Source organism: Pseudomonas sp. G1002, from assembly GCF_013385455.1.
GTDB lineage: Bacteria > Pseudomonadota > Gammaproteobacteria > Pseudomonadales > Pseudomonadaceae > Aquipseudomonas.
In genome coordinates this window covers 57,672-113,940 of record NZ_JACAPY010000021.1, presented here as the reverse complement: position 1 = coordinate 113,940, position 56,269 = coordinate 57,672, and the positions used below count along the sequence as shown (strand labels likewise).

Here is a 56,269-nt window from a genome sequence, read left to right as displayed (position 1 = left end):
GCCACTCGTAGGCCGGCAACTGACCGTTGGGGTGCATGAAGCGGTCTTTCACCAACAGCAACAGTTGCTGCTTGGCATAACCGGGGTCGATCAGGGCAACGGCTACCGCCTGGAACCCCTGGTCCCAGGAGGCATACCACGGATATTCCCAGGTGTCGGGCATCGAGAGAATGTCGAAATTCGACAAGTGCCGCCAATGGGTATTACGGATATGCAAACGCTCGGGCGGCGGCGCGGGCTGGGCCGGGTCGCCGTCGAGCCATTGATTCACGTCGAAGTAATACAGCTGCTTGGACCACAACAACCCCGCCAGAGCCTGGCGCTGCACGTTGCGTGCGTCTTCATCGGCGATGCCCTGCTGCAGCGCCGCATAGAAATCATCAGTCTCCTGACGGCGTTCTTCGAACAGCTTGCGCGCATTGATCCACGGCGCCTCCGCCGGGGCGAAGCGCAGGTACAGGGTTTTGCTTTCCTGGCCCGCCAGTTCCAGGATGAAACGCGCGGCCACTTTCGTGCCCGAATCCCGGCGAATCGCCGATTCCAGGCCCGTAGTCACATAGTCGTTGATCCCGTCCTTGAACGGCCCCGGCGCCGGTTGCCCGTCCAGCCTGGGGTAGTTGGTTTCGTTCTCGCAGAACAGCCATTCCACCCCGTCCTGGCCCCAGGCACTGAGGTGGCGATCGAACAGCTCATGGTGCCGCGCCACCACCTGTTCGCCCTCCAGGCGCAACTCGGGCCTGGGCGCATCGTGGGTCCAACTCCAGTCGTTGCGCGCCCACAGGTGCGGCAACACCTGCAGGCGTGTGGGTTGGTCTGAACGGTTGTGCACGGTAATGCGCATGAACACATCATCGGGCTGGTGCTTGGCGTATTCGACGGTGACATCGCAATAGCGGTTGTCTTCGAAAACCCCGGTATCGAGGATCTCGTATTCGGCATCTCCAAGGCCACGGCGGGCGTTCTCGGTGATCAGGTCATCGTAGGGAAAGGCCGCGTGAGGGTATTTGTAGAGCATGCGCATGTAGGCATGGCTCGGCACGCCATCGACGAAAAAGTACAGTTCCTTGACGTCTTCGCCGTGGTTGCCCTCGGCGTTGTTCAGGCCGAACAGGCGCTCCTTGATGATCGCGTCGCGCTCGTTCCACAGCGCCAGGCCCAGGCACCAGCGCTGGGCCTTGTCGCTGAAGCCCGCCAGGCCATCCTCGCCCCAGCGGTAGGCGCGGCTGCGGGCATGTTCGTGGGGGAAGTAGCGCCAGGCATCGCCGTCGGCGCTGTAGTCTTCGCGCACCGTGCCCCATTGCCGTTCGCTCAGGTAGGGGCCCCAGTCACGCCAGCGTTCGCCGTCAGGTTTGGCCAGGCGCTGGCCTTCAATCGTTTCCAGAATGTTCGTCGCAGGCTGTGCCGTCATCGAGTCTTCCGTCGCGTTCAGAGGTGACGGCCAGTGTAGAGCCCTTCGACGGTGAGATGCACGTGAAGCTGACGTCATCCAGCTCATTCATTTGCAGAATGAAGTCCAGAGGAATCTTCGTTTGCAAGGCGCCGGCAGGCCCAACAAAATCAGGCATCCGTGCTTTTCCTCTCTATAGCCGCCAGGAATTTTTCTATGCCCACCGTCAGCCCTGACGAGATTCGCAAAGGCTTCTCCAAAGCCATGTCCGACATGTACCGCGATGAAGTGCCGCTGTACGGAGCGTTGATGGAACTGGTGGCCGAGACCAATGCCCACGTGCTCGACACCGACGCAGGGCTGGCTCATCAACTGCAACGCACCGGGGAAATCCAGCGCCTGGACAGGGAGCGCCACGGCGCCATCCGCCTGGGCACCGCTGAAGAACTGGCGACCATCAGCCGCCTGTTTGCGGTGATGGGCATGCAGCCGGTGGGCTATTACGACCTCACGCCGGCCGGGGTACCGGTGCACTCCACCGCCTTTCGCGCCGTGCATGAAAGCGCCCTGCAAACCAGCCCGTTCCGGGTGTTCACTTCGCTGCTGCGCCTGGAGCTGATCGAAAACCCGGAACTGCGGGCCTTCGCCCAGTCAGCCCTGGCCAAGCGTTCGATCTTCACCCCACGCGCCCTTGAGTTGATCCAGCAAGCCGAAGCCGACGGCGGCCTCGATGCCGCCCATGCCGAAGAGTTTATCCAGCAAGCCCTGGAAACCTTCCGCTGGCACCACACCGCCACCGTCACGGCCGCGCAATACCAGCAACTGAGCGACCAGCACCGGCTGATCGCCGACGTGGTCGCCTTCAAGGGCCCGCACATCAACCACCTGACACCGCGCACCCTGGACATTGACCAGGTGCAGGCTGCAATGCCCGGCAAAGGCATCACCCCCAAGGCGGTGATCGAAGGCCCGCCCCGCCGCCAGTGCCCGATACTGCTGCGCCAGACCAGCTTCAAGGCCCTGGATGAAGCCATTGCCTTTACCGATGCCAAGGGCAGCCACAGCGCGCGCTTTGGTGAAATCGAACAACGCGGCGTGGCGCTGACCCCCAAGGGCCGCGCGCTGTACGACCAATTGCTGAATGCCGCACGGGATGAATTGGGCGCGTTTCCGAATGAGGCCAATGCCGGGCGCTACACCGAATTGATGGAGCAACACTTCCAGGCGTTCCCCGACAATCACCGCGAGATGCGCGAACAGGAGCTGGCGTACTTCCGCTATTTCGTAACCGAGAAAGGCTTGGCCGCCCAGGACAAGTTTAAAACCCTGGACGAACTGATCGCCGCCGGCCACGTGGACGTGGAGCCGTTGGTGTACGAAGATTTTCTGCCGGTGAGTGCGGCGGGGATTTTCCAGTCGAACCTGGGGGATGCGGCGCAGAGTCACTACGCGGCCAACTCCAACCAGGCCGAGTTTGAAAAGGCCTTGGGTCGCCAGACTATCGACGAGTTGAAGTTGTACGGTGAAACCCAGCAGCGCTCGATTGACGAATGCAAGCGCGCGCTGCTGGCTTGAAAGAGAGAGTTCGCCCGGCCACAGCGCATTCCATGCGCCGTCTAAGAGCCCCAGTGCCGGGCGAACGGTTGGCATGATAGGCAGCGGCGGTGCTGCTGTCTTTCGGGCAATTCTGAACAAATCTTCTACTTGGCCGTCGCTTTCTCCAGTTGCTCGACGATCTTGTCTTTGATCAACAGGCGTTTCTTCTTCAGCTTCTCCAGCTCCTCGTCACCGCCGCTTGAGGACTCAAGCTCCAGCACCTCCTTGTCGGCGCTGTCGTATTGGTGGAGCAGCGAATCCAATCGGTTATCGCTCGCCCTGCGTTCATGAATAGCTTCCTTGCTCAAACCCAGGTCCTGATACAGGTCGTGTTTCACTGGCATGGAGTACCTCCGCAAGTTGATCATTGACTGAATGCCCCTTGAAGCTAGCCCATCCGGCGGGCTCTTGTCATGTTTGAGATCAACCTGTCGCGTTTGCGTCCCCGTTCGTCGCGGGGCAGACGATTTCATAAAACCTTTGGCGCACGCTGCCCTCCACTGTAGATCGTCACCCGATGGAGAACAGGTTCCATGAATCACGCTGCCAACGCTGTCGACACCCAGTGCATCAACACCATTCGTACCCTCGCCATGGACGCTGTGCAAAAGGCCAACTCCGGCCACCCCGGCACGCCCATGGGCCTGGCGCCCGTCGGTTACACCTTGTGGAGCCGCTTCCTGCGTTATCACCCCGAGCACCCCGACTGGCCCAACCGTGACCGTTTCGTATTGTCGGTGGGCCATGCCTCGATGCTGTTGTATTCGCTGTTGCACCTGGCGGGCGTGGTGGAGATTGACGCCCACGGCAAGCGCTCCGGCCAACCGGCCATCAGCCTGGACGACATCAAGCAGTTCCGGCAGATGAGCTCAAAAACCCCCGGCCACCCCGAATACCGCATGACCACCGGCGTGGAAACCACCACCGGCCCCCTCGGCCAGGGGTGCGCCAACAGCGTCGGCATGGCCATGGCCGAGCGTTGGCTGGCCAAGCGTTTCAACCGTGACGACCAGGTGCTGTTCGACTACAACGTCTACACCCTGTGCGGCGACGGCGACATGATGGAAGGCATCAGCAGCGAAGCCGCGTCCATCGCCGGGCACTTGAAGCTGGAGAACCTGTGCTGGATCTACGACAACAACACCATCAGCATCGAAGGCCACACTGAACTGGCCTTCAGCGAAGACGTGATCAAGCGTTTCCAGGCTTATGGCTGGCACACCTTGCACGTCACCGATGCGAACAACCTGCTGGCTTTGAGCGACGCGCTTAGCACCTTCCAGAAAAACACTGGGGCACCGACGCTGATCGTGGTCGACAGCGTGATCGGCTATGGCTCGCCCCACAAGCACAACACCGCATCGGCCCATGGCGAGCCTTTGGGCGAAGAAGAAATCCGCCTGACCAAAGCCGCGTACGGCTGGCCCGAAGACTCAAGCTTCCTGGTGCCGGATGAAGCGCGCACGGTCCTTCGGGATGCGCTGCTCAAGCGCAGCAAGCCGCTGTATGAGCAATGGACTGAGACCCTGTCCCACCTCGAACAGTACGAACCGGAACTGGCCGATGAACTGCGCCGCATGCGTGCCGGCGAGATGCCCGAGCATTGGCAGGAGCAACTGCCGAGCTTCGCCGCGGATGCCAAGGGCGTCGCCAGCCGTGCCGCCGGGGGCGAGGTGTTGAATGCGTTTGCCAAGCAGATCCCGTGGCTGCTGGGGGGCTCGGCCGACTTGTCGCCGTCCACCAAGACCAACCTGACATTCGACGACGCCGGGCGCTTCAGCGCCGAGAACTACGGCGGGCGCAACCTGCACTTCGGCATTCGTGAACATGCCATGGGCGCGATTGCCAACGGCATGGCGCTGTCGTACCTGCGGCCCTACACCTCGACCTTCCTGGTGTTCAGCGACTACATGAAACCGCCGATTCGTCTCGCGGCGATCATGGAACTGCCGGTGGTGTTCGTGTTTACCCATGACTCGATTGGTGTCGGCGAAGACGGCCCCACTCACCAGCCCATCGAACACCTGACCCAGTTGCGGGCGACGCCGGGATTGCTGACCCTGCGCCCGGGCGACGCGAATGAAACCCTGGAAGCCTGGAAGATCGCCCTGGCCCAGACCCATCGGCCAACCTGCGTGGTGCTGTCGCGGCAGAACCTGCCGACCCTGGACCGCACGAAATACGCAGCGGCGACGGGTACATCCCGTGGTGCTTATGTGCTGGCCGGCGCCGATAAGCCCCAGGTGATCCTGATGGCCACCGGCAGTGAAGTCAGCCTGGCCGTGGAAGCCTATGAGCAACTGAAGACTGAAGGCGTGGCGGCGCAAGTGGTGTCGATGCCCAGCTGGGAACTGTTCGAAGAACAGGACCAGGCCTACCGCGACAGCGTGCTGCCACCCGCAGTGAAGGCACGCCTGGTGGTGGAACAGGCCGGCCCGTTGGGTTGGGATCGCTACGTGGGGCAAACCGGGGCCAAAGTGGTGATGAACAGCTTTGGCGCCTCGGCACCGCTGTCCAAGTTGCAGGCCAAGTTCGGCTTTACCCTGGACAATGTGGTGAAGCTGGCGAAGGAGCAAGTCAGGCTCAACAGCTGACCCAGTGCATGCATGCCGGGCGTGGCCTACCGAGGGAAACCTCGGCGCCACGCCCTGCTGCTCATTTCCCGCCGGTGACATCCAGGAACGTACCGGTGATGAAGGACGCCTCGGCTCCTGCCAGCCACAGGATCGCCCGAGCCACTTCTTCAGGCTGGCCGCCGCGGCCCATGGGAATCGAATCCTTTACGCGATCAACCCGCCCTGGCTCCCCGCCACTGGCGTGAATGTCGGTGTAGATATGCCCGGGGCGGATGCAGTTGACGCGTATTCCCTCCCTGGCCACTTCCTTGGCAAACCCGATGGTGAAGGTCTCGAGAGCACCCTTTGATGCGGCGTAGTCGACATATTCGTTGGGGCTGCCCAGCCGGGCGGATGCCGACGAGATATTGATCACGGCACCACCCCGCCCCTGGTGACGAAACGACATGCGCTTCACCGCTTGCTGGGCACACAGCATCGGCCCGATCGCGTTGACCGCGAAAATCCGCTGCATCCGCTCGAACGGCAAGTCTTCGACCCGGGACTGCAATGCGTTGATCCCGGCGTTGTTAACCAGCACATCGATGCGCCCGAACGTCCGATCTATCGCCGCAAATAACTGGACGACCTGCTCCGGGTCTGCGCTGTCCGCGCGTACGGCCAACGCCCGGCGCCCTGCCGCTTCTACATCCGCCACCACCGCGAGGGCGGCAGACTCATCGGAAACGAAGCTGATCGCCACGTCATAACCTTGTGCGGCGGCCAGCCGCGCGGTGGCGGCGCCAACGCCACGACTTCCACCTGTTATCAGAATCAGCGGTGCCTGCGGGACGGTATCCATTGCGCGAACCTTCATGTGGTGGTGGGAAATGCTTTACCTGTCCTCAGCCAATGAGGATGGTGCCGGTGGCGATCACCACGCAAGCCAATACCTTGCGCACCGTCAGTGTCTCGCCCAGGAAGAAATAGCCGATCAGTGCCGCAAACAGCACGCTGGTCTCGCGCAAGGCCGAGACCGCGCCCATGGGCGCACCGGCCATGGCATAGATAATGATTCCGTAGGCCAGGAGCGACACCAGCCCACCGGCGAAGGCCGTGAAAAACCCGGGCCGCAGGCTGAACAGACTTTTCGGGCCCCGCAGGCCGATATACACCGCCGGCATCAACACGCCCCACAAGGCGCACATCCACACCGTGTAGGCCATCGGCGCACCCGACAGGCGCGCGCCGATGCCGTCTGTCACGCTGTAGGCGGCAATGAAACAGCCGGTGCCCAGGGCGTATGGCAGGCTGGGAACGGCGAGCCGGCGCCCCCTGAACGCCAGGGAAATGATGCCGCCCGACACCAGGGCAATGCCCAGAAGCGAGCTGGCCGAGACACTCTCCCCGGCAAACACCGCGGCACCCAGGGTGATCAGCACCGGCGAGGAGCCGCGTGAAATCGGATAGGTCTGCCCCAGGTCTCCGACTTTGTAGCTGCGCACCAGGAACAGGTTGTAGCCCACGTGCAGCACCGCTGACAGCACCACATAAAACCAGCTGGCTGGCGCCGGAGGGTCCAGGAACACCGCAACGCCGCCACTGGCGATAGCGACCGCCAGGCACATCACCGTCATCGACCAGAGTCGGTCGGCGCCGCCACGCAGCAGCGCATTCCAACTGGCGTGCAGTAAGGCAGCGAAGAGGACCAGGAGAATAATGGGATAAGGCATGCGCCCATCCTAAGCAAACCGGCGCCTTAACTGAAGCGAAGTCTGCTCATTGAAGAATGAGCAAATCCTCATGCTTTATTCGTAAGCCAGTCCGGCGTTTACGGCTTCCTGCATCAGCCAATCACGAAAGCTGACGATATGCGGCTGGGACTCGATGCCTTTGGGGCAGACAAAGTAATAAGCGACCGGTGACGGGAACGGCACATCGAACAGCCTCACCAGGCTGCCATCGCTCAGCTCTGACTCCACATGCCCACTGCGCGCCAATGCAATGCCCTGGCCGAGCAAGGCCGCCTCTATCGTCATGTTGGTATCCGCAAACCTGACACTTTCCTTGAGCGGCGCAATCGCGAGCCCGACGTGCTGGAACCAGACTTCCCACTTCGGCACCAGGTCGGCGCCGTCGCGCATCAGCAAGGGATAGCGCAGCAATTCGGCGGGTGTGTGTGGCCGGCCAAAGCGTTTCAACAGATCGGGACTGGCCACCGGAAAAATCTGCTCGCGGAACAGGAACTCCGAGTACAGCGCCGGGTAATTCCCGTTGCCCAGGCGGATCGCAACATCAGCCTCCGCACTGGAGAAGTTGATGATCTTGTCGCTGGAGTCCAGGGTGACCAATATTTCAGGGTGCCGTTGGGCCAGGCTCGGCAATCGGGGCAGCAGCCATTTCAGCGCGAAGGAATAGGTGGTACTGACCTTGAGCCGGACCCTGCCCTTTTGCTCGCGCAGGTCCGCGAGTGTCGCCTCAAGGTTCATGAAAAACTCGCGCACGATCGGCGCAAGGGCTGCTCCGGCAGGCGTCAGGCTGAGTGACTTGCCCCGCTGGAACAACTGCAATCCCCAGAGTTCTTCAAGGTGCTTGAGCTGATGGCTGACGGCACTCTGGGTGACATGCAACTCTTCTGAAGCCGAGGTGAAGGTTGCGTGGCGTGTGGCAACCTCAAAGGCGCGCAATGTCGAGGTGGGTGGCAGGTCTCTCATGGCATTGCTTCACCGTTTATGAATAGATGCTCATGATAGAACATCTATCCATTGCGCTGTAGGCCGCCCTCAACCCAGCTGGAACCGCGCCGTGTTGTCGCTCAACGCCCGGCTGCCCTTGCTCAACCTATCCGCCGCCTGGTTCACCGCCCGCGCGCCGTCGAGCAAGCGCCCGGCGGCCTGGTCAACCTGCTGGATATTGCCGCTCACTTCATCCGCCGTCGCTGCCTGTTCCTCAACCGCCGTGGCGATCTGCGCCAGGGTGTCAGTGACGCTCTGCACCGCGCTGGCGATCTCCCCCAGGCGATGGCCCAGGCCCGTGACGGACTCGGCATCGGTCACCGCCTGCTCACAGGCCACGCCCATCAGGGTGACCGCCTGGCTCACCGTCGCGCGCAAACTGTCGACCGTGCCGGCGATCTGCGCCGTGGAGGCCTGGGTCCGTTGCGACAGGCTGCGCACTTCATCGGCCACCACCGCAAAACCCCGCCCCTGTTCACCAGCCCGCGCAGCCTCGATGGCAGCGTTCAGCGCCAGCAGGTTGGTCTGCTCGGCGATACCCCGAATGGTGTCAACCACCGACTGGATCTGCTGGCCCTGCTGGCTGACGCGCTCCAATGCATCGGAGGTGTCGGTCAAGCGCTGGTTGAGTTGCTGGATACTCGCGGTGGTGCGCTGGCTGTCGCGGCTGCTGTCTTCGGCAATCTGCCGGGTTTTCTGCGCGCTGCCGGAGGCCTGCTCGCAGCTCTTGGCGACGCCCATGGAGGTCGCGGCCAACTGTGTGGCGGCCGCTGCAATCTGGCTGATCTGCTGTTGCTGGTCTTCCACTTCGGTCAGCGTGCTGCCCGATTGCGAATTGAGTGTCAGCACCGCAGAGCCCAACTGCTGCGTCTCGTGATTGACCCCCAGCAGACTGGTGCGCAACTGCACCACCGCCACGTTGAGCGCCGTGCTGATGGCCGCCAGTTCATCGCGCCCTTCCACCGCCACTTCAACGCACAGATTACCGTCACGCAGGGATTCGGCCAGGGTGGTGATGCCGCTGGCACTGCGGCGAATCGATGCCTGCAAGCACACGAACAGGTACAGGGCTGCCAGGGCCAGCACGCTGAACGTCACCGCCACCGGGATGAATTGCTTGAGCGAGCTGTCGCGGTAGTAACCCAGGCGCGCGTCCAGCGAGGTCAGCGACTGTTTACGCAACGCGCCGAGGGTACCGAGCATGCCATCCACACTGCGTTCGAAGCCGGTGGTATCGAGCTTGATGGTGCCGCCGAACACGCCTTCGTCCAGGGTCTTCAGCTCGTTGTCCAGCAATTGCAAGCTGTCGTCGTATTGCGCGATCCAGGTTTGCAGCCCCGGGTATTGCTTGGCCTTGAGGGATGCGGCGGCCTTGACCAACTGGTCCCTTGCGTCGCCGATGCGACCGCGCAAATCACGCATCTGCAAACGGCTTTGCAGGGTGAACTGCCCCGATGCGATGGATGACTGCCCGACGCTCGCCATACGCCCGATACGCTCGATCAGGTCGGGGGTTTGCTGGGTGGAAATCTGCATCAGCAAATAGGTTTCAAGCCACGGATCGAGGATCAACCCGGTGTCCATAGTGATCTGTTCGCGCAGGGTTTGCATCGCGCTCAGCGCAGACGTGAAGCGGTCATAACCATCCGGCCACCAGCCCACGGTGCGCAGGGATTGGGAATCCATGCCCGTGACCGAGGCTTGCAATGCCTCAAAACGTGCAAGGGTATCCGGGCGGGCGTTCTGGGCTTTGAGGGCCTCGCCCAGGGCCTGCACGCTTTGCAGGATCAGCGGGAAATTGGTATCGACCGCAGTCATGGCCGCCTTGGCCGCGGGTGTCTGGTCGTGGAGGATGTCGGCAGCTTTCCAGCGCGCCGCCAGGTTGCGCTGGGCGGTCAGTTGGGCGTCCAGGGCATCCAGCGCCAGCAGTTCGCGCACCCCGGATTGCTCATTGGAAATCACCGTCAGCTTGGTGCGGTACTCCTGCGCGATCATCCACAGGCTGCCCGCCAGGGGCAGCATGAACAGGAAAAACAGGATCTGGAACTTGCGCGCGAATCCAAAACGTCCGAGCAGGCGGATACCTGGCGACAACACACTTTGCATGTCCGACTACTCCTAGAACCACTCGCCTCAACAGCGAATCAAGCTTTGAAATGATTGACGGCAAAATGCCATGTCATTGATTAAGCTGGCTCTAGCAAGAAACGGACCGCTGTTGTCGGGCCCGCTGGATAGGCGGGACGTCGTGCAAAACACGCTGTGCCGTGCGCGAAAATGGGGCGAAAGCACTCAGCGCAGGTGGCAGAACGGTAACCGTCTGACCAATACCGCAAGCGTAAGGGCAGCCGACAACCTGTGGCGAGGGAGCTTGCTCCCGCTGGGCTGCGAAGCGGCCCCAAAACAGGCACTGGTAGTCCGTCAGGTCGATATCGATTGCAGGGTTTAGGGCTGCTTCGAAGCCCAACGGGAACAAGTTCCTTCGCCACAGGATGGGTGCTTGCTGAATCAGGATTGCCGACTGGCAAACACCAACACTTTCTCCAGCATCCGGTCACAGGCCTCAAGCTGCGCAACGCTGATGAACTCGTCAGGCTTGTGCCCCTGGTCCATGCTGCCCGGTCCACATACCACGGTGGGAATGCCCGCCTGATCAAACAGCCCGCCTTCGCTGCCGAACGCCACTGTGCCGTATGCCTGAGAGCCACAGAAGTCGGCAACCCATTCAGCCGCCTGGCTCTGCGCTGATGTCGACAACCCTGGGTAACTCGACAGCTCACTGAAGTGGATTGCACACTGCCCGCTCACCGCCTGCATCGCGGGCAATAAGGTGTGCTCGGCGTAACCCCGCAGTTGGTCCGCGACGTGCCAGAGATTCTGTGCGGGCAGTGAGCGCACTTCGAAGTCGAAGCTGCAGTTTTGCGGGACGATATTCAGGGCGTTGCCACCGGCAATCATGCCGGTTTGCACGGTGGAGAACGGCGGATCAAAACTCCCGTCGTGATGTTGCGGCGCCTTGAGTTCTTCACCGAGCCGGCCCAGTTCGATGATCAACAGCGCGGCATATTCGATGGCGTTCACACCCGACGGCGCATACGCCGAATGGCACGCCGCGCCATGTACCTCGCAACGCATCGCCAGCTTGCCCTTGTGGCCCAGCACCGGCTTGAGTTCGGTCGGTTCGCCGATCACGCACAGTAACGGCTTGACGGTTTTTGCATGGAACGCTTCGATCAGCGACCCCACGCCCAGGCAGCCCACCTCTTCATCGTAAGACAGCGCGATATGCACCGGCATGCGCAGCGGTGCCTGTACCAGCGCCGGTACGCTGGCCAGCACGCAGGCGAGGTAGCCCTTCATGTCGGCGGTGCCACGCCCGTACAGCTTGCCATCCTTCTCGGTCAGTTCAAACGGCGCAACGCTCCAGCACTGACCGTCTACAGGTACTACGTCGGTATGGCCCGAAAGCACGATACCGGGCACCTCCGCCGGACCTATGGTGGCCAACAGATTGGCTTTGCTCTTTTGCTCGTTGAACAACAATTCACAGCTCACGCCATGGTGCTGCAAGTAGTTGCGCACGAAGTCGATCAGGGCGAGGTTGGATTCGCGGCTGGTGGTGTCAAAGCTGACCAGGTGCGCCAGCAGGTCACGGCTGCGGCTCATCGGTCATCTCCCGGCACCGCGTAGCCAGGGGCGCTTTGCGGGTTGATGGCGCGGTCGATATAGTCCTGCATTTGCCCGCGATAGGCCTGCCAGAGTTGGTCCAGGGTGCCGATCGGATCCACGTCGGCCCAGTCCACCCGCAGGTTGACGATGGGCCACAGGTAGTCACCGACCACCACCAGCGCGGCAGAATGTACTGGCCCCGCCTCGCCGCCTCCCGCCGCCCCCGCCTGCATGGAGGCGAGCAACCGGTCGGCGAGATGCCCGGGCGTATCTTCGAAGGCGCGCACCATGGCTTCGATCACACCGGTATTCGCCAGCATGTTCCCTGCCGCCACGCATTGCTCGCCGCTGACCGCGTGGTGGATGCCCAGGGTCTGCGCGCCGCTGAAGTGTGCGGTTCGGCCAGTGCTATCGATCACTGTCACCTGGCGATATTCGCTACGGCTCTGCGGGGTGAGCGCGGTGGCCAGCGCCTCGCTCGGGGCCATGCCCTGGGCCAAAAGGTCCAGGGTTTGCGGGCCGAGGGCCGGCAACGTGATGTTCTGCGACGCCACCGCGCCCACGCCGGGGCGCAGCCACGGGCAACGGGCGCCCACGGCAATGCTCGACGAGCTGATAGCGATACCCAACTGGCCGGTTTCGGCACAGCGGGCGACAACCGAAAAGGTCATGGGAGTTCCTGCCTGTGAGGGGTGAAATCAGTCGAGCAACGAAGGGTCGGCGTCGATCATCAACTGCTTCATTTCTTCAAAATGCCGTTGCGAGAAATCCGTGATGCCTTCCCATCCCCGCGCGGTCTTTTCAGCCACTTCGTCAGACAGTATCCGCAGCGGCTGGCCGGTGGACCACGCCGTGACGAGGATCTGGCAGGCGCGCTCCAGGGTCCAGATATCATCGAATGCCTCGCCGATGGAGGTGGCTGTGACCATCACCCCATGGTTGCCCATCAACAAGCGGCTCTTGCCATCCAGCAAACCGGCGAGGCGCTCGCCCTCGGCCTCGGTGTCGGCCATGCCACCGTACAGCTCGTCCACCGCCAAGCGATTGAAATAGCGCGCGGTGTTCTGGTCGATCGCAGGGATATGCGGCTTGGCCAGGCAGGCTACCGCCGTGGTGTACACCGGGTGCAGGTGCAGCACGGCGCGGGTTTGCGGCAACAGCCGGTGAATCTGCCCGTGGATCGACCAGGCGGTAGCGTCTACCTCCGGATGATCGGCACCGCCGGCGTCGTCGGCATCCAACAGCAGCATGTCACTGGCGCGGATACGCGAGAAGTGCTTCCACTTCGGGTTGAGCAGGAACTGTTTGCCGTCGGCCGACACCGCCGCGCTGAAATGGTTGGCCACTGCCTCATGCATGCCAAGGTGCGCAACGATGCGGAAAGTTGCCGCCAGGTCGATGCGGGTTTGCTCTTCAAGTGATAACGCCATGTAGCTTTCTCCGCAGGACAAGTACCCCATAATCTGTAGTGAGCAAGCTCGCTCGCCACAGGTATGGCGTGTTCCTTAAGTGAACAGTTTCCGGTCAGGACTTCGGCATCAGCTCGGCGATGTCGGCATCGGTAGGCGCCTGGAAGTTGTATTTCTTGAGCAAGGCGGCGTATTCAGGGGTGGCGCTGAACTTCTTGATGCCTTCGATCAAGGCGTTCTTGACCTCGTCATTGCCCTTCTTCACACCAAAGCCGTTCAACACCGGGTAGATCAAGGTATCGGAAGAAATCACCACGCGCCCGCCGAGTTTTTCCACTGCGCCACGGGCCACGGCCGCATCGGTGATCTGCGCTTCAACAGCATGAGCCAGCAAGGCCTGGGTGGTTTGCGGGTCGGTACTGTACTCGCTGATCGCGATCGGCTTCAGCCCTTTCTTCACACAGTACTCATCCGACAGCTTGTGCATCTGCGCCAGCCAGGAGGTGGCGCCCATCGAGCCGATCTTGTGGCCGCAGAACTCTTCAGGGGTCTTGGGCTGGAAGTCGCTGCCCTTGAGCGTCAGGATCGACTCACCGCTTTTCAGGTAGGGAATCATATCGATGACTTTCACCCGTTCGGCGGTGATGTACATCGAAGAGTTGGTCACGTCGAATCGCCCCGCCTGCAGGCCGGTGATCAGGTTGGGAAAGCGCGTGTCGAGGGTCTCGACGGTGCGCCCCATCGTCTTGGCCAGGCCATCCATGAATTCGATATCAAAGCCGGCGGGCTTGTTGTTATCCATGTATTCATAGGGAAAGAAGGTCACATCGGAACCTGCGACGATTTTCCCGTCTTTCTGGAAAGCCGAAGCCGCCAACGACGTCATTGCAACCGCAGCGCCCAGCAGGCACACGGCAATAGGGCGAGCAATCATCTGAAACGCTGTCATGGTAATACCCTGCAAGGTGAGAAGAAGGTTAGGCAGTGACTGAATCCTGGCCGGCCTGTTGCACAAAGAAAGAGGCGCCACGGGGCTTCTGCGGCAAGCGCAGGTGGTTTTCCGTGGAACGCACCAGCCCACTTTCTTCACCGGCCACTATCAGGCCGGCGTGCGCGCTGGGCAGCGGGTTTTCGCCGAATGGAAGCGCGTCTTCAGCGGCGTAGACGCTGATGAACAGGGTGCGCGGCAGTTCGGTCTCGTTAGGGCTTGAAGCGTGCAAAAGACGGGTGTGCATGAAGCACACGGAACCGGCCGGGCCATAACAGGCGACCGGGTCGTGGCACAGGTCGTCGACCACCGTGTCGTCCACCGAACCGGTGAAACGCTGGTCGTGCCAGTGGGACCACAACAGGCCTTTGTGGCTGCCGGGAATCACATTCAACGGGCCATTCTGCGGTGTGACTTCACTGACCATCAGCAAGGCCGTGACGATGTCGTCATTGCTGTGGGGCGTGAACAGGAAGTCCTGGTGCCACTTCACCTGCGTGGCGGTGTGGGGCAGTTTCGAGTTGATCTTGCTGTGATGAAAACGCGTGCCGCCGCCCCCGATCAGTTGCGCGGAGATCGCTGCCATCCGCGAATGCAACGCCACACGCTGGTATGCCGGCGAAATTTCGGTGGGCGAACTCACTCGGCGCAGCGAGGGATGATCCGGGCGATGGTCGCCTTCCAGGTCGAAACGCGCACGGCCATCTGCCGTTTCACCCCAGCCCTGTTCGTGGCTGCGGCTGTCTTCTACCCACTGGTCGAAGTCGTGCTGCAACGCGGCGACTTCTTCAGCCGACAGCACGTCTTGCACCACCAGAAAACCGTCCCGGTGAAACTGTTCAATTTGCGCTTGCTCGATCATGTTGTGGCTCTCTTGTCGCTCGAACGTTAAAGGGGTTACGCCAGCGAGACGTCCTTGAGGAACGCCTCCACACGTGGGTTTTCGCCGCTGCGCAGCGCCTGCGGCGTGTCGTCGCACACCACACGGCCTCTCTCCATGAACACGATCCGGTCGGAGACCTTGAACGCGAAATTCATCTCATGGGTGACGATCACCATGGTGATGCCTTCCTGGGCCAGGGCCTCGATGACCTGCAGGACTTCGTTGACTTTTTCCGGGTCCAGGGCCGAGGTGGGCTCGTCAAACAGCATGATTTGCGGGCGCATCATCAGGGCGCGGGCGATGGCCACGCGCTGCTGTTGGCCACCGGAAAGCTGATGCGGGTACTTCCAGGCGTGATCGAGCATGCCGACCTTGTGCAGCAGCGCGTAGGCTTGTTGCTTCAGCTCATCCAGCTTGCCGAGGTGGTGGTACTTCGGCGCCATCAGCAAGTTGTCGAGCACGCTCAGATGCGGGAATAGATTGAAGCTCTGGAACACCATGCCGATGTTCAGGCGATGCTCGGCGTGCTCGACATACTGCGGCTTCTGCGCGCCGACTTTGTTCAGGTGAATAAAGGGTTGGCCGTTGATCTGGATCTCGCCGTTGTCCAGTTGCTCAAGACCGTTGAGCAGGCGAATCAGGGTGGTTTTTCCGGAGCCCGAAGGCCCGATCACCGACACTACTTCGCCGGGCTGGATCTGCAGGTTGACCGAGCCCAGTACCTCTACATCGTTGTAGGCCTTGTGCAGCAGGCTGGCCTGCAGCGCCGGGCCTTCGGTACTGACAGGGCGTTGCAGGGCGACGTGCTGTCGGGTCGCCAGCGCCAGCACCTCGGCATCAGGTACCCGGGACACGTTGCGTTGATTGACGTCGAGAAAACGCTCGAGCCGTTTGAGCAGGAAGTCGAACACCGTGACGATGAACACGTAGAAAAAAGCCACCGCCGCCATCGTCTCGATCACCAGGAAATTCTGCGAATACAGGCGCTGGCCGACCATCAGGATCTCGGTCAGCGAAATCACCGACACCAACGAGGTCAGCTTGACGATGGAGATGTATTCGTTGGCCAGCGACGGCAGCGCCACCCGCAATGCCTGCGGGATCACCACCCGCCACTGGATCCCGAAAAACTTCAGCCCCAGTGCCCGGGCGGCCTCGCTCTGACCTTTGGGAATCGACAGCAGGCCGCCCCGGTGAATCTCAGCGACATAGGCGGTTTCGCAGATCACCAGCGCCAGCAGGCCGGCCCAGAACGGGTCCGCCAGAATCACCGACGTGGCGGGAATCGCCTGTGGCAGGTTGTAGATGAAGATCAGCAGCACCAGCAGCGGCAGGCTGCGGAACAACCAGATATAGCCACGCGCCGGCAGGCTAATCAGCGCTTGCTTTGACTGCTTGGCCAGGGCCAGCAGGAAGCCCAGCGCGATACTCAGGACCCATGTCAACGAACTGAGCTGGATGACCGTCCATGTCGCCCGCCAGAACTCGGCATCGGCCAGCAAACCAAACATGTAATTCCAGTTGAAAGTCATCGTCACTGTGCTCGACAAAAAAAATGAAAATGCCCACCGAATGCTCAACGTGAAGGTCGAACCCTGATCTGCACCGATGGATTGAGATTCGTGGGGAGAGGCCCTTGGGGTCAATTCGTAAAAGCCGGCCTATTGGGTAGGGAGAACCTACGCAGCGTCACCGTTCCCTGGGTGACGACTGGACTGGTAAAACAGCCTGTCTCTTAATGGGGCGACACCTCGCCCATCAGGCAATCAGCGCCACATCTTGGTGCGAAGCAAACGCGATCCCCTGTGGGAGCTGGCTTGCCTGCGATAGCATCGCCCCGGTGTACCTGGAAGACCGAGGTGCCTGCATCGCAGGCAAGCCAGCTCCCACAGAAAAGCAGGAAAGCACGCGGCTCAGCCCGCGCCGTTCAGGGTGCGCACCGCATGGGCATCAAAAAAGCTCGGGGCCGCCATGCCCGGGATGTACTGGTCTGAAACGAACATGCGGCAACGCTCGGCAAACGCCGACACCACGCGGGACAATTGGGTATTGCTCGCCGTGGCATAGCCCAGCTGCATGGGCCGGTGCGGGCCGGACAAGCGCAGGCGGATCAAGCGCTTGCCGTCCTGGGAAAGATTGGCTTTGGGCCGGGCATTCGCGAAGGAATAGCCGATGCCATTGGCAACCATCGAGCGCACGGTTTCAAGGTTGCTGGAGCGCATGATGATGTTCGGTGTGGTACCGGCCTGCATAAAGAAGCTGAGGAAATATTCCCGACTCCAGGGCGTGTCCAGCAGCACCACCGGGTAATCCTCAAGGTCGAGCATGCTCACCGCCGACAGGCTTGCGAGCGGGTGGTACTCACCCACCATCACATACGGCGGTAATTGCGCCAGCGGCTGGAAGTCGATGTCGTCACTGGTCACCAGGTCGTAGGTCAGGGCGATATCGATCTCGGCGCTGCGCAGTTTTTCCAGCATTTCCTCGTGGTTGCCCTCCACTTGCGTGAGGCGTACACCTGGAAACGCGCGGCCAAAACCAAACACCAGCTCAGGGGTGATCATCGGCGCCAGCCACTCCAGGCAACCCACCCGCAGCGGTCCGCGCACGGTGTTCAGCGACTCGGAAGCGATGGTGTAGAGGTTGGTCATCTGCTCCAGGATCAGCTTGGCCTCCTGCATCACCTGGCGCCCCACTGCCGTGAGGGAAATGCCCTGGGCGTGATGCCGCACAAACAGCTGGATGCCCAACTCGGCCTCCATGTGGGTGATCGCAGCCGAGATAGACGGCGACGACACATGAATGCGCTCAGACGCCGCACTGATGCTGCCTGCCTCACCGGAAGCCACGAAATATTCCAGTTGGCGCTGGGTAATACGACTGAGCATCACGCCTCCACATCATCAATAAGCTGACGCCAAGCCGGCGCCGCCTGCCTCAAACACAGCGTTGCATGGTTCATGCCGATTGCTGTTTTAGCCCGACGCTGACGCCGGCGGATGGCGCTTCGGTTTTGCCTAAGCATTACCTCGCGCAAATGCTGGTTTCGCGCGGGCGAGGCCAATGTGAAGCTGGATTTATTCCGCGCCTCATGAGTTGCCAGCAATGCCCACCCATACCCGTATCCGCATGTTCAACACCAAGCAGACCTACCCCAACCAGGCGCTGGACAACGACCTGTGCCAGGCCGTGCGCGCCGGCAATACCATTTATGTACGTGGCCAGATCGGCACGGACTTCGACGGCAACCTGATCGGCCTCGGCGACCCGCGCGCGCAAGCCGAACAGGCAATGAAAAACGTCAAGCAACTGCTGGAGGAAGCCGGTTCCGATTTGTCGCACATCGTGAAGACCACCACCTACCTGATCGACCCGCGCTACCGCGAACCGGTGTACCAGGAGGTCGGCAAATGGCTCAAGGGCGTGTTCCCGATCTCCACCGGCCTGGTGATTTCGGGTCTGGGCCAGCCGGAGTGGTTGATGGAGATCGATGTGATTGCGGTGGTGCCGGATGACTGGAACCCCAACCAGCAACCATGAGCCACCTGGAGCTTGCCATGCCCCGCACTGTGTATTTCCTCAACGGCCCCAACGCCAACCTGTACGGTCTGGACAAGAACGGCACCTACGGCAGCGAAAGCTTCGCCAGCATCGAAGCGTGCTGCCAGCGCCACGCTATCGAACTGGGCCTGACCCTGGATTTTCGCCAGAGCAACCATGAAGGGGTGCTGGTGGACTGGATTCAGGAGGCCCGGCTCAACGCCGACGCGGTGATCATCAACGCCGCCGGCCTGACCTACAGCTCGGTGCCGATTCTCGATGCGCTGCTGGCGTTCGACGGCCCGATCATCGAAGCGCACATGAGCAACATCTGGAAGCGCGAGGCTTTCCGTCATCACTCCTATGTGTCCAAAGCCGCCACCGGCGTGATCGCAGGCCTCGGCGCGCTGGGCTACCGCCTGGCCCTGACGGCGGTGGCCGAGCTGCTGGAGGCCGATTGAAGGGCTTTGGTTTTGCCTAACCTCTACGTTCAAAAAGCATAATTTCCGGCTGGCGGTTGCTTGATCACACTGATACCGGTCGATGGTCGCTTATCTTTAGGAAGCTCACATGTCAGTTGAAAAGATCAACACCCTGGTGGTGGGCGCAGGCCAGGCGGGGGTCGCCATGAGCGAGCATCTGTCACTCATGGGCGTGCCGCACATCGTGCTGGAGCGTAACCGCATCGCCGAGCGCTGGCGGTCCGAGCGCTGGGACTCGCTGGTCGCCAACGGCCCGGCCTGGCACGACCGTTTTCCCGGCATGAAATTCGAAGGCATTTCCCCCGAGAGCTTCCCGCCGAAAGAGCGCATGGCGGCCTACTTTGAAGAGTACGTGAACATGCTGAAGGCTCCGGTGCGCACCGGGGTTGAAGTGCAGCAAGTGGAACGCCACGTGGGTCGCCCCGGGTTCAAGGTGACCACCTCGGCGGGTGTGATCGAAGCCACCAACGTTGTTGCGGCGACAGGCCCGTTTCAACGTCCGTCCATTCCGAATCTGGTGCCCGCACACGCCACGGTTCAACAGCTGCACTCCTCGGCCTACAAGAATCCCGGCCAGTTGGCCGAGGGTGCTGTGTTGGTGGTGGGCGCTGGCGCATCGGGTTCACAAATTGCCGAGGAACTGCAAAAGGCCGGCAAGACCGTGTACCTCTCGGTGGGCGAACACTATCGCCCTCCTCGCTCGTATCGTGGCCGTGATTACTGCTGGTGGCTGGGCGCGCTGGGCTTGTGGGACGAGGTCAAAATCCAGCCGAAGAAGAAGCATGTGGCGTTTGCCGTCAGTGGCTATGAAGGCGGCAAGACCGTCGACTTCCGCCGCCTGGCGCACATGGGCATTACGCTGGTGGGTGTTACTCGGTCGTGGAATGAAGGCGTGATGGAGTTTGAGCCCGGCCTGGCGGCTAACGTGGCTGAAGGTGACCGTGCCTACTTTGATGTACTGCGGGATGCCGACGCCTATATCGAGCAGAACGGCCTGCCGTTTGCGCCGGAGCCTGAGGCGTGGGAATTGTTGGCTGACCCGGAGTGCCTGGTGAATCCGATCCTGAGCCTGGATTTGGCTGAGGCCGGTGTGACCACGATTCTGTGGGCCACGGGTTTCAGTTTTGATTTCAGTTGGTTGAAAGTGAATGCGTTCGACGAGAAAGGTGAGCCTTTCCATAAGCGCGGGATTTCGGCGGAAAGCGGGATTTACTTTTTGGGTTTGCCGAACCTGGTGAACCGCGCGTCTTCGTTTATCTACGGGGTTTGGCATGATGCGAAGTACGTGGCCGACCATATTGTCTTGCAGAATGAGTACATGGCCTATAGCAAGCCGTGAGGTGCCTTGCTCCATTGCCTACAGTTGCGTCAGAATCCGCCGGCTTGTGCGCTTGGGGATGGGGCTCTAAGGTTGCTCGGTCGCTGAAACCTCAGTGATCGGGTTTAGTAGCCCGAAGTATTCTAGGCAATGTGCATAAGCATCATCTGTCAGACGTCTTTGTCTGTGTTTAATGGTGGCTGTGTGCAGGGCGCCCTCGGGCGCGCCGGTTTTGTCTGGAATATCCGCTCTACTAACCTGCACACAGCTGCCACCTTTCGTTTAGTAGCGATAAGGCGGGGACCAAAATGGAGCATCCAGACAATGTTCAAGGTTACCCCTAATCCTACGGGAACTTCCGATCCAAAACTCCACCAGGCCGCCCAGCGCGCCATGGATCACTACCTCAATCCCAGTTCCAAACCCGCCCCAACGCCCTCAGCCCTGTTCAGCGTTCCCAGCCTCAGCTTTTACTCGTTCAACTCACCCTCACCGAGGGTAATTTGCTTGTGGATCATGGCAGCACACGCACAGCTTGTTGCCATCAGTATCTCGAAAATACGCGCCGTAATAATCGGGGTGGTAGTGAGGCCTTAATCCAGGCTCTCCTTCACATATCCCGCCGAGCGCCAACGCCGCTGTATAACTTCTTCTAACCGCTTCCCGACTGGGTGCAAGTAGCCCCACCATCTGCCCATTCCCAGGTGCACTCGGTTTGCCATCAAATGGCGCCCCAATGACGAAGATCGGGCGAGGTGCGGTTTCAGCCACCCAACCGGCCCACGGTTTATCCGCATCGCAAAATTTCAACCTGAGGCCCAACTCAGCCATCACCTTCGAATAGAAAGCAAAAGCCCGATCAAAATCACCTGTACCTAAAAACACATGGGAAATCATGGTGGCTACCTTGGGGCGATGAATGCCCATGAGTCTGGCGCGAAATGATTGCTGGCGAAAGCCTGATGACTCCGCCCGGCATATGTACGGCTTCCCTCCCCTCATACGCTCATAAAAACCGCAAATCCCAACATTGCGCAGGGTGCCGCCCGGCATTTCGTCAACCCATAATGGGCTTACAACAATAAAGGGGCTCACCCCGGGGCGCGTAAGCCATGTACAGAGACCATATCGTCAAGACCCGCATGACGGACAGCGCGGTATTCATGGGCGCGGTGGCCGTGGTGATTTTCATCATCACGCTCGCCTGCGGCGTCGGTGAAGGCCGCCTCTCCCACTTGATGGGCCCCATCGTTCTCGACCTGAAGGCACCACTGGCACGAGATATTGCAGTGGGCGGCACGTTCACCCTGACGGTGGTGCTGAACCTGTTCATCCTTGGCCGCTTTCCCTTGCGCGCGCAGATCATCACGGTCTGGTGCGAGTTGCTGGTGCTGTTCCTGTTGTTCTTCGACACCTTCAACCTTTCCTACAGTTTCATCGCGACCAAAATCGGCTTCATGATCACCCAGGGGGTGTTCACCACCGTCTACGTGTCGGCGATTTCGATTGCGATTGCGTTCGTCCTGGCGCTGCTGGGCGCCACCGCGCGCTTGTCTTCCAACGGCTTCGCGATTGCGATTGCGAGCTTCTACACCTCGTTTTTCCGCGGCGTTCCGCTGCTGATCCAGATCTATCTGATTTACCTGGGCATCCCTCAACTGGGCTATGTCGTCGGGGCGGTTCCAGCCGGGATCCTGGCGCTCTCGCTGTGTTATGGCGCCTACATGACGGAGATCTTCCGCGCCGGTATCAGCAGCATCTCGCGGGGCCAGTGGGAAGCCTCGCGGGCGATTGGCCTGAACCCGTTCCAGACGATGACCCGGGTGATTCTCCCGCAGTCCATGCGCTTGATCATTCCGCCAACGGGCAACCAGTTCATCTCGATGCTCAAGGACAGTTCGCTGGTGTCGGTGATCGGCGTCTGGGAGCTGATGTTCCTGGCACGAACCCAGGGACGTGCCGAGTTCCGGCACCTGGAAATGCTGATCACCGCCGCCGTGCTGTATTGGCTGCTGTCGATCGTGCTGGAAACCGTCCAGGCCCGCCTGGAAAAGCACTTCAACCGCGCCCATCGCTGAACCAGGAGCATGACGATGAATCAGCCCTCAATAGTCCCTGCTCCATACCCTGCAATATCGATCCAGGACATGCATAAATGGTATGGCGATTTTTATGTGCTCAAGGGCATCGACCTGCACATTGCCAGCGGTGAAATCGTGGTGGTCTGCGGGCCGTCGGGCTCCGGCAAGTCCACGTTGATTCGCTGCCTGAACCTGCTGGAAGACTTCCAGAAAGGCCACGTGTTCATCGAGGGCACCGAGTTGACCCGTGATGCCGCCTGCGTGGCGGGCATACGGCGCCAGGTCGGCATGGTGTTCCAGCAGTTCAACCTGTTCCCGCACATGACGGTGCTGGAGAACCTCATGGTGGGACCGCGCCTGGTGAGCAAGCTCAGCGAGCCCCAGGCCCGCGAGCTGGCCTATGAATACCTGGACCGGGTGCGCATCGGGAACCAGGCCGACAAATACCCCAGCCAGCTCTCGGGCGGCCAGCAGCAGCGCGTCGCCATTGCCCGGGCCTTGTGCATGCGCCCGCGCATCATGCTGTTCGACGAGCCCACGTCGGCCCTTGACCCCGAGATGGTCAAGGAAGTGCTGGACGTGATGGGCGAACTGGCCCAGGACGGCATCACCATGGTCTGCGTCACCCACGAGATGGGATTCGCCCGGCGGGTGGCCGACCGGATCATCTTCATGGACCAGGGCTGCATCATCGAGCAAGCCAAACCCACCGAGTTTTTTGACAACCCGCAGCACGAGCGTGCCCGGGAATTCCTGTCGCAGATTCTCAGCCACTGAGCAGCACCATCGAACCTTGCGAAGTCACCGATAAAAACAACAGGCACCGCACTCAAGATACTGGAGGCTTACCCATGATCTCGTTCACTCGCTTCTTCACCGCAGCCGCTGTCGCCACCGCCCTCACCAGCCTCACAGGCGCGGCCTGGGCGGGCTCGACCCTCGACCGCATCCATGAAACCAAGGTGATCAAGGTGGCCACCTCGGCCAACTGGCCACCGCAATCGTTCCTGGGCCCGGACAATAAGCTGCAAGGCTTCGATATCGACGTCGCCAGCGAAATCGGCAAACGCCTGGGCAGCAAAGTCGACTTCGTGACGCCCGAATACGGGATCATCACCGCCGGGCGCTGGTCGAGCCGCTGGGACCTGTCGGTCGGCTCCATGACGCCTACCACCGAGCGCACCCGGGTGCTCGACTTCCCCGCGATCTACTACTACACGCCGTATGTATTCGCGGTGCACAAGGACGCGGCCGAGACCAAAGTGGCGGACCTGAACGGCAAGATCATCGGCGTCGAAGCCGGTACGACTTCGGAGGACTATATCAACCGCCGCCTGAAGATCGACGCCGCCGATGTGCCGCCGTTCACTTACGAAGTCACCCCCGGCGAGGTTCGCACGTACGGCGACAGCATGGGCCCGCTGGATGACCTGCGCATGGGGAACGGGGTGCGCCTGAACGCAACCCTGTCCGCCCTGCCCACCATCGTCGCCGCCGTCAAGAATGGCTACCCCATCGTCAGGGTGGAAGGCAAACCCGCCTACTACGAACCCCTGGCCATCGCCGTGGACAAGGGCGATGAAGCGTTCAACAGCGCGCTGACCAAGATCGTCGCCGACATGAAAGCCGACGGCACGCTCAAGCAATTGTCAGAGAAATGGTACGGCGCCGACCTCACCCAGGTGCAGTAAAAACCCCCACAGGCCGTACAGGCGCCCCGTCCTCGACGCGGCGCGCTGTATGCCTGCGCCGCGAAAAAAGGACGACCGACTTCATGTACACCTATAACAACAATTACTACACCGCCACGATGCGCGACACGACTGAACGCCAGGCGCTGTGTGGCAACGCCCGGGCCGATGTGTGCGTGATCGGCGCCGGGCTGGCGGGGCTGAGCACGGCGTGGGAACTGGTCTCCCGCGGGCAGTCGGTGGTGCTGCTGGATGCCGGTCGCGTGGCCTGGGGAGCGTCGGGACGCAACGGTGGCTTCGTGCTCCAGGGCTGGTCCGAAGGGTTGGCCGCCATCGAGCGACGCTGCGGCAAACCGACGGCCGCCGCGCTGTTCAACCTGTCGCTTGAAGGCGTCGAAATTGTTCGGGGCATGATCGCCGGTCATCAGTTGCCCGGCTGCACGCCAACCCCCGGAAAACTGAGTGTGGTGCGCTACGAAGATGGCGACAACCTGCAGCGCGTGCGGGACAAAATGGCCGCGGATTTCGACTTTCACCTCGACTACCTGGATCGCCAGGCGGTGCGCGAAAAGCTCAAGACCGAGCGGTATTTCCAGGCGCTGCGCGACAACCATGGCTTTCACTTCCACCCCTTGAACTATTGCCTCGGCCTGGCCCGACTGATCGAGCAAAGTGGTGGCAAAATCCATGAACGCTCGCCCATGACCGCCGTCGAAAGCCGCAACGGGCGACACCGGGTCATCACCGATCAGGGCACTGTCGATTGTGCCCACGTGGTGTACTGCTGCGGCGGCTATGGGGGGCCTGAGTTCGGCAAATTACGCCGCGCCTTCCTGCCCATCGCGACCTATGCAGTGCTGACCGAGCACCTGGGCGATCGCCTGGCCGAGGCGGTCTGTACCTCCGATGCCGTGGGCGATAACCGCCGGGCCTCGGACTATTACCGCATCGTCGAGGGCGACCGCCTGCTCTGGGGCGGCCGCATTACCACGCGCAACCTGCAGGATGAGAAACGCCTGGGGCAATTGCTGACGCAGGATATCCTCGACGTTTATCCGCAATTGCGCGGCATCAGGATCGACAAGGCCTGGTCCGGGTTGATGGGTTATGCGCGGCACAAGATGCCGCACATTGGCCCGCTGGGGCAGGGATTGTGGGCGTGTACATCATTTGGTGGCCATGGTATGAACACCGCGCCGATCGGCGCACGCGTCATCGCCGAGGCGATCTGCGGCGAAACCGATCGCTACCGCCTGTTCGATGCCTACGGCCTGGAATGGAATGGCGGCCCCCTGGGCCCGGCGGCCGCACAAACGGTTTACGCCGGCCTGAAAATGATGGATATGTTTCAGGAAAAGCGCTCGCAACACAGGGCGACTCATAAAAACTGAACCCCAGCGAGGGTCAAGGACGTGTCCATGGATACGCAGAATCCCGGTCCACTGTTTAACCTCACCGACAAGGACAGGCAATTGCTTGGCCTGCTGCAAGCCAACGCACGCGAACCCACCGCGTCATTGGCCCGCAAGCTCGGGGTCTCGCGCTCTGCGGTGCAGGAGCGGATTACCCGCCTGGAAAAGGCCGGCGTCATCACCGGCTACAGCGTGCGCATCGACCAGGACCGACTTCAGCAGACGGTGACCTGCTTTACCATGACCTCCTGCACCAACAAGAGCTACACCGATGTGATGACCTCGCTGCGCAGGATGGAAGCGGTGCAGGCCGTTTACGCGGTCTCGGGAGAGTCCGATTTCATCATTCACCTGGCCACCGCCACCCTGAGCGAACTCAATGCCGAGCTCATCAGGATCAACATGATCAAAGGGGTGGCGCACACCGCTTCGCATATCGTGATGGAAACCAAGTTCAGCCGGAAACTGATGGTGTGAAGTGCTGCCGGCCGTGGGAAACCGCGCGTCTCACGCTCCCCCCTCGGCTGCCATAGCGACTCAGCCACCTGACAAGTCATTCCTTGCAAAATAATTCGCCTCAACGCAATATTAAAAGCAATTGCTTGGTTAATTACCTCAAGCCTGACGCTTATGCCCTTCGCCGGCTTCCATACCGCGAACGCATTACAAGGAATCGTTGATGCAAACCCAAGACAGCAGTTGGGGCGAGTTGCTTAGCGGCAAGAACGCCACCCGCTCCATTGCCCTTTCAGGCGGCATCGCGCTGTATGCCACCAACACCTACATCGCCACCACCATCCTGCCGTCGGTGGTGGCCGAAATCGGCGGCCTGGCGCTTTATGCGTGGAGCACCACACTGTACGTGGTGGCCTCGATCCTCGGTTCCGCCCTCACCTCCAAGCTGTTGCAACGCACCGGTCCACGGCTGGCGTATGCGCTGGCCACACTGGTGTTCATGGTAGGCGTGCTGATCTGTGCCCTGGCGCCGAACATGCCGGTGATGCTCGCGGGGCGCTCCATCCAGGGGTTGGGCGGCGGGGTCTTGCTGGCCCTGTGTTACTCGATGATCCAACTGGTGTTCGAAGAGCGCCTGTGGCCGCGCGCAATGGCACTGGTGTCGGGGATGTGGGGCGTGGCGACGCTCGTCGGGCCGGCGGTGGGTGGCGTGTTTGCCGAGATGGACGCGTGGCGCCTGGCCTTCGGCTCGATGGTGCCGGTGAGCCTGGCGTACATGGTACTCACCAGCCGCGCCCTGCCCCCACGCGACACCACGGCGACCGCTACCACCCGTTTGCCGGTGCCGCAACTGGTGCTGCTGGCGGGCGCGGTGCTGGCGGTGTGTGCCGGCAGCGTCTCGGCGCTGCCGAGCTGGAACCTGTTGGGTATCGCCACCTGCGTCGTGCTGGTGGTGCTGTTGATCCGCAAGGAGTCCAGCGCCACCGTGCGTCTTTTGCCCCGGGATGCATTGAAGTTCAGCACCCCGCTCTGCGCGCTTTATGCGACCACCTGCCTGTTGGTGATCGGCATGAGCAGCGAGATCTTCATGCCGTACTTTCTGCAGCACTTGCATGGCCAGTCGCCGCTGATCGCCGGTTACATGGCCGCGCTGATGGCGGCCGGCTGGACGGTCTCGGAAATCATCAGCTCCGGCTGGACCGGCCGCGGTCCACATCGCGCCATCATCGCGGGGCCGCTGTTTATCGTGGCGGGCTTGATGATGCTGGCGATCACTACGCCCATCGCCAGCCAGGGCGAATGGACATTGCTGGCCCCTATCTGCCTGGGGCTGTTCCTGGTGGGGTTCGGCATCGGCCTGGGTTGGCCGCACCTGCTGACGCGCATCCTGCAAGTGGCTTCGGAACAGGACAAGGACACGGCCGCTTCGTCGATCACCACCCTGCAACTGTTCGCCATGGCCATGGGCGCGGCGCTGGCGGGGGTGATCTCGAACATGGCGGGCATCAATGAAGTGGCGGGCAATGGCGGCATCGCCCATGCCGCGCGCTGGCTGTTCGCGCTGTTTACCCTGGCACCCGTGTTGGCGCTGTTGATGGCGCTGCGGGCAACGCGGACAAAGCCGATCGAAGGCGCGCCCCTCGACCTTGGAATCGTCCAACCTGCCCCCATAACTAGCGAGGTATCCAACAAGGGGAAGCACAGACCATGACCAACCCGACCGAAACCGCCCTGCTCGCCGGCGGCTGCTTCTGGGGCATGCAAGACCTGCTGCGCCGCTACCCCGGCGTGCTGCACACGCGGGTCGGCTACACCGGCGGCGATGTGCCGAATGCCACGTATCGCAACCACGGCAACCATGCCGAAGCCATCGAGATCGTCTTCGACCCGACGGTGATCACTTACCGGCAGATCCTCGAGTTCTTTTTTCAGATCCACGACCCCAGCACGCCCAACCGCCAGGGCAACGACCTGGGCCCCAGCTACCGTTCGGCGATTTATTACCTGAGCGAACAGCAACGCGACATCGCTGAAGACACCGCAGCGGATGTGGATGCCTCGGGGTTGTGGCCAGGCCGTGTCGTGACGGAAATCGAACCGGCGGGGCCGTTCTGGGAAGCGGAGCCGGAGCATCAGGATTACCTGGAGCGGATTCCGAATGGCTATACCTGCCACTTCATCCGACCCAACTGGAAACTGCCGAAACGCGGTTGAAAATGTGGGAGCGGGCTTGCTCGCGAAGGCGGTGTGTCAGTTAGCAAGTTCTTCACTGACCCACCGCCTTCGCGAGCAAGCCCGCTCCCACATAAAGCAGTTCCTACATAAAGCGCCTCCCTCACAAGGCGCATTTCCCTCAGCGCATTTGCAGAATGATCGGGCTGCTGCTCGCCGGGCCCGTGTGCTCACGCAACTTGCCCACCGCCTTGGCATCCACCGCCCCACCCTGATTGCCCCAGGTGCCGCGCACAAACGTCAGCACTTCAGCAATCTCCTGGTCCGACAACTGCTCACGGAACGCCGGCATGCGATAAGCGTCCGCCACATTGGCCGCCACTACGCGCTGCGAGCCATTGAGGGTGATGTTGATCGCCGAGGCGTCCTCCTTGGCCAGTGCGGAAGTGGCGCCCGCCAGCGGCGGCATCCAGTCCGGTTGCCCTTTGCCTTCCAGCCCGTGGCACGAGGCGCAGCGGGTCACATAGGTATGCGCACCCGGCGCATCCAGGCGTTGCGCAGCCGATACCGCCTGATACTGCCAGGCCGCACCGTCGCGCTGCTCGTCGCCCGGCAACGACCGCAGATAGCGTGCAATCGCCGCCAGGTCATCGTCGCTCATGAACTGCGTGGAGTTGTTGAACGCCTCGGTCATCGAGCCATAAACCACCGCATGTTTGTTGCGACCGGTCTTGAGGAACTGCACCACTTCCGGCTCGCTCCAGCGCCCCAGGCCGGTGTTGGGATCGTCCCGCAGGCTCGGTGCGTACCAGCCGTCGAGCAAGCCACCGGCCAGGTACGGCTTGCCACTTTCATCCAGGGCCTTCTCGTTGAAGGCCAGGCCCCGTGGCGTGTGGCAACTGCCGCAATGCCCCGGGCCCTGCACGATGTAGGCGCCGCGGTTCCACAGCTCATCTTTCCCGGCCTTTGCTACGTAGGGCTTGCTGTCGGTAAACACGCCATTCCACAGCGCGATCGGCCACCGCATATTCAATGGCCACGGGATCGAACTCTTGATATTGGCCTGCTGCACCGGCGCCACGCCCTTCATGAAGAACGCGTACAGGGCGCGTACATCATCGTCGCTGAGCTTGGCATAGGACGGGTACGGCATCGCCGGATACAGGCGGCGCCCACCCGGCGCGACACCCTGGCGCACCGCGCGGTCGAAGTCGGCGAGGCTGTAGCTGCCAATGCCGGTTTCCGGGTCTGGCGTGACGTTGGTGGCGTGGATCGCCCCCAGCGGCGTGGCCATTTCCAGGCCACCGGCAAAGGGCTTGCCGTTGGGCACGCTGTGGCACGCCACACAGTCGCTGAGCCGGGCGACATACTCGCCTCGGGCGACCAGCGCCGGGTCCGTGGCGACGGGCTCGGCCCCCAGCGGCGAGACAGGCTCGCGGGTGACATACCAGGCCAGCAGGCCTGCGGCGACCAGGCACGGCAGCGCCAGCCAGCCAACGGTTCTTGCGAATCGACGGTTGTTCATAAGTGCTCAGGCCCCGGTCAGGTGAAGGAGTGGCGGCTTAACGGCATGCTGCGAACGCGCTGCCCGGTCAACGCCGCGACGGCGTTGGCCACGGCAGGCGCCACGGCGGGCAGCGGCGGTTCGCCAATACCGCCCATTTTTTCCCCGCTCTCGATCACGCGCACGTGCACCCGGGCCATCCGAGAAGGCGGCAGCACCGGGTACAAATCGTAGTTACGCGCCCGAGGCAAGCCGTCCACATACACCGCTTCCTCCAACAGCACCTGGGACAAGCCCAGCGACACCGCCCCATTCACCTGCGCCTCGACAATCGCCGGGTTGACGATGCTGCCCGGGTCGATTGCCTGCCAGATGTCGTGCACCTTGACCTGGCCGCTCTCGATCGACACCTCGGCAATCACCGCCGTCTGGGTGCCGAACGGTGACGCCATCGCCACCCCGCGTGCGCGCTTGCTGCCGTCTTCGGCAACAAACGGCCCACGTTTCCAGCCACCCGACAACTCGCCCACCGCCTTCAGCAGGGTGGTCAGCCGCTGGTTATCCCGCAACAGATGCAGGCGCAACTCGAACGGGTCCTTGCCACCCTTGTCGGCCAGTTCATCCAGGAAGGATTCGTAGAAAAAGTCATTCAGCGAATTGCCCACCGAACGCCAGTAGCCCAGCATCACCGGGCCCTTCACATAGATCTGCGCGATACGCTTGTTGGGAATCGCATAGGACTTGCCGGACAGTCCCTCAAGGGCCGTCGGGTCGAGCTTCTCGCCCTGCTTGCCCGCCAGGGCCTCGGTTGGCCCCTCCGTGGCACTCACCGCTTCAATCGCCACCGGCCAGCCGTCGCTGTCCAGCGCCCCACGGAAATTCACCGCTGCGACCGGGCGCAGCACATCCCGCAGGAATTCTTCTTCGCGGCTCCAGATCAACTTCACCGGGCGCCCCACCGCCTTGGCCAACTCGATGGCCTGCGGGTAAGGACTGGCCGAGTCATACAGGAAGTGCCGCCCGAAAAAACCACCCAACAACGGCGAATGCAGGGTAATCCGCTCCGGGGCCAGGCCGGTGCGCTTGGCGATATCGGCCAGGAACATGTCCTGCGCCTGATTCGGCAGCCAGATCTCCAGCGAACCGTCAGGGTTGAAGCGCGCCAGCGCCGAAGGCGGCTCCAACTGGGCATGGTGCAGGTACTGGTTGTGGTAAGTGGCCTCGACCCTGGTCTTGGCATTGGCCAGCGTGCCGGCCACGTCGCCCTCGTTCTCATCATCACGGGCCGGGCCGGTTTCTGCGGCCAGGCGCTTGAAATGCTCGTCGCTGGAAAAGTCCTTCGGCATCCCGCGCACCTTGGAATCAGCCGTCGGCTCCAGCCAGTCGACCTGAATCGACTCCACCGCACGCTTGGCATGCCACCAACGCTCGGCCACCACCGCCACCGCACCGGGCAGGCGATGCACCGAATGCACGCCCGGCATGGCCTTGACCTGGTCTTCATTGCGCAGGCTGCCCACGGTCATGCCGAGCCGGGGCGCATGCTGCACGGCGGCATGGAGCATGCCGTCGACCTTCATATCAATGCTGTACAGCGCCTTGCCGGTGGACTTGTCATACGCATCGAGACGCTTCACCGGCTTGCCGATCCAACGGAACTGGCTTGGGTCGCGCAGCTTCACACTGGACACATCCGGTACCGGCAGGTCCATCGCCCGCCCGGCCAACTCGCCATACGCAAGGGAACGCCCGGACGCCGCGTGTACCACCTTGCCCGGCTCGGTCGACAGCTTGCTCACCGGTACCTTCAGCGCCTGCGCCCCGGCCTCCAGCAACATGGCCCGGGCCAGCGCACCCAGCCGGCGCATCGTGGGGTAACTCATCCGCACCGACATACTGCCGCCGGTGATGCGCATGCCGTTCTCCATCACCACAAAGGCTTCACCGGGCGGGGCACACTCAACCAGGAACGTGGCCGGGTCGGCGTCCAACTCCTCGCCGACAATCTGCGCCATCGCGGTGAACGTGCCCTGGCCGCCTTCGATAAACGGGCTGAGCAAACGAATCGTGTTGTCCGGGCGAATCTCCAGGAAGGCCGGCACCTGTGTACCGCGTTCGGCCGTGGCCGCGGCGGTGGCCGCCTGCACTCGGCCAGACCCCAGCGGCAGGCCAAAACCGATCACCAGCGCGCCCACGGCCGTACTGGCCAGGAAGCGACGGCGGGACAGGTTCACCGGGTCAGTCAGCGCCGCGACCAAGGGCAGCGCAGTGGGATCAATGCGAATGTTCATCAGGCCTCTCCCTTCTGCGCAAGGTCATGCACGGCGGCATGAATGGCGTTATAGGTGCCACAGCGACAGAGGTTGACCATGGCGGCCTCGATCTGCGCATCACTGGGCTTGGGCGTGTGCTTGAGCAGCGCGGTGGCCGCCATTACCTGGCCGGATTGGCAGTAGCCGCATTGGGCGACCTGGTATTCGACCCAGGTGGCAACGACCCGCTTGCCGACGTCATCGGACTCGATGGCTTCGATGGTGGTGATTTCGCGGCCGACCACGCCGGAAACGGGCGTGACGCAGGAACGCACGACATTGCCGTCCACAAGCACCGAACACGCACCGCATTGCGCCAGGCCGCAGCCGTATTTGGTGCCGGTCATGCCCAGGTTGTCGCGGATGACCCAAAGCAGAGGCGTGTCGGGTTCGGCGTCGACTTGGTGGGTCTGCTGGTTAATTCGTAATTCCATGGCTCACCCGCTGATCATCGGTTGGTGTTGCATTTTTTAGTATTTTTAGACGGCAAGACGGGGCCTCGCCGCTGGGCATCGATGGCCCGTCTGGTTCGCGCGCGCGTGGTTTGACTAGTCTAGCGGGCGATGGGAATGACTTTAGACCCTGGTTCATCAAGGCGCTATGCAGGGGTGGGCAAGATCGCAGGATTAGGCAAGTATTCAAGAGGATTGCGTCAGGGGGAGCGGCCTGTGGTGTCAGTGGCGGTCACGCCGGGTGGTGTTCCACCAGAAAGTCGACAAATGCCCTGACCCGCGCAGGCATCGCCGCGCCGCCGACGAACACCGCGTGAATCGGCTCCTGGTCTCCGGGGTTGTACGCTTCAAGCAACGGCACCAGATCACCGCTGGCCAGGTCATCTACCACGCTGAATGCGCCAATGCGTGCGATGCCGGCACCCAGCTTGGCCAGCTGGGACAATACCTCCCCGCTGTTACCCTCGATCGTACCCGACACCTGCAGCGAAAAATCGCGCCCGTCCACGCGAAACGGCCAGTCGGGCGCTGCCCGGCGGAAGTTGAAACGCAGGCAGTTGTGGTTGAGCAAATCCTGCGGCACCTGCGGCGTGCCATGACGCGCCAGGTAGTCCGGGGAAGCGACTATGACCTCGCCGATGGAGCCGATAAGGCGAGCGGTCAAGGGGCTGTCGGCCAATTGACCGAAGCGGATTGCAACGTCCGCTTGCCCGCCCAGGATATCCACCACCTCATCCTCCAGCCGCAACTCAACCACGATGGCCGGGTAGCGCGCGCTGAACGCGGCAACCAGCGGCACGATCGACAGCCGCCCGTGTGCGAGCGCCGCGCTGACCCTCAGCCGCCCCCGTGGCGCGCCCTGGTCGGTGATCGCATCCTCGACTTCGGCCATGTCCGCCAGGATCCGCCGGGCGCCGCGCAAATACGCTTCGCCTTCGGCGGTGAGCGTGATCGCCCGGGTGGTGCGCAGCAGCAGGCGGGTGCCTATGCGCCCCTCGATGCGGGTGATGATGCGGCTGATGGATGACGGTGTGAGGCCCAGCACCCGAGCCGCCCCCGAGAGGCTGCCCTGCTCCGCGACCATGGCGAATACCGCCATCTCCCCCGACCGACCGCCTATGTCCACTTGTGATCTCCACGCAAAGCTGTAGTGCCCTGCCGAGGGCTACCGCCTGAAAAGTCGTGATTGTAGCATTTGACACAAAGATGAGGAGTCACCCATGCGTATCAATCCCCCCCTTGTAGCACTGTCCATCGGCGCCTTCGGCATCGGGGTCACCGAGTTTGCCCCCATGGGCATGTTGCCCGGGATCGCCGCCGACCTCGGTGTTTCCATTCCCGCCGCCGGGCTGCTGGTCAGCGCCTATGCCATGGGCGTGCTGATCGGCGCCCCGATCATGACCCTCGCGACAGCCAGGGTGGCGCGCCGTTATCTGCTGGTGGGCCTGATGGCCATTTTCACCCTGGGTAATCTGCTGTCCGCCCTGGCCACCGACTACCAGACCCTGATGGTCGCCCGGTTGGTGACATCGCTGAATCACGGGGCATTCTTCGGCATCGGCTCCATCGTGGCAGCGAGTGTGGTGGCGCCCGACAAACGCGCGGGGGCCGTCGCCGCGATGTTCCTCGGGCTGACCCTGGCGACCATCGGTGGCGTGCCCCTGGCAACCTGGTTCGGCGAGAACTTCGGCTGGCGTACGGCGTTCTGGGGCATCAGCGGGCTGGGGGCGTTCGTGATGGTGGCCCTGTGGTGGGCGCTACCGAATACGCCCGCTCCAAAAGGGGCAAGCCTGATGGCCGAAATCCGCGTACTGGGCCGCGGGCCGGTGCTGGCAGCGCTGGCGTTGACCGTGGTGGGGTCCAGCGCCATGTTCACGGTGTTTACCTATATCGCGCCGATTCTGCGGGATGTCACCCACGCCTCGACCAACTTCGTCACCGCAATGCTCGTGCTGTTCGGGATCGGCCTGACCCTCGGCAACGTCTGGGGCGGCAAGTCTGCGGACCGTTCGGTGGACCGCACCCTGATAACGTCGCTCGTGGTCCTGATTGCCGTGCTGCTGGCCTTCTCTGTGCTCATGCAATGGCCGCTGCCCGCCGCCTTGTCGATCCTGCTGTGGGGCGCCGCCAGCTTTGCGCTGGTACCTCCCCTGCAAATGCGCGTGATGGAAGCCGCCAAGGATGCACCCAACCTGGCCTCAGCGATGAACATCGGTGCGTTCAACTTCGGTAACGCCATCGGCGCGGCGCTGGGGGGAGCAGTGATCAACGCAGGGCTGGGCTACCCGGCCATTTCACTGGCTGGTGCGATCATGGCGGCCCTGGGTTTGCTGATGGTGCTGGGCCTCGGCTGGCGCTCGCGGCGCACAGGTTCACGTATCTGCCAGGAACCGGCGCAGGCATAAGGACAGCCGCGCTCAAACGGCCCCCCTGCACCCTCCCCTCTGAAAAGCCCCGAATCCCGGGGCTTTTTTGCGTCTGCCTGCCCGCCATCCAGCGCTGCAAAAATTTTCAACTAGTGACTTTCATTATGAAATCCACTGTGCAATATTACTTGCGTAATATTTAGCAACAGTTCCCGGAGTCCCTCATGAAGAAAGCCAGCTTCCAACCCATGTCCTGCCCGGTCGCCCGTGCCCTGGAGCACATCGGTGATGGTTGGAGCCTGTTGATCCTGCGTGATGCGTTCTACGGGCTGCGCCGTTTCGACGAGTTCCTGCAGAGCCTCGGGATCGCCTCGAACACCCTGACCCGCCGCCTGAATGCGTTGGTGGCCGGCGGCTTGCTGGAACGGCGCCCGTACCAGGACAACCCGCCGCGCCATGAGTACCACCTCACCGAAGCGGGCCGGGACTTGCGCCAGGTCATCCTCACGCTGATGGCCTGGGGCGCGCGGCATGCCGAGGGCTCGACCAAGGTGTTTCTCGCCGACGAGTCCACCGGGCGCCCGGTGGTGCTGGCGTTGATGGATGCCAACACCGGCAAACCCATCACCCGTGCGGGCCACCGCGTACATGTCAGCGCCGATGCCGAACCGCTGACCCTGTGGCGCGCACGAACCGGCCGGGCCTACGCCGAAAAAGACCAGCTGGTCAGCCCCTTCCCCCACTAATACTCAACGAGGTCATTTCGTCATGGACGCTCCAGTCAGCGCTGTGCCCGAACCCACCCAACCATCCCGGCGCAAACAGGTTTTGCGCCTGGGGCTGCTGACCCTGGCCGTGGCGGGCGGCGTGTGGTACGCCAGCCACTGGTGGCTGGTCAGCCGGTTTATCGAAGACACCGACGACGCCTATGTCGGGGCGGATGTGACGGTGATCAGCACCAAAGTGCCGGGCTATATCAGCGAAGTGACGGTGCAGGACAACCAGTTCGTACGGGCCGGCGACGTGCTGGCGCGCATCGATGTGCGCGACTACCGCACGGCCCTGGCCAAGGCCGACGGCGCCGTGGCCGCGCAACAGGCCTCGCTCGCCAACCTCGACGCCACCGAACAACTGCAACTGGCGGTGATCAACCAGGCCAAGGCACAGATCGACGCCACCGATGCCGAAGCACAACGGGCCGGCGACGATCAAACGCGTTACCAGAACCTGGTGCGCAGCCAGGCCGTATCGGTTGAAAGCGCACAGCGGGTCAGCGCCGTCTGGAAGACCGCCCGCGCCGACCACTCCCGGGCACAGGCCGGGTTGATGGCGGCGCGCCGGCAAATCGACGTGATTGAAACCCAGCGCGGCCAGGCGCGTGCCGCGTTGCAACAGGCCCAGGCCGAACGCGACCAGGCGCAATTGAACATCAGCTATACCGAACTGCGGGCGCCGGTGGATGGTTACGTGGGCAACCGCCGCGCCCGGGTCGGTGCCTACGCCGCGGCCGGCAGCCAACTGATCTCGGTGGTGCCCGCGAAAGGATTGTGGGTGGATGCCAACTTCAAGGAAGACCAATTGGGGCGCCTGCAGGTCGGGCAAAGCGTGAGCATCCGCGCCGACATCCTCCCCGGCCGTGAATTCCACGGGCACATCGAGAGCCTGGCCCCTGCCACCGGGGCGCAATTCAGTGTGCTGCCGCCGGAAAACGCCACCGGCAACTTCACCAAGATCGTGCAGCGAGTGCCGGTGCGCGTACGCCTCGACAGCAACGATGCCGACTTCGGCGCCCTGCGTCCGGGCCTGTCGGTGATGGCGAAGGTCAACACCGATGAGGCGTTCGAGGACCAGGCCAGCGCCCTCAAGGCCCAGCTATGAACAGCCCGTTGCCCGCCCTCAGCACCGCACAAAAGGTCGCGGCCTTCGCCACCATGTGCGTGGGCATGTTCATCGCCTTGATCGACATCCAGATCGTCTCCGCCTCCCTCAAGGACATCGGCGGCGGGTTGTCTGCCGGCGCGGACGATACGGCGTGGGTGCAGACCGCCTACCTGATCGCGGAAATCATCGTGATCCCCATGTCAGGCTGGCTCTCCCGGGTGATGAGCACGCGCTGGCTGTTCGCGGCGTCGGCGGCCGGGTTCACCTTGACCAGCCTGCTGTGCGCGATGGCCTGGAACATCCAGAGCATGATCGCGTTTCGCGCCTTGCAGGGGTTCCTGGGGGGCTCGATGATTCCGTTGGTGTTCACCACCGCGTTCATGTACTTCAACGGCAAGCAGCGGGTGATCGCCGCCTCCACCATCGGCGCCATCGCGTCCCTGGCCCCCACATTGGGCCCGGCCGTGGGCGGTTGGATCACCGACATCTCCTCCTGGCACTGGCTGTTCTACATCAACCTGCTGCCCGGCCTGTTCGTGACCTTTGCGGTGCCGATGCTGGTCAAGGTCGACCGCCCCAACCCGTCATTGCTCAAGGGCGCCGACTATATCGGTATGGCGTTGATGGCGGTGTTTCTCGGCTGCCTGGAATACACCCTTGAAGAGGGCCCGCGCTGGAACTGGTTCAGCGACAGCACCATCTCGACCACTGCCTGGATAGCCGCCATCAGCGGCGGGCTGTTTATCTGGCGTTGCCTGGAGATCAAGGAGCCGATCGTCGACCTGCGCGCGCTTCGGGACAGGAACTTCGCCCTGGGCTGCCTGTTTTCATTTATCACCGGCATCGGCATTTTCGCCACCATCTACCTCACGCCGCTGTTTCTCGGGCGGGTGCGCGGGTACGGCTCGCTGGATATCGGCCTGGCGGTGTTTTCCACGGGGGTGTTCCAGTTGCTGGCGATCCCGGTGTACGCCTTGCTGGCCAATCGTTTCGACCTGCGCTGGATCCTGATGTTCGGGTTATCGCTGTTCGCCCTGTCGATGTGGGACTTCTCCCCCATCACCCACGACTGGGGCGCCAGGGAGCTGCTGTTGCCCCAGGCCATACGCGGGTTTGCTCAACAAATGGCAGTGCCGCCGGTGGTCACCCTGACCCTCGGCGCACTGGCCCCCGACCGCCTGAAGCTCGCCTCGGGCCTGTTCAACCTGATGCGCAACCTCGGCGGCGCCATCGGCATCGCCGCCTGCGCCACGGTGCTCAATGACCGCACCAACCTGCACTTCCTGCGCCTGGCCGAGCACCTGAACATCCGGAACGAGTCGATGAATGTCTGGCTTGACCAGCTTTCAGGGAACGCCCAGTTGCTCGGGCAAAACAGCCTGGATTCGAGCCAGTTCGCGCTGAGTCAGCTATGGGCGCTGACCTGGCGCGAGGCGCAAACGCTGACCTATGCGGACGCATTCCTGATGATCATGGTGTGCTTCATCGTCGCCGTGCTGCTGGTGCCGTTGATGCGCAAGGTGCAGCCGCCGAAGCAGCCGACTGCGGATGCGCATTGAATCGTCCGATCATGTTGAAGGCCGCACCGGCGCCAGCCGGCTGAGCTTGGTCATCTGTTTGAATATCAGGCCAGGCGCAACCCGGCTGGCTACCTTCAGCACCTTGCTCAACCCCGGGCATATGTCCAGTTGGCCGGCTTCGATTTGCCGGATGCAGTGCTGCACCATCAGCACCGGGTCCATGCCTTTTTCGTTCTTCATTTCTTCCGCGAACTCGGCCCTGAGCAGCGGTGTTTCGGTGCCGGGTGGGGCAAGCTCCACCACGGTGACGGCGCTGTGCTGAAGCTGTGCCCGCAGGCACTGGGTGTAAGCGTGCAATGCGGACTTGGACGCACTGTAGACGGGCGCCGCCGGAAACGGCACAAACGCCAGCCCGGACGAGACGTTAACAATCAAACCGTGCGGGTGCTTGAGCAGCCAGGGAAGAAACTGCTGGATCATCCGGATCGGGCCGTTCAGGTTGATCTCGATCTCTTCAGTCACGTCCGCCAGCGCCCGCCCTCCGGCCAGCTTGATATTGCGCATCACGCCCGCGTTATTCACCAGCGTATCGAGCCCAGGGAACTGACCGGTGACTGCCGCAAACAGCGTTAGGATGCTGGCGGGGTCGCGCACGTCGCTTTGAAACGTGTGCAGGCTCGGCAGCAGTTGCCGCGCCTCGTCCAGCCTGTGCTGATCGCGGCCCGTCACGATCACGGTATTGCCTCGTGCCACAAGCTGGCGGGCAAGCTCAAGCCCGATACCACTCGAACCTCCCGTCACTAGCACTGTTCGTCCGGTCATCTTCATCGAAACTCTCCAATGGTGGGTCACACGCAAGGAGCTTGAGGGATACACTGGCCTTAAGTAAGTAGGCACCCAAAAGATCTATACGCACCTGAAAGAGAGTGTCCAACGAATGAACAAACACCCTGGTTTTACCGACGAGCAGATTGCCGCCGCCCAGTTTTATGCCCGGCAAACACCCCCGAAGGATCTGGACCCACGGATCGCGCCCCTGGTGACCGACCTGATAGGTCGCGTTGCAGACAAATGGACCATGCTGATTCTTGAAGCCTTGATCGAGACGACGCCGCTGCGCTTCACGCGCCTGAGTGAGCGAGTCGGCGGCATCAGCCAGAAAATGCTGACGCAGACTTTGCGGGGGATGGAGAGGGACGGCCTGGTGGTGCGCAAGGTCTACCCCGTCGTACCGCCGAAGGTTGAATACAGCCTGACAACCCTCGGCTTTACGCTGGGTGCCGCCTTTTGTGGCGTGTGGGTCTGGGCGGCAAACAACCTGGAGGAGATTGAACAGGCACGGGCGGATTTCGATCTACGGTGCAACACCGAGTCATAAGGCCGCAAGGTACTGGAGCACCTCTCCAATCCCGTCAATATCGGGAGCCTCGCTCACGGCGGCTTGCGGGCTGCACCATGGGTAACTCAGGCCGGACACCCAGCTCATCACGCTCCCCAGGTCTGACGCCGGCAGCGTCTTCATATGCTCGATGGTAATCGTCAGCCTTTCGACCAGCCCCGCTTCGGCATTGAACTGCCATTCATACACACCACACCCTACCCGGGCTTCGCCGGAGTTCTTGTCGGACATGCCCACCAGCCATTTGCACTGATAGGTTTTGGCCCCCGCCTGCGGTGGCTGCCCCAGGCAAAACGTATAGACGTTTTCAAAGGTCTGCCCGAACCGCCTCACCAGCACATCGCCGATGCCGCCCACCCCTTCGACGTGGGGCGGAAACGAGATGGACCCGGTGCGCACCACCATGTCCAGGATTGCCTCGGGAACAAACGCCCGGCTGAGCAAATGCGGGCGGTTGCCGTCCTTGGCGAGTATGTAGTGCTGAATCGCGAGTTGAGCAGTGTTCATGGTTTTTCCGTCGATTCCCTATCAGGTAATGCTTAGGCCTTCTGGATCAGCTCTCAGAGGTCACAACAGGCTCATCACCGGACTCGGCAGCCAGCTTCAATCGGTCTGCCTTGCTGATGTATTTATCCTTTTTGGCCGGTGCCAATTTGGCGCTGGCCTTTTTGGCCTTGGCCTTGAACAGCTGCTGTAGTTTTTTTTGACGATTCATGTTTTCTATCCGGTGTGTCATCAGTGCTTGCCGGCGTGATTATCCATCTTTCATGCCTTTATCGAAGCAGATTTAATTCACGGCACTCCACAGCGCCACCGCGGTCTGTCCCTATACGCCTCTATTCTCGCCCAGCGGAGCCACCATGATCATCGTCCACCACCTCAACAACTCCCGTTCGCAACGCATCCTGTGGCTGCTCGAAGAACTCGGCCTGCCCTACGAGCTTAAGCGCTACCAGCGCGACCCGAAAACCAACCTCGCGCCCCCTGAACTCAAGGCGATCAATGCCCTGGGCAAATCACCGGTGATTCAAGACGGTCCCCACGTGGTGATCGAGTCCGGCGCCATCATCGACTACCTGATTCGCCGCCATGGCAACGGCCGCCTGCAACCGGATCCGGCCACTGCAACCTATGACGAATACGTGCAATGGCTGCACTTCGCCGAAGGTTCGGCCATGCTGCCACTGATGCTCAACCTGTACGTCGGGCGCCTGGGTGACGCGGGTGCGCCGTTGCATCCGCGTATCGAATCCGAGGTGGCGAACTACCTGGGTTATCTGGACAACGCACTGGGGCTCACGCCGTACCTGGTGGGTGACGAATTGACCGGCGCGGATATCCAGATGAGCTTCATCGGCGAAATCGCCCGGGCTCAGGGCAAGCTGCAGGCCTACCCGAATGTGGCGGCGTGGGTGCAACGCTTTCAGGAACGGCCGGCGTATCGCAAGGCGCTGGAACAGGGTGGCGCATACGCGTTCGCGAAGTAAAAGGCCAGGCGGTTTCGGCGGGTGTTCATCTGTATTGCGTTAATCCCCGGGATGAGGATTACTGTAGGACGCATCCGGCATTGAGATAACACAGCATGTTCGAACTCGCCCCCATCCTGACGTATGTCGCCGTGGTCATCGGCCTTTTCCTGATTCCCGGCCCAGCCGTGCTGCTGGTGATCACCCGCACCCTCCAGGGTGGGCGCAAGGTCGGGATTGCCACCGGGCTGGGGGTGGCCTCGGGCGACCTGATCCATACGCTGTGCGCGGCGCTCGGCCTGTCGGCCATCCTGATGACCTCGGCCGTGGCGTTCAACGTGGTCAAAATCGTCGGTGCCTGCTACCTGATCTACCTGGGCGTACGCGCCTTCATGGCCAAGCCTGGCGTAACCACGCGCAAAGACCTGCCCACGGTGACCTCGACCCAGGCGTATTTCCAGGCGGTGGGTGCCGAAGTGCTGAACCCGAAAACCGCGATTTTCTTCCTGGCCTTCCTGCCGCAGTTTATTCACCCGGAATCGGGTTCTTCCCTGGCGCAGTTCGCGGTGTTGGGGTTGATCTTCTCGGGGCTCAGTGCGGTGTACACCACGCTGATTTCGGTGGCGATTCGTCCGTTGAGCCAATGGATGGTGGGCCTTTCAAGGCTGCGCCGTTGGGAGGGGAAGATCATTGGGACGTTGTTCATGGGATTGGGGCTGAAGATTGCTTTCCAGCAGCGTTAATCGGTTGCAAACCGCTGCCTTTTAACCCGGTACATCTCACCATCCGCGTGGCTGAGCAGGCTGTCGGCATCTGCTCCATCCGCCGGGTAAAACGCTACGCCGATACTGCAGGACGGCATCTTGACCGCGCCAAACTCAGCGCTCAGGGGCTGGGTCATCACCGCAACTATCTGCTGCACTTTGGCCGACACGGCTTCCGGTGATTGAATATCCGTCAGCAGCACGGTGAATTCATCCCCGCCCATCCGGGCCACCAGGTCGCTCTCACGCACACACCCTTCCAACCGTCGTGCAATCACGCAAAGCACGCGGTCGCCCACGGTATGCCCGTGCACATCATTGATGGCCTTGAAGTCATTCACGTCCAGAAACAGCAAGGCCAGAGGACTTTTGTGGTGGTGAGCGGCTTGCAGGGCCTCGTCCAACCGGTCATTGAACAGCGAGCGATTGGTGAGGGCCGTCAACGGGTCGTGATGGGCGAGGAAACGCAGCTCTTCCTCCGCCTGCGTCAGGGCGGTTACGTCCCGCGCAACACCGATCCGCGCCCCCACTTCCTCGGACCAGAAGGCCGCCCACAGAATGTGCACCACACTGCCATCCTTGCGGATATAGCGGTTGCGGAAGTCGACGTGGGGCTTGCCATTCATGACCCGCACAATCGACGCCCGGGTGCGGGCCAGGTCTTCAGGGTGCATGTAGTGGGTGATCAGGGTGCCGGTCAGCTCCTCGGCGCGGTACCCCAGCAGCGCTTCGCAGGCATCACTCACAAACACGATCTGATTTTCACTGTCGACCACGAACACCGTATCCAGCATCAAGTGGATCAGTTTGGGATAGAGGGCTTGCAGGTCAACGGGCATAGGTCTGGGGAGCGTCTGGTTCGGATTGGGCGATCATAGCCCGATCCCGAAGGATGGCGAAAAGGAATCATAGCGGCCCGCAGAATAGCCCCCGGCAATGTTGCTGCGCCAACTGCGTCGCCACCAGCAGGCTGCGCCACCCTTCAAGGTCGTAGGAGAGCGCCCGCCAGAGCAGCCACGGCCAATAGTCGCAGAGGTGGAACACGCACCAGATCATTCGACACTCGGTTTTTATAATGAACGAATGATTGCTATGCTGAACACCCGGCGACAACGCGTCAACCCATTTATGGATGATTTGAAGAACAAATGACCGACATAACGAACAATCTCAATCCAAGCCGAATCGACCTGCTGGCCCTGTCGATCAAGCGCGAACGCCAGGCTGCGGGGCTTTCATTGACTGAACTGGCAAAACGCGCAGGCGTGGCGAAGTCGACCTTGTCCCAGCTGGAGTCCGGCATCGGCAACCCCAGCATCGAGACCCTGTGGTCGTTGGCCACGGCGATGGGCTTGCAGGTGACCCGGTTCTTCGAACAACCCCAGCAACACCTGCGGGTAATTCGCGCCAACGAGGGCCTGACCACCTATACCGAAACCGGCCACTACGCGGCCACACTGCTTGCGGATTGCCCGACGGGCGTGCGTCGCGATATCTACCGGCTAAAGGTACAGCCGGGCGACGCGCGCCTGTCGCAGCCCCACCCTGCCGGCACCGTCGAGCACGTGCTGCTGTGCAGCGGCAGCGCGAATATCGGCCCGGCCGGTGCGCCTGTGCTGCTGCACGCCGGCGACTACATCAGCTACCTGGCGAATGCGCCCCATGTGTTCGAAGCACTTGAGGCGGATACCACGGCGGTGATGGTGATCGAACATCCCTAAGCCGCGGGGATGTGCCCTCAGGCATGGATAGGCAGGGCCAACCCGAACAGCACAAAAAAACCGCCGCAGACTTTATTGAATCGGCGCCCGGTTCGCGCCAGCCAGGGCCTTACCCGGTGCGCGGCGCTGGCCACCAGGTACTCGACGATGAACTCCACCACGGCGTAGGTCAGGGCGATGGTGAGCGTCTGCGCAACGATGCTCCGGTGCGGGTCCAGGAACGGTGGAATAAACGCGGTGAACAGCAGCAAGGCCTTGGGGTTTGAGATCGCCGATACCAGCCCCTGGCGGAACAGCGGCCAGCTCCGCGAGCTGGTAGTGCCGCTCGCCTCAAGGCTGACCGGTGCCGCCCGCCACAGCCCGAAGCCCAGCCAGATCAGGTACAGCCCACCCGCCACCTTCAAGGCCGTGAACAAACTGGCCGATGCCTGGATCAGCGCACCCAACCCCAACGCACACAGCGCCAGCACAATCGCAAAACCGAGCACGCCGCCACTGATGGTGAACAGCGTTTTGCGGCTGCCGTGAAGCGCACCGTGGGTCAGCGCCAATAACGCATTGGGCCCTGGCACCACCGCGATGCCGAAGCAGGTAACCAGGTAAAGCAACCAGGTATCAAAGGGCATGGATCCGATCCAGAAGGTGTTGGTTCAAGGCAGAATGTTGCGGGTGAACAAGCGTCCATGAAAAGCGCATAATTCAGGCCTTAGCCATTCGATTAACGAATAGAGGTCAGCGCGATGCCCGCCAGCGATTTGCAACTCGATTGGCTCAAATGCTTTGTGGCCGTGGTGGATGCCGGCTCGTTGTCTGGTGCCGCCCACGAGGTCAACCGCTCGCAGTCCGCCGTCAGCATGCAGATGAAGAAACTCGAAGCCGCCCTTGGACGACAGCTCTTGAGTCGCGGCCCGAGGCACCTGCAACTGACTGCCGATGGCCAGACGCTGCTGAGCTACGCCCGGCGCATGCTCGCCCTGCACGCTGAAACCCAAGCGGCGTTTCACGGTGAAGAGCTGACCGGGCGCATCCGCCTTGGCGTTGCCGAAGACTACGCGGCCCGGTACCTCACGCCGCTGCTCAAGCGCTATTCGCCGCGCTACTCCGGTGTGGAAATCGAACTGACCTGTGAACAGTCGACCACGCTGATCCCGCAGTTGCGCAGCGGCGATCTTGACCTGGCGCTGGTGTCTCGGGACTCGCCCCAAAGCGGCACCTTCCTGTTCAAGGAGCCCATGGTATGGGTAGGTTCACCGCAGTTCGAACTGTGGCGGCGCGACCCGATCCCCATCGCCGTCTACGAAAGCGCAAGCCTCGCCCGGCGGTATGCGGTGAACGCACTCACCCAGCAAGGCCGCGAATTCAAGGTGGTGTACAACAGCTCCAGCCTTGCCGGCCAGGTGGCCGCCGTCGAGGGCGGGCTCGCGATTGCCGCGATCACTCAATGCACCGTGCAGGATTCGCTTCAGGTACTCGGTGACGAGCACGGTTTGGGCAGCATTGAGCCCATGGAGGTTTCGATTCTGCGTAGCCGGGCGTCCCGCGGGTCCAAGGCGGTCAATAGCCTGCATGCGTTCATCATCCGGACGCTGAGGGTTCAGCCTTAGTAGGCAGAGCGTTTCGGCACAATCATCGAGCGCTTCGGCGCAGTGCCGTGCCCCTGCGCTGTTTAGGATCAAGGCTCAAACCACGCCTGGACACCACCGCGATGAAACTCAAAGCACTTGCCCCCGCGATTACCCTGATCATGGCCGCCAGCGGACACGCCGCCAGCTTCTCACTCAACAGCCCGGACATTGCCGACCAACGCCCGCTGACGCACCTGCAGGAATTCAACGGCTTCGGCTGCAGCGGCGGCAACACCTCCCCTGCCCTGTCCTGGGCCAACGCCCCGGCGGGTACCAAAAGCTTCGCCATCACCGTCTACGATCCCGACGCCCCGACCGGCAGCGGCTGGTGGCACTGGACGGTGGTGAACCTGCCCGTCACCGTCTCCAGCCTGCCGAGCAATGTGGGCACCCACCTGCCGGCCGGTGCAGTGCAAGGCCGCACGGACTACGGCCAACCCGGCTTCGGCGGCGCCTGCCCGCCCGTGGGTGATAAACCGCATCGCTATCAATTCACCGTGTGGGCGTTGAAAGTCGACACCCTGCCGATCGACAATCAATCCAGCGGCGCCCTGGTCGGCTACATGCTCAATGCCAACAGCCTGGCCAAGGCCACAATCACGGCCCCTTACGGACGCTAGTCACGATGGATGTTCACGAAGGTCTGCGGCACCGGGAAAGCATCATCGAAAGCTGCGTGATCAGGGCCCGGCAACATCACACCCTGCAACGCGTGCCGATCTTCATGAGCGCCCTTTGCCGCGTGCGCCAGGGGCAAAAACTGATGCAGTGGGATGAGCGCGAAATGCGTGCCGGCCCACAGCACCTGATTCTACTGCCGGCGGGCCGCGAGCTTGGGGTGACCAACTTTCCCGGTGCCCAGGGTGACTACATCGCCGACGTGGTGTCGTTTCCGGTGCCGGTGTTGCGTAACTTCGTTGCCCGGTATGGCGCGCAGTTCAAGGGCAGCATGCATGCCGACCTGTGCGTACGCCTGGACAAACAGACCCGACAAGCCTGGGACCAACTGCTGACCGCACTGAGCACCGGCGCCCCGTCGGCCCTGTGCACCCACTATGGCGAGGCCGTGTTGCTCTGCCTGTGCCTGGCCGGCCAGGCGGGACCGTTGCTGATGGATCGCAACGACCCCTTGAGTGAACGCGTGCAGCGGTTGATCGGCAGCAACCTGTCCAGGGACTGGACCGTTGCCACGGTCGCGCAGCAGTTGAATCTGGGGGAATCGACGTTGCGTCGGCAGCTGGCCAATGAGGATGCGAGCTTCAGGGCCATCCTGGAAAATGTTCGGCTGGGGGCGGCGTTGCAACAGCTGCAAACCTCCAGGGATTCCATCGGGGAGATTTCCAGTGCGTGCGGGTATGCGTCGGCGTCGCGGTTTGCGGTGAGGTTCAAGTCACATTATGGGCTTTCACCGCGGTCGTTGCGGGCGGCTATGTGAGATACACACTACCTGAGTAGCCCATAACCTGTGGCGAAGGAGCTTGCTCCCGCTGGACTGCGCAGCAGGCCCATTTTTTGGGGCCGCTGCGCGCCCCAGCGGGAGCAAGCTCCCTCGCCACAGGTACGGTGTTGATCTTTAAATGGCTGAAAATTTCCCATTGGGGAAATTTGCAACGCGTGTGGCGTATGCGACGGCTTGTTGATTTGCGGTGAGGTTTAAGTCGCATTACGGGCTTTCGCCGCGCTCGTTGCGGGCGGCGATGTGAGGTACACACTACCTGAGTAGCCCATAACCTGTGGCGAGGGAGCTTGCTCCCGCTGGACTGCGCAGCAGGCCCATTTTTTGGGGCCGCTGCGCGGCCCAGCGGGAGCAAGCTCCCTCGCCACAGGTACGGTGTTGATCTTTAAATGGCTGAAAATTTCCCATTGGGGAAATTTGCAACGCGTGTCGCGTATGCGATGGCTTGTTGATTTGCGGTGAGGTTCAAGTCGCATTACGGGCTTTCGCCGCGCTCGTTGCGGGCGGCGATGTGAGGTACACACTACCTGAGTAGCCCGAAGCCTGTGGCGAGGGAGCTTGCTCCCGCTGGACTGCGCAGCAGGCCCATTTTTTTGGGGCCGCTGCGCGCCCCAGCGGGAGCAAGCTCCCTCGCCACAGGTACTTCGCGGTTATTGAAGCGCTTTGGCAACCGCATCAAAGGCAAACATATCGTCGATCACCTTGCCACCCGTGGGTTTGGTCTGCGCCTGCCACACCACAATCACCACATTCCTGGTCGGATTGATGTAGAGGTACTGACCAAACGTACCGGCCGCCGTAAAGGCTTTATCCGCTTTGGAGGCGTCGGTCCAACCTGGCCACCACATGGACGCAAAATCACCGTACGCCGCATCTGAACCCGTAGTCGCGCTGGCAAAACTCAACCAGCCTTCAGGCAACACTGGCTGCCCACCGGCCTTGCCACCGCTAAGCACGAACTGCCCAAAACGCCCGTAATCCTCAAGCGTCGCGCTGATACCGCTGCCGCCCACTTCATTGCCATTAAGACCATCCAGCCACCACTTGGCATCGGTTTGCATGCCGTAAGGCGCCCAGATCTTCTCGCTCAGGTATTGCGTCAGTGGCTTGCCCACCGCAGCGCTCACCAGTTGCCCCAACACTTGAGTTTCACCGGTGCTGTAGTTGGTGCGAGTGCCAGGCGGCGCAGCGGTGGGCAGGCTGGCCATGAACTTGAGGAGCGACCCGGGCACTTGTTCACTACGCAGTTTGATCAAGTGGCGCTCGTCCGAGGTAGGGTCCGTGTATTGCTCGTTCCACTTGATCCCGGAGCGCATGGAGAGGATCTGGCGCACGGTGACCTGGTCATAACCGCTACCGGCCAACGCGGGTAAATAACGGGTGACCTTGTCATCCAGGCTCTTGATGGCGCCGTCCTGCAGCGCCGCGCCCACCAGCGTCGAGGTGATGGACTTGGCCACCGACATCGACATCCACCGGGTGTCGGCGGTGTTGCCTTTTTCATAACGCTCATCAACGATCTTGCCGTCCTTGAGCACCAACAGCCCGGTTACCCGGTTGATCGCCACGTAGTCATCGAGGCTGTAATGCTTGCCTTTGTAGTCAAAGGCAACCGGCCCGAGTGGCTGGCTGCTGCGGGGTAACGGGAACGGATGGCCGCCGGCCTTGATCGTGCGCGTCGGGAACAATCGGTCGGTATTACGGAAGGTAGTGACCGCCAAGTCCTCGCTGAGCCTGCCGTCATAGATGGCCTGCACGTCGCCGATCGGTTCCTGTGCATGGAGATAAGGCTTCGCGGGATCCGGGGTGGCCGCGCAGGCGGTTAACGACAGCGCAAGTGTCGACGCACACACCAACACATGAAGCGCACTGCGTTCAACCGGGGATGAAGAGCGATGAAGCACGGGCATAAACACCTCTTTATTATTGTTTGATCGGCCTTGAAACGCTTCGGCACGTAAGCAAAACCGACATGCCGAGGCTCAGGATGCAGCGGGGGATTTTTTCTGGCGCGCGGGATCGGGCCGGATTACGCGCGGAGTCGGGCCATGGGCAATCGAGAGGGTCTACACGGAAGAGAACGCTCTACGCAGGCAGTCTTATCAACGAGACTGATGATTACTATCGAACCGGTCGCCTATTGGCTTACCAAAACCGATTCCTATAATCACCTCCACTTTTCCCCCTCCCGTCTGTCCGCAGGCGAAATCTCCTCCCGGAACCCAACACCATGCCAAGCGCAAGCCGGGCCCCTAGCGGCCTCCCCGAACATAACCAACAAACCGTCCTGCAGCAGTGGCTGGCGATACTCTCGGTTGCCGTGGGCGCCTTCGCCCTGGTCACCAGCGAATTCCTGCCAGTAGGCGTACTCAACGACGTCGCCGCCGATCTCGGCATCAGCGCCGGCCATGCCGGCCTAATGGTCACCCTGCCCGGCATCATGGCCGCCCTGGCCGCCCCGTTGCTGTCGGTGGGCATTGGCGCCATGGACCGTCGCTACCTGCTGATCGGCCTGACCCTGATCATGATCATCGCCAACATGGTGGTGGCCTACGCCAGCGACTTCAGCCTGCTGCTGTTCGGCCGCGTCCTGCTGGGCATCAGCATTGGCGGCTTCTGGGCCACGGCCATCGCCCTCAGCGGCCGCCTGGCGCCCAAGGGCGTGGGCGTAGCGAAGGCCACCTCGATCATCATGATGGGCGTGACCCTGGCCACCGTGCTCGGCGTACCCGTCGGCACCTGGCTGAGCGGCCTGATGGGCTGGCGCATGACCTTCCTCGTCACCGCACTGGTGGGCATACCGGTACTGCTGGCACAGATGTTCCTGCTGCCGCGCCTCGAACCGGAAAAAGCCATTCGCATCGCCGACCTGCCGGCCCTGTTCATCAACCCACAAGCACGGGTCGGCTTGATCGCCGTATTGCTGATCGGCCTTGCACACTTTGCCGCGTACACCTACGTCGCGCCGTTCTTCAAAAACAGCTCCGGCTTCGACGGCCCGACCATTGGCTCCCTGCTGCTGCTCTACGGCGTGGCCGGCGTAATGGGCAACGTCTTCGCCGGCTTCGCCGCCAACCGCAGCGTGCGCCACACCCTGCTGCTGGTCGCACTGATGATCGGCACCAGCACCGCCCTGTTCCCCTACTTCGCCACCGGCATGAGCGGCGCAGTAATGCTGATCGCCCTGTGGGGCTTTGCTTTCGGTGCCTTCCCGGCGTGCGCGAGTATCTGGATGTTTGTGGTTGCGCCCAAGGATGTGGAGCGTGGCATGCCGCTGTTCGTCGCGTTGTTCCAGGTGATCATTGCCGTGGGCTCGTTCTTTGGCGGGCAGATTGTCGACAAGATGGGGACGTCGGTGCTGTTGAGTTTGGCGACCGCGTTGGTGGGCGCCGGGTTTGTGACGGTGCTGGTGTTGGGGCGCAAGGTGAGTAATAGCTTGGCGGCTCAGCCTGCTTGAGAAAGGAAAACGGGACTGATGGATTTCAGTCCCGTGGCTTGAGGCAGTGAGCACGGCGCCTTGCTCCATTGCCTACAGTTGCGTCAGAATCCGCCGGCTTGTGCACCTGGGTTGGCGTCTCTAAGGTTGCTCGGTCGCTGAAAACTCAGTGATCGGGTTTAGTAGCCCGAGGTTAACTGCAAGTGCATAAGCAGCATCTATCAGACCTTCTTGTCTGTGCTTGATGGTGGCTGTGCGCAGGGCGTCTTCGGACGCGCCGGCTTTTGTAGTTTCCCCGGTCTACTAACCTGCGTACAGCCGCCACCCCATTTCGTTTAGTAGCGACGTGGTGACGGCCCAGCTCAGGAAAACTACTGATATGTTCAAGGTAACGCCGAATCCTCCGGGATCTCCCGATTTGAAACTCAACCAAGCCGCGCACCGTGCCTTGGATCACTATCTCAATCCCTCCTCCACCAAAACCACCCCGCCGTCGGGTGCGCTGTTCAGTGTGGCTGCTGATGCCAGCAGTGAAAGTCTGATTACCAATAGCTATGAAACCTTTGCCTCGGTCAGCGCGTTGCTGCTTGATCTGTCGGACGAGCTGAGCGGGAAAGACCGTGATGTGGCGTTGGCTATTCATCAACTCAGTGAGTTGGGGGTGCTGTTGATGGGTAAGTTGATGGATCGGGAGGTGCCGTCTAGCTGAAACCGGACGCTGTCCAGGCTACTCAACTAGCTCAATCGACTGATCGCCGAGGCGCTGTAGGCATCTACGGCGGCTCAGCGACGACGATGCCGCTTTAGTTGAGTAAGTCGCCGCTCATGCTGCGCTCAATAGCGGTTTCAGGCCATTTGCCGCCATTACGAAACGCCGTTTTCGACTCCAAACGGACACTCCACTGATGTCAGGCAGGTGTGGGATTTCAGCTTCTGGTGGTCGCGACAAGAATGGGCTTTGTACCGTTGCGCCCTTTAAAGACCATTGTCACATCGACCACCGTATCCATTCCCTCAAAAAACACATCCGCGTTGACCCCATCGAGCCGTTTCTTCAGAGGGGTAGTACTGGTGATGTGGCGGCTCAGTAGGCTTTCAAAGTCAGCCCTATTGCTATCAATCCACCTCTTCAGATCGGTTCTGAGCTGCTCGATTGGCTTGAGCTTTTTACCCGACGGCTTTCGCTTGGGTCCTAGCGTGTCGAGAACGCTGATCTCGTCGATTGAGTAGAGAACCGGGACCATGCACAGTTCGGTCCCGTTCTCGTTCTTCAAGATGGCAACAAGAGTCGTGTCGGAAGGCGCCCGAGCAAGATCTTTTGGGGTGACGGAGAGTGTCACATCCACCCGATCGAACGGTTTAGGCAGAATCCCACCAATGGTCATGCTTTGAGCGAATTTCGTGATTTGTTGGCTCGCAAGCCTTGCCCAGCCGACCTTCTGTTGATTGAGCACGCATAGGCAACGGCTCGACTTAATCATCCGGGGGAGCACGATGCCGTTCTTCCTGGTCCACTGGAGCAGGTCAACCTTCGCATCAAATTTCAGTCGTGCAGAGCCCTCAGATGGCTTTACTGTTCCGGTGTATTTCGTGCCGGAAGGTGCGCCAGACCGAACGGCAGCACCAATTGCAGCTAGGTTCTTAGCCTTTCGTGCAGCTCTCTCTTGTTCCTGCTGATCCCGAGCAACCTGGACTCGCTTGGCTTGGTAGGTATCGGCTTTACCCTGAATCTTGGACATCGCTTCGTTGAATTCTTCGAAAGCCTTTTTGGCTAAGCGAACATCCTTCTCCATCCGCAACACCCTGGCCCAGTCGATCAATTCCAGATCCGGGTCGTCAATCCAATCATTGACCACGCTCCGAACTCGCTCACAAGAATTGGCTTTACTGTTATCGAAACAAACACTCAACTCCTTATTTTTCGAGGCCCCCCTGAAGGTAAGGTTCTGGCTGCCAAGTGTGACGAAGTCAGCCTCGTCCATGATGACTTTCGCATGAAGGTCCTTCACCTCGTAAATCGTGCACTTGTTGATGAGCAACAGCTTGAAGGCAGCGATTGTTGACGCCATACAGACGAAGTCCCTTACCTCAAACCGTGTGTAAAACGTTGCTTGCTTGTTGGCCAAGAGCTTAAGCGTGCTGTTTTCTGTGATGTAGGGGGACAGCACTGTCAGAGGCGTGGTGGCTTCTCGGATCTGCCGATTCCATCGAGGAGCCAAATTGGTTCTGATGCGGATCATTCAACCGTCCCTGGTCTGCCTGGGCGCGAGGCGCGGGGTATATTGGAATCCCTCCAGTATACCGCCGGCGCAGCTGACCATCACAGGCTGTAACCTTGATCGGCAGAGAACAGCCAAAAGCGAACGATCAAGAGAGTGTCAGATTTTTTGTGTACGAGCGGTGATGGCCTACCGTGAGGCAAGCCTTCATTCGACAGTCGCCACCGCCCCTCTTCCGGGACTGATGAGCAAACCTCATGAAGCCTTGCCGATTTACCCGTCTAGTCCTCAGTCGTTAGCGCGCTTACTGTCTCCCCACGCCCAACGGGAGATCAACATGCACAAACGCACACTCGGCAACAGTTCACTCAAAGTATCCGCCCTCGGCCTCGGCTGCATGGGTCTGAGCCATGGCTATGGCCCGGCCACGGATACCGAGCAAGCCATCGCACTGATCCGCTCAGCCGTTGAACGAGGCGTCACGTTCTTCGATACCGCCGAATTCTACGGCCCCTATATCAATGAGCAAGTAGTCGGCGAGGCGCTGGCGCCAGTTCGCGACCAGGTTGTGATCGCTACAAAATTCGGCTTCGCCGTCGGCACCGACAATACAAAACAGGCTCTGGACAGCCGGCCCGAACGTATTCGAATAGCCGTCGAGGGTTCGTTGCGTCGACTGAAGACCGATTACATCGATTTGCTCTACCAACACCGCGTCGATCCGGACGTGCCGATTGAGGACGTTGCCGGGGCGGTGAAAGACCTGATTAGCGAAGGAAAGGTCAAGCACTTCGGCCTGTCGGAGGCAGGCGCGCAAACCATTCGTCGCGCCCATGCGGTACAGCCGGTCACGGCGCTGCAAAGCGAATACTCGCTGTGGTGGCGCGAGCCTGAGCTGGAAATCCTGCCGACCCTTTGGGAGCTGGGCATCGGCTTCGTACCGTTCAGTCCATTGGGTAAAGGCTTTCTCACCGGCACGGTGTCGGCCGATTCCACTTATGGCAGTGACGACTTCCGCAGCATCGTCCCGCGTTTCAGCCAGTCGGCGCTGCAGGCAAATCAGGGTCTGGTGGTGTTGATCCGTCAGATTGCTGCGCAGAAACAAGCGACACCGGCCCAGATCGCGCTGGCCTGGCTGCTCGCGCAGGCACCGTGGATTGTGCCGATTCCGGGCACGACCAAACTGCATCGCCTGGAAGAAAACCTCGGCGGCGCGAACATCACCCTCGACGCTGCCGAACTCAAGGCCATTGATACCGCGCTGGCGCAGATCCGCATCGAAGGCGAGCGCTATCCCGAGGCTCTCAAGGCGCGCGTCGGTCGATGAGTACCGATCACGATCCGCTGCGGCGCACGGTCATCGCCGCACTGGCCAGCGCCCCGCTGCTGTCGCTCGCCGACGCGCAAGGCGCCAGTGAAACACCGCGTTCGGGCTCGCGGATTCTGGTCGCGTATTTCTCGCGCTCGGGCAATACCCGCGTGGTCGCCGGGCTGATCCAGCGTGGACTGGGTGCCGATCTGTTCGAGATTCGCCCCGCCCACGCCTACCCCGAGGACTATCTGCAAACCGTGGAAAGGGCGCGCCAGGAACGTGACAGTGGCTTCGAACCCGAGCTGCAAAACACGGTTCACGCCCTCAGCGACTACGACACGATCTATCTCGGCTTTCCGATCTGGGGTGAAACCGCCCCGCCGATCGTGCGCGCATTCCTCAGCGCCCACGATCTGACCGGCAAGACCCTCATCCCCTTCAACACCCATGGTGGATATGGCCTGGGCAACAGCCGCCGTGTGCTGGTCAAGCATGCGCCGAAGGCCAAAGTGCTGGAAGGTTTTGTGATGGAGGGTGAGCAGGAGCGCAAGACCATGGAACGCGTGAACGGCTGGCTGAAAGATCACCCTCTCACGCACTAATCGAATTCTGTACGGAGTAACTCCATGAAAATCCGCACGTTGGGTAATGGCCTGGAAGTGTCCGCCTTGGGTCTTGGCTGCATGAGCATGACGTCGGCCTACGGGCCGGCAGCCGACCAAGCCAGCATGATCAAGCTGATTCGTTCGGCCCACGAGCAAGGCGTCACCTTGTTCGACACCGCCGAAGCGTATGGCCCGTTCGCCAATGAAGAGCTGCTGGGGGAGGCCTTGCAGCCGATCCGCGAGCAGGTCGTCATCGCCACCAAGTTCGGTTTCGATATCGACCTGATCACCGGCGCACGTGGCGGCGGCACCAACAGCCGCCCGGAGCATATACGCGCCGTGGCCGAAGCGGCGTTGAAGCGTCTGCGCACCGATTGCATCGACCTGTTTTATCAGCACCGCGTTGATCCCCAGGTGCCCATCGAAGACGTGGCCGGCACCGTCAAGGATCTGATCGCCGAGGGCAAGGTCAAGCATTTCGGCCTTTCTGAAGCGGGTGTGGAAACCATTCGCCGGGCCCACGCGGTGCAACCGGTCACGGCGGTGCAAAGCGAATATTCGCTGTTCTGGCGTGGCCCGGAGCTGGAACTGCTAGCCGTGCTGGAAGAACTGCGGATCGGCTTCGTACCGTTCAGCCCGCTGGGCGCCGGTTTCCTCACCGGTCAGATCGACGAGAACACGCAGTTCGACGCGAGCGATTTCCGCAATTTCGTCCCGCGCTTTTCCCCTGAAGCGCGCAGGGCCAATCTGGCGTTGGTCGATGTGGTGAAAGCCGTCGCGCAACGCAAACACGCCACGCCGGCGCAAGTGGCACTGGCCTGGTTGCTCGCACAGAAACCGTGGATTGTGCCGATACCGGGCACGACCAAACAGCATCGCCTGGAAGAAAACCTGGGCGCGGTCGAGCTGCAATTGAACGGCGACGATCTGCGCGTGATCAACGAACAGATGGCACAGATTCGGGTGCACGGCGAACGTCTGCCGGAGTCGGCACTGAAAATGACCGGACTCTGAGTCTGCCCGACGCGGCGCCATGTGCGGCGTCGCTTTTTCTGTCTGACCGGAGAACTCATCCGATGAACCGATTGATTGCGCCACTCGTTGCTTTGTCACTGATGGCGGCAGAGTCCCAGGCCGCCAGCGAAATCCGCGTTACGCCGAACGGATCCCAGCCTTCGATCAAGGGCGCAGCGGAAAACTTTACCGGCTCTGTACGCGTCGATGGCCTGTTCAAAGGTGAAGCGCCCGCGCGCATCGGTGGCGGCACGGTGACCTTCGAACCCGGCGCACGCACGGCGTGGCACACCCATCCGCTGGGACAAACGCTGATCGTCACTGCCGGCGTCGGCTATGTGCAGCAAGAGGGTGGCGCGCGTCAGGAGATCCATCCGGGCGACACTGTCTGGATTCCACCGAACACCCGTCACTGGCACGGCGCCACGGCCAGCAACGGCATGACCCACATCGCCATCGCTGAAGCCGAGGATGGCAAGACCGTCACCTGGGCGGAGCAGGTCTCGGAGGCGCAATACGCCGGCCAATAAAGTTACGGAATGTGTCGAAGCTGCTCGACCGGCACGTTCGCGGCGAACCGCCACGTAACCTCAATGCCCCGTAACAACCTGCCCGCACCGGGATTCCAGCGGTTATCGCACGTCGACTCATGAGTTCTGCTCATGAGTCCATGCGCTATTTCGGGGTTAATCGCCACAACCATCCTCCTTACGATCCAGCAACACCGCAGCGCCCCGCAATGGATGGAGCCCTTCACGATGATCACTGACACCCGCGACCGCACTGCCCTCCCCACACTCATGGCGCTCTGCCTGAGCGTCGGGGCGATGTTCAGCGTCACCA

General features: G+C 61.6%; 56 protein-coding genes (2 of these 56 only partly in view). 30 read left to right on the top strand and 26 right to left on the bottom strand.

The annotated features are described in order from the left end of the window. Both HX801_RS11350 and HX801_RS11345 read right to left on the bottom strand, forming a co-directional pair. Positions 1–1,408, bottom strand: the 5' portion of a protein-coding gene (locus tag HX801_RS11350; protein ID WP_177022111.1) for a glucosidase. Its footprint begins 1,229 nt before the window's first position; only the first 1,408 of its 2,637 coding nucleotides appear in the window; it begins with the start codon at positions 1,406–1,408; the stop codon falls past the left edge of the window. Beyond that, on the bottom strand, positions 1,368–1,565 hold the full coding sequence (locus tag HX801_RS11345) for a hypothetical protein (RefSeq protein WP_177022110.1): 198 nt from the start codon (positions 1,563–1,565) through the stop codon (positions 1,368–1,370). Before HX801_RS11345 ends, HX801_RS11350 begins: the two co-directional genes overlap by 41 nt. A 38-nt stretch (positions 1,566–1,603) precedes the next feature. Here HX801_RS11345 and HX801_RS11340 point away from each other — a divergent pair, with 38 nt between their 5' ends. Next, entirely contained in the window at positions 1,604–2,962 is a 1,359-nt protein-coding gene (locus HX801_RS11340; protein WP_177022109.1) for a VOC family protein, read from the top strand. Positions 2,963–3,087: 125 nt separating this feature from the next. Here the strand turns inward: HX801_RS11340 and HX801_RS11335 are convergent, their stop codons facing one another. Then, positions 3,088–3,327, bottom strand: coding sequence for a DUF465 domain-containing protein (locus HX801_RS11335; RefSeq protein WP_003215657.1), 240 nt, complete (start codon positions 3,325–3,327; stop codon positions 3,088–3,090). Between the two features lie 189 nt (positions 3,328–3,516). Here HX801_RS11335 and tkt point away from each other — a divergent pair, with 189 nt between their 5' ends. Further along, positions 3,517–5,577 (top strand): transketolase, encoded by a 2,061-nt coding sequence (gene tkt / locus HX801_RS11330; RefSeq protein WP_177022108.1) that lies wholly within the window; start codon positions 3,517–3,519, stop codon positions 5,575–5,577. Positions 5,578–5,638: 61 nt separating this feature from the next. On the opposite strand, the gene HX801_RS11325 is transcribed toward tkt, so the two are convergent. The 11 genes from HX801_RS11325 to HX801_RS11275 all read right to left on the bottom strand — a co-directional run bounded on the left by HX801_RS11325 (position 5,639) and on the right by HX801_RS11275 (position 18,110). Then, positions 5,639–6,400: an SDR family oxidoreductase gene (locus HX801_RS11325; protein ID WP_003215653.1), complete on the bottom strand. Its 762-nt coding sequence runs from the start codon at positions 6,398–6,400 to the stop codon at positions 5,639–5,641. A 43-nt stretch (positions 6,401–6,443) separates the two neighbouring features. Further along, a complete protein-coding gene (locus tag HX801_RS11320; RefSeq protein ID WP_008434678.1) occupies positions 6,444–7,271 on the bottom strand; it encodes a DMT family transporter in 828 nt (275 codons plus the stop codon). Between the two features lie 75 nt (positions 7,272–7,346). Next, positions 7,347–8,252, bottom strand: coding sequence for a transcriptional regulator GcvA (gene gcvA / locus HX801_RS11315; RefSeq protein WP_087693730.1), 906 nt, complete (start codon positions 8,250–8,252; stop codon positions 7,347–7,349). A 69-nt stretch (positions 8,253–8,321) separates the two neighbouring features. Next, on the bottom strand, positions 8,322–10,379 hold the full coding sequence (locus HX801_RS11310; protein WP_177022107.1) for a methyl-accepting chemotaxis protein: 2,058 nt from the start codon (positions 10,377–10,379) through the stop codon (positions 8,322–8,324). 402 nt (positions 10,380–10,781) lie between these two features. Further along, positions 10,782–11,939: an acetylornithine deacetylase gene (gene argE / locus HX801_RS11305; protein WP_003215645.1), complete on the bottom strand. Its 1,158-nt coding sequence runs from the start codon at positions 11,937–11,939 to the stop codon at positions 10,782–10,784. Continuing rightward, the gene (locus HX801_RS11300; protein ID WP_003215644.1) at positions 11,936–12,613 is read right to left on the bottom strand and encodes a DUF1028 domain-containing protein; all 678 of its coding nucleotides are present in this window, start codon (positions 12,611–12,613) and stop codon (positions 11,936–11,938) included. Before HX801_RS11300 ends, argE begins: the two co-directional genes overlap by 4 nt. 27 nt (positions 12,614–12,640) lie before the next feature. Next, positions 12,641–13,372, bottom strand: coding sequence for a class II aldolase and adducin N-terminal domain-containing protein (locus HX801_RS11295; RefSeq protein WP_177022106.1), 732 nt, complete (start codon positions 13,370–13,372; stop codon positions 12,641–12,643). 94 nt (positions 13,373–13,466) lie between these two features. Next, complete coding sequence (locus HX801_RS11290) at positions 13,467–14,300, bottom strand: ABC transporter substrate-binding protein (protein ID WP_023658745.1); 834 nt, start codon at positions 14,298–14,300, stop codon at positions 13,467–13,469. Between the two features lie 28 nt (positions 14,301–14,328). Next, positions 14,329–15,201, bottom strand: a complete 873-nt coding sequence (locus HX801_RS11285; protein ID WP_177022105.1) for a phytanoyl-CoA dioxygenase family protein — start codon at positions 15,199–15,201, stop codon at positions 14,329–14,331. A 35-nt stretch (positions 15,202–15,236) separates the two neighbouring features. Beyond that, positions 15,237–16,754, bottom strand: coding sequence for an amino acid ABC transporter permease/ATP-binding protein (locus HX801_RS11280; RefSeq protein WP_177022104.1), 1,518 nt, complete (start codon positions 16,752–16,754; stop codon positions 15,237–15,239). A gap of 381 nt (positions 16,755–17,135) precedes the next feature. Beyond that, a complete protein-coding gene (locus HX801_RS11275) occupies positions 17,136–18,110 on the bottom strand; it encodes a LysR family transcriptional regulator (protein ID WP_008434694.1) in 975 nt (324 codons plus the stop codon). A gap of 217 nt (positions 18,111–18,327) precedes the next feature. On the opposite strand from HX801_RS11275, the gene HX801_RS11270 reads away from it, so the two are divergent. The 3 genes from HX801_RS11270 to HX801_RS11260 all read left to right on the top strand — a co-directional run bounded on the left by HX801_RS11270 (position 18,328) and on the right by HX801_RS11260 (position 20,583). Beyond that, the gene (locus tag HX801_RS11270; protein WP_003215629.1) at positions 18,328–18,762 is read left to right on the top strand and encodes a RidA family protein; all 435 of its coding nucleotides are present in this window, start codon (positions 18,328–18,330) and stop codon (positions 18,760–18,762) included. 17 nt (positions 18,763–18,779) lie between these two features. Next, positions 18,780–19,223, top strand: coding sequence for a type II 3-dehydroquinate dehydratase (locus tag HX801_RS11265; protein ID WP_023658744.1), 444 nt, complete (start codon positions 18,780–18,782; stop codon positions 19,221–19,223). A 109-nt stretch (positions 19,224–19,332) separates the two neighbouring features. Continuing rightward, positions 19,333–20,583, top strand: coding sequence for an NAD(P)/FAD-dependent oxidoreductase (locus HX801_RS11260; protein ID WP_177022103.1), 1,251 nt, complete (start codon positions 19,333–19,335; stop codon positions 20,581–20,583). Positions 20,584–21,051: 468 nt separating this feature from the next. On the opposite strand, the gene HX801_RS11255 is transcribed toward HX801_RS11260, so the two are convergent. Continuing rightward, the gene (locus tag HX801_RS11255; RefSeq protein ID WP_177022123.1) at positions 21,052–21,459 is read right to left on the bottom strand and encodes a VOC family protein; all 408 of its coding nucleotides are present in this window, start codon (positions 21,457–21,459) and stop codon (positions 21,052–21,054) included. A 215-nt stretch (positions 21,460–21,674) separates the two neighbouring features. On the opposite strand from HX801_RS11255, the gene HX801_RS11250 reads away from it, so the two are divergent. The 7 genes from HX801_RS11250 to msrA all read left to right on the top strand — a co-directional run bounded on the left by HX801_RS11250 (position 21,675) and on the right by msrA (position 28,416). After that, complete coding sequence (locus HX801_RS11250; RefSeq protein ID WP_008434702.1) at positions 21,675–22,640, top strand: amino acid ABC transporter permease; 966 nt, start codon at positions 21,675–21,677, stop codon at positions 22,638–22,640. A 15-nt stretch (positions 22,641–22,655) separates the two neighbouring features. Then, positions 22,656–23,420: an amino acid ABC transporter ATP-binding protein gene (locus HX801_RS11245; protein WP_023658742.1), complete on the top strand. Its 765-nt coding sequence runs from the start codon at positions 22,656–22,658 to the stop codon at positions 23,418–23,420. A 74-nt stretch (positions 23,421–23,494) separates the two neighbouring features. Continuing rightward, positions 23,495–24,334 carry a transporter substrate-binding domain-containing protein gene (locus HX801_RS11240; RefSeq protein WP_177022102.1) on the top strand — a complete coding sequence of 280 codons (840 nt, stop codon included), beginning with the start codon at positions 23,495–23,497 and terminating at the stop codon, positions 24,332–24,334. An 83-nt stretch (positions 24,335–24,417) separates the two neighbouring features. Then, on the top strand, positions 24,418–25,725 hold the full coding sequence (locus tag HX801_RS11235) for an FAD-binding oxidoreductase (RefSeq protein ID WP_177022101.1): 1,308 nt from the start codon (positions 24,418–24,420) through the stop codon (positions 25,723–25,725). A gap of 27 nt (positions 25,726–25,752) precedes the next feature. Beyond that, entirely contained in the window at positions 25,753–26,223 is a 471-nt protein-coding gene (locus tag HX801_RS11230) for an Lrp/AsnC family transcriptional regulator (RefSeq protein WP_003215617.1), read from the top strand. A gap of 202 nt (positions 26,224–26,425) precedes the next feature. Next, on the top strand, positions 26,426–27,913 hold the full coding sequence (locus HX801_RS11225; RefSeq protein WP_177022100.1) for an MFS transporter: 1,488 nt from the start codon (positions 26,426–26,428) through the stop codon (positions 27,911–27,913). After that, on the top strand, positions 27,910–28,416 hold the full coding sequence (gene msrA / locus HX801_RS11220) for a peptide-methionine (S)-S-oxide reductase MsrA (RefSeq protein WP_102605137.1): 507 nt from the start codon (positions 27,910–27,912) through the stop codon (positions 28,414–28,416). Before HX801_RS11225 ends, msrA begins: the two co-directional genes overlap by 4 nt. A gap of 139 nt (positions 28,417–28,555) precedes the next feature. On the opposite strand, the gene HX801_RS11215 is transcribed toward msrA, so the two are convergent. From HX801_RS11215 to HX801_RS11200, 4 genes are all read right to left on the bottom strand, one after another. Further along, the gene (locus HX801_RS11215; RefSeq protein WP_003215611.1) at positions 28,556–29,899 is read right to left on the bottom strand and encodes a cytochrome c; all 1,344 of its coding nucleotides are present in this window, start codon (positions 29,897–29,899) and stop codon (positions 28,556–28,558) included. Positions 29,900–29,916: 17 nt separating this feature from the next. Beyond that, complete coding sequence (locus tag HX801_RS11210; protein WP_177022099.1) at positions 29,917–32,169, bottom strand: xanthine dehydrogenase family protein molybdopterin-binding subunit; 2,253 nt, start codon at positions 32,167–32,169, stop codon at positions 29,917–29,919. After that, positions 32,169–32,624 carry a (2Fe-2S)-binding protein gene (locus HX801_RS11205; protein WP_003215609.1) on the bottom strand — a complete coding sequence of 152 codons (456 nt, stop codon included), beginning with the start codon at positions 32,622–32,624 and terminating at the stop codon, positions 32,169–32,171. The genes HX801_RS11210 and HX801_RS11205 overlap by 1 nt, the downstream gene beginning before the upstream one ends. A 250-nt stretch (positions 32,625–32,874) precedes the next feature. After that, a complete protein-coding gene (locus HX801_RS11200) occupies positions 32,875–33,768 on the bottom strand; it encodes a LysR family transcriptional regulator (RefSeq protein ID WP_177022098.1) in 894 nt (297 codons plus the stop codon). Between the two features lie 94 nt (positions 33,769–33,862). Between HX801_RS11200 and HX801_RS11195 the strand changes: the two genes are divergently transcribed. The 4 genes from HX801_RS11195 to HX801_RS11180 all read left to right on the top strand — a co-directional run bounded on the left by HX801_RS11195 (position 33,863) and on the right by HX801_RS11180 (position 38,448). Next, positions 33,863–35,047, top strand: coding sequence for an MFS transporter (locus HX801_RS11195; RefSeq protein ID WP_177022097.1), 1,185 nt, complete (start codon positions 33,863–33,865; stop codon positions 35,045–35,047). A 185-nt stretch (positions 35,048–35,232) separates the two neighbouring features. After that, positions 35,233–35,754, top strand: a complete 522-nt coding sequence (locus HX801_RS11190) for a helix-turn-helix domain-containing protein (RefSeq protein ID WP_102605921.1) — start codon at positions 35,233–35,235, stop codon at positions 35,752–35,754. A gap of 22 nt (positions 35,755–35,776) precedes the next feature. Further along, positions 35,777–36,886: an HlyD family secretion protein gene (locus tag HX801_RS11185; RefSeq protein ID WP_177022096.1), complete on the top strand. Its 1,110-nt coding sequence runs from the start codon at positions 35,777–35,779 to the stop codon at positions 36,884–36,886. After that, entirely contained in the window at positions 36,883–38,448 is a 1,566-nt protein-coding gene (locus HX801_RS11180; RefSeq protein WP_177022095.1) for a DHA2 family efflux MFS transporter permease subunit, read from the top strand. The genes HX801_RS11185 and HX801_RS11180 overlap by 4 nt, the downstream gene beginning before the upstream one ends. 9 nt (positions 38,449–38,457) lie before the next feature. On the opposite strand, the gene HX801_RS11175 is transcribed toward HX801_RS11180, so the two are convergent. After that, a complete protein-coding gene (locus HX801_RS11175) occupies positions 38,458–39,237 on the bottom strand; it encodes an SDR family oxidoreductase (protein ID WP_177022094.1) in 780 nt (259 codons plus the stop codon). A gap of 109 nt (positions 39,238–39,346) precedes the next feature. On the opposite strand from HX801_RS11175, the gene HX801_RS11170 reads away from it, so the two are divergent. After that, entirely contained in the window at positions 39,347–39,787 is a 441-nt protein-coding gene (locus tag HX801_RS11170) for a helix-turn-helix domain-containing protein (RefSeq protein WP_003215603.1), read from the top strand. Here the strand turns inward: HX801_RS11170 and HX801_RS11165 are convergent. Both HX801_RS11165 and HX801_RS11160 read right to left on the bottom strand, forming a co-directional pair. Next, complete coding sequence (locus HX801_RS11165) at positions 39,782–40,315, bottom strand: hypothetical protein (RefSeq protein ID WP_177022093.1); 534 nt, start codon at positions 40,313–40,315, stop codon at positions 39,782–39,784. The genes HX801_RS11170 and HX801_RS11165 overlap by 6 nt on opposite strands. A gap of 46 nt (positions 40,316–40,361) precedes the next feature. Next, the gene (locus HX801_RS11160; protein WP_008434728.1) at positions 40,362–40,523 is read right to left on the bottom strand and encodes a DUF2986 domain-containing protein; all 162 of its coding nucleotides are present in this window, start codon (positions 40,521–40,523) and stop codon (positions 40,362–40,364) included. Between the two features lie 145 nt (positions 40,524–40,668). Between HX801_RS11160 and HX801_RS11155 the strand changes: the two genes are divergently transcribed. Continuing rightward, positions 40,669–41,295 (top strand): glutathione S-transferase family protein, encoded by a 627-nt coding sequence (locus HX801_RS11155; RefSeq protein ID WP_102368774.1) that lies wholly within the window; start codon positions 40,669–40,671, stop codon positions 41,293–41,295. A gap of 95 nt (positions 41,296–41,390) precedes the next feature. Continuing rightward, positions 41,391–42,017: a LysE family translocator gene (locus HX801_RS11150; RefSeq protein WP_177022092.1), complete on the top strand. Its 627-nt coding sequence runs from the start codon at positions 41,391–41,393 to the stop codon at positions 42,015–42,017. Here HX801_RS11150 and HX801_RS11145 read toward each other — a convergent pair. Further along, on the bottom strand, positions 42,014–42,877 hold the full coding sequence (locus HX801_RS11145) for a sensor domain-containing diguanylate cyclase (protein ID WP_177022091.1): 864 nt from the start codon (positions 42,875–42,877) through the stop codon (positions 42,014–42,016). The two genes, HX801_RS11150 and HX801_RS11145, sit on opposite strands and share 4 nt — an antisense overlap. Before the next feature lie 309 nt (positions 42,878–43,186). On the opposite strand from HX801_RS11145, the gene HX801_RS11140 reads away from it, so the two are divergent. Then, complete coding sequence (locus tag HX801_RS11140; protein WP_177008665.1) at positions 43,187–43,759, top strand: helix-turn-helix domain-containing protein; 573 nt, start codon at positions 43,187–43,189, stop codon at positions 43,757–43,759. Between the two features lie 17 nt (positions 43,760–43,776). Here the strand turns inward: HX801_RS11140 and HX801_RS11135 are convergent, their stop codons facing one another. After that, entirely contained in the window at positions 43,777–44,385 is a 609-nt protein-coding gene (locus HX801_RS11135) for a LysE family translocator (protein WP_177022090.1), read from the bottom strand. A gap of 114 nt (positions 44,386–44,499) precedes the next feature. Here HX801_RS11135 and HX801_RS11130 point away from each other — a divergent pair, with 114 nt between their 5' ends. The 3 genes from HX801_RS11130 (at position 44,500) to HX801_RS11120 (ending at position 46,819) form a co-directional block, all read left to right on the top strand. Continuing rightward, on the top strand, positions 44,500–45,363 hold the full coding sequence (locus tag HX801_RS11130; protein WP_177022089.1) for a LysR family transcriptional regulator: 864 nt from the start codon (positions 44,500–44,502) through the stop codon (positions 45,361–45,363). A 101-nt stretch (positions 45,364–45,464) separates the two neighbouring features. Beyond that, positions 45,465–46,004, top strand: a complete 540-nt coding sequence (locus HX801_RS11125) for a kinase inhibitor (protein WP_003215583.1) — start codon at positions 45,465–45,467, stop codon at positions 46,002–46,004. Positions 46,005–46,009: 5 nt separating this feature from the next. Continuing rightward, positions 46,010–46,819, top strand: coding sequence for an AraC family transcriptional regulator (locus HX801_RS11120; RefSeq protein ID WP_134326305.1), 810 nt, complete (start codon positions 46,010–46,012; stop codon positions 46,817–46,819). Positions 46,820–47,490: 671 nt separating this feature from the next. On the opposite strand, the gene HX801_RS11115 is transcribed toward HX801_RS11120, so the two are convergent. After that, positions 47,491–48,750 carry a serine hydrolase gene (locus tag HX801_RS11115; RefSeq protein ID WP_177022088.1) on the bottom strand — a complete coding sequence of 420 codons (1,260 nt, stop codon included), beginning with the start codon at positions 48,748–48,750 and terminating at the stop codon, positions 47,491–47,493. A 320-nt stretch (positions 48,751–49,070) separates the two neighbouring features. On the opposite strand from HX801_RS11115, the gene HX801_RS11110 reads away from it, so the two are divergent. Both HX801_RS11110 and HX801_RS11105 read left to right on the top strand, forming a co-directional pair. After that, on the top strand, positions 49,071–50,297 hold the full coding sequence (locus HX801_RS11110; protein ID WP_003209751.1) for an MFS transporter: 1,227 nt from the start codon (positions 49,071–49,073) through the stop codon (positions 50,295–50,297). Between the two features lie 358 nt (positions 50,298–50,655). Next, entirely contained in the window at positions 50,656–50,985 is a 330-nt protein-coding gene (locus HX801_RS11105) for a DUF6124 family protein (protein WP_177022087.1), read from the top strand. A gap of 217 nt (positions 50,986–51,202) precedes the next feature. Here HX801_RS11105 and HX801_RS11100 read toward each other — a convergent pair whose 3' ends face one another. Continuing rightward, entirely contained in the window at positions 51,203–52,516 is a 1,314-nt protein-coding gene (locus HX801_RS11100; RefSeq protein ID WP_102605913.1) for a phospholipase D family protein, read from the bottom strand. A 316-nt stretch (positions 52,517–52,832) separates the two neighbouring features. Here HX801_RS11100 and HX801_RS11095 point away from each other — a divergent pair, with 316 nt between their 5' ends. The 5 genes from HX801_RS11095 to HX801_RS11075 form a co-directional block, all read left to right on the top strand. Then, positions 52,833–53,822 (top strand): aldo/keto reductase, encoded by a 990-nt coding sequence (locus HX801_RS11095; RefSeq protein ID WP_177022086.1) that lies wholly within the window; start codon positions 52,833–52,835, stop codon positions 53,820–53,822. Continuing rightward, entirely contained in the window at positions 53,819–54,409 is a 591-nt protein-coding gene (locus HX801_RS11090; RefSeq protein WP_177022085.1) for a flavodoxin, read from the top strand. Before HX801_RS11095 ends, HX801_RS11090 begins: the two co-directional genes overlap by 4 nt. A gap of 24 nt (positions 54,410–54,433) precedes the next feature. Further along, complete coding sequence (locus tag HX801_RS11085; protein ID WP_008432612.1) at positions 54,434–55,426, top strand: aldo/keto reductase; 993 nt, start codon at positions 54,434–54,436, stop codon at positions 55,424–55,426. A gap of 62 nt (positions 55,427–55,488) precedes the next feature. Next, entirely contained in the window at positions 55,489–55,956 is a 468-nt protein-coding gene (locus tag HX801_RS11080; protein WP_008432610.1) for a cupin domain-containing protein, read from the top strand. A 228-nt stretch (positions 55,957–56,184) separates the two neighbouring features. Continuing rightward, positions 56,185–56,269, top strand: the start of a protein-coding gene (locus HX801_RS11075) for a carboxymuconolactone decarboxylase family protein (RefSeq protein ID WP_177022084.1). 689 nt of this gene lie beyond the right edge of the window; 85 of the gene's 774 nt are visible here — the first part of the coding sequence; its start codon is at positions 56,185–56,187; its stop codon lies off the right edge, out of view.

Coding starts and splice junctions, on each gene's coding strand:
- HX801_RS11115 (WP_177022088.1), bottom strand. CDS start 48,750: ATGCCCGTGCTTCATCGCTCTTCATCCCCGGTTGAACGCAGTGCGCTT.
- HX801_RS11320 (WP_008434678.1), bottom strand. CDS start 7,271: ATGCCTTATCCCATTATTCTCCTGGTCCTCTTCGCTGCCTTACTGCAC.
- HX801_RS11120 (WP_134326305.1), top strand. CDS start 46,010: ATGGATGTTCACGAAGGTCTGCGGCACCGGGAAAGCATCATCGAAAGC.
- HX801_RS11295 (WP_177022106.1), bottom strand. CDS start 13,372: ATGGCGTTATCACTTGAAGAGCAAACCCGCATCGACCTGGCGGCAACT.
- gcvA (WP_087693730.1), bottom strand. CDS start 8,252: ATGAGAGACCTGCCACCCACCTCGACATTGCGCGCCTTTGAGGTTGCC.
- HX801_RS11165 (WP_177022093.1), bottom strand. CDS start 40,315: ATGAACACTGCTCAACTCGCGATTCAGCACTACATACTCGCCAAGGAC.
- HX801_RS11325 (WP_003215653.1), bottom strand. CDS start 6,400: ATGGATACCGTCCCGCAGGCACCGCTGATTCTGATAACAGGTGGAAGT.
- HX801_RS11290 (WP_023658745.1), bottom strand. CDS start 14,300: ATGACAGCGTTTCAGATGATTGCTCGCCCTATTGCCGTGTGCCTGCTG.
- HX801_RS11090 (WP_177022085.1), top strand. CDS start 53,819: ATGAGTACCGATCACGATCCGCTGCGGCGCACGGTCATCGCCGCACTG.
- HX801_RS11110 (WP_003209751.1), top strand. CDS start 49,071: ATGCCAAGCGCAAGCCGGGCCCCTAGCGGCCTCCCCGAACATAACCAA.
- HX801_RS11235 (WP_177022101.1), top strand. CDS start 24,418: ATGTACACCTATAACAACAATTACTACACCGCCACGATGCGCGACACG.
- HX801_RS11270 (WP_003215629.1), top strand. CDS start 18,328: ATGCCCACCCATACCCGTATCCGCATGTTCAACACCAAGCAGACCTAC.
- HX801_RS11215 (WP_003215611.1), bottom strand. CDS start 29,899: ATGAACAACCGTCGATTCGCAAGAACCGTTGGCTGGCTGGCGCTGCCG.
- HX801_RS11095 (WP_177022086.1), top strand. CDS start 52,833: ATGCACAAACGCACACTCGGCAACAGTTCACTCAAAGTATCCGCCCTC.
- msrA (WP_102605137.1), top strand. CDS start 27,910: ATGACCAACCCGACCGAAACCGCCCTGCTCGCCGGCGGCTGCTTCTGG.
- HX801_RS11140 (WP_177008665.1), top strand. CDS start 43,187: ATGACCGACATAACGAACAATCTCAATCCAAGCCGAATCGACCTGCTG.
- HX801_RS11150 (WP_177022092.1), top strand. CDS start 41,391: ATGTTCGAACTCGCCCCCATCCTGACGTATGTCGCCGTGGTCATCGGC.
- HX801_RS11245 (WP_023658742.1), top strand. CDS start 22,656: ATGAATCAGCCCTCAATAGTCCCTGCTCCATACCCTGCAATATCGATC.
- HX801_RS11130 (WP_177022089.1), top strand. CDS start 44,500: ATGCCCGCCAGCGATTTGCAACTCGATTGGCTCAAATGCTTTGTGGCC.
- HX801_RS11160 (WP_008434728.1), bottom strand. CDS start 40,523: ATGAATCGTCAAAAAAAACTACAGCAGCTGTTCAAGGCCAAGGCCAAA.
- HX801_RS11145 (WP_177022091.1), bottom strand. CDS start 42,877: ATGCCCGTTGACCTGCAAGCCCTCTATCCCAAACTGATCCACTTGATG.
- HX801_RS11205 (WP_003215609.1), bottom strand. CDS start 32,624: ATGGAATTACGAATTAACCAGCAGACCCACCAAGTCGACGCCGAACCC.
- HX801_RS11155 (WP_102368774.1), top strand. CDS start 40,669: ATGATCATCGTCCACCACCTCAACAACTCCCGTTCGCAACGCATCCTG.
- HX801_RS11255 (WP_177022123.1), bottom strand. CDS start 21,459: ATGATTTCCCATGTGTTTTTAGGTACAGGTGATTTTGATCGGGCTTTT.
- argE (WP_003215645.1), bottom strand. CDS start 11,939: ATGAGCCGCAGCCGTGACCTGCTGGCGCACCTGGTCAGCTTTGACACC.
- HX801_RS11225 (WP_177022100.1), top strand. CDS start 26,426: ATGCAAACCCAAGACAGCAGTTGGGGCGAGTTGCTTAGCGGCAAGAAC.
- HX801_RS11195 (WP_177022097.1), top strand. CDS start 33,863: ATGCGTATCAATCCCCCCCTTGTAGCACTGTCCATCGGCGCCTTCGGC.
- HX801_RS11265 (WP_023658744.1), top strand. CDS start 18,780: ATGCCCCGCACTGTGTATTTCCTCAACGGCCCCAACGCCAACCTGTAC.
- HX801_RS11105 (WP_177022087.1), top strand. CDS start 50,656: ATGTTCAAGGTAACGCCGAATCCTCCGGGATCTCCCGATTTGAAACTC.
- HX801_RS11240 (WP_177022102.1), top strand. CDS start 23,495: ATGATCTCGTTCACTCGCTTCTTCACCGCAGCCGCTGTCGCCACCGCC.
- HX801_RS11185 (WP_177022096.1), top strand. CDS start 35,777: ATGGACGCTCCAGTCAGCGCTGTGCCCGAACCCACCCAACCATCCCGG.
- HX801_RS11170 (WP_003215603.1), top strand. CDS start 39,347: ATGAACAAACACCCTGGTTTTACCGACGAGCAGATTGCCGCCGCCCAG.
- HX801_RS11190 (WP_102605921.1), top strand. CDS start 35,233: ATGAAGAAAGCCAGCTTCCAACCCATGTCCTGCCCGGTCGCCCGTGCC.
- HX801_RS11180 (WP_177022095.1), top strand. CDS start 36,883: ATGAACAGCCCGTTGCCCGCCCTCAGCACCGCACAAAAGGTCGCGGCC.
- HX801_RS11080 (WP_008432610.1), top strand. CDS start 55,489: ATGAACCGATTGATTGCGCCACTCGTTGCTTTGTCACTGATGGCGGCA.
- HX801_RS11300 (WP_003215644.1), bottom strand. CDS start 12,613: ATGACCTTTTCGGTTGTCGCCCGCTGTGCCGAAACCGGCCAGTTGGGT.
- HX801_RS11250 (WP_008434702.1), top strand. CDS start 21,675: ATGTACAGAGACCATATCGTCAAGACCCGCATGACGGACAGCGCGGTA.
- HX801_RS11260 (WP_177022103.1), top strand. CDS start 19,333: ATGTCAGTTGAAAAGATCAACACCCTGGTGGTGGGCGCAGGCCAGGCG.
- HX801_RS11230 (WP_003215617.1), top strand. CDS start 25,753: ATGGATACGCAGAATCCCGGTCCACTGTTTAACCTCACCGACAAGGAC.
- HX801_RS11100 (WP_102605913.1), bottom strand. CDS start 52,516: ATGATCCGCATCAGAACCAATTTGGCTCCTCGATGGAATCGGCAGATC.
- HX801_RS11335 (WP_003215657.1), bottom strand. CDS start 3,327: ATGCCAGTGAAACACGACCTGTATCAGGACCTGGGTTTGAGCAAGGAA.
- HX801_RS11135 (WP_177022090.1), bottom strand. CDS start 44,385: ATGCCCTTTGATACCTGGTTGCTTTACCTGGTTACCTGCTTCGGCATC.
- HX801_RS11275 (WP_008434694.1), bottom strand. CDS start 18,110: ATGCTCAGTCGTATTACCCAGCGCCAACTGGAATATTTCGTGGCTTCC.
- HX801_RS11210 (WP_177022099.1), bottom strand. CDS start 32,169: ATGAACATTCGCATTGATCCCACTGCGCTGCCCTTGGTCGCGGCGCTG.
- HX801_RS11125 (WP_003215583.1), top strand. CDS start 45,465: ATGAAACTCAAAGCACTTGCCCCCGCGATTACCCTGATCATGGCCGCC.
- HX801_RS11175 (WP_177022094.1), bottom strand. CDS start 39,237: ATGAAGATGACCGGACGAACAGTGCTAGTGACGGGAGGTTCGAGTGGT.
- HX801_RS11085 (WP_008432612.1), top strand. CDS start 54,434: ATGAAAATCCGCACGTTGGGTAATGGCCTGGAAGTGTCCGCCTTGGGT.
- tkt (WP_177022108.1), top strand. CDS start 3,517: ATGAATCACGCTGCCAACGCTGTCGACACCCAGTGCATCAACACCATT.
- HX801_RS11310 (WP_177022107.1), bottom strand. CDS start 10,379: ATGCAAAGTGTGTTGTCGCCAGGTATCCGCCTGCTCGGACGTTTTGGA.
- HX801_RS11280 (WP_177022104.1), bottom strand. CDS start 16,754: ATGACTTTCAACTGGAATTACATGTTTGGTTTGCTGGCCGATGCCGAG.
- HX801_RS11285 (WP_177022105.1), bottom strand. CDS start 15,201: ATGATCGAGCAAGCGCAAATTGAACAGTTTCACCGGGACGGTTTTCTG.
- HX801_RS11340 (WP_177022109.1), top strand. CDS start 1,604: ATGCCCACCGTCAGCCCTGACGAGATTCGCAAAGGCTTCTCCAAAGCC.
- HX801_RS11345 (WP_177022110.1), bottom strand. CDS start 1,565: ATGCCTGATTTTGTTGGGCCTGCCGGCGCCTTGCAAACGAAGATTCCT.